This window comes from Pseudomonas hefeiensis, assembly GCF_030687835.1.
Lineage (GTDB): Bacteria > Pseudomonadota > Gammaproteobacteria > Pseudomonadales > Pseudomonadaceae > Aquipseudomonas > Aquipseudomonas hefeiensis.
In genome coordinates, this window is the sequence record NZ_CP117449.1 from 2,413,281 (window position 1) to 2,470,951 (window position 57,671).

Here is a 57,671-nt window from a genome sequence, read left to right on the forward strand (position 1 = left end):
CCGGCAGGCATTTCGAACGGCTGGACGGCCCTTACGACGGCACTTATTTCAGCCTCGCCATTCAGGACGATGGTGCACTGCTGATGGGTGGTCTGCGCGGCAAAGCCTTTCGCTCACGCGATCACGGCGACACCTTCGAGGCGTTGACCAATCCGGTCCCGGTATCGCTGGGGTCGGCAACCCGTGTCGGTCAGCAGACGCTGTGGGTGAATCAGGCGGGCAGTGTCCTACGTGGTGCCGACGACAGCCTGGTGCTGCAGCACCTGTCCATGCCCGAAGGATTGCACTGGGTTGACGTGGCGAGTGCTCCTGACGGCTCGTTGGTCGGAGTCGGGTTTACCGGCTCCTCGCGAGCCTCGATGCCCGAGGTGAATGCTCTGTCCACCATTCCCGCCCAAGCGGCCCTGGAGTAGTACATGAACATGACAACTCCTTGCACGACTGAACCTGTTCTCAGAAGCCTGGCTGATTTCGATCGCAATTCCGGTTCGCTGCTTGAACGGGCGTTATTCAATCATCGGTATTGGGTCCTGCTGATTTGCCTGCTGATCACCGCGCTGCTCGGTTGGCAGGTGACTCATCTGCGACTCAACGCCAGTTTTGAAAACATGATCCCCAATGATCATCCGTACATCGTCAACTATCTGGAAAACCGCAAACAACTGTCCGGGCTGGGCAATGCCGTGCGAATCGCCGTCGAGAACAAGTCCGGCTCGATCTACGATGCGTATTACCTGGAGCAACTGCAAAAACTCAATGACCAGGTGTATCTGCTGCCAGGTGTTGATCGCGCCTATATGAAGTCCTTGTGGACACCGGCCACCCGCTGGGTGGGGGTGACCGAAGATGGGCTGGAAGGCGGGCCGGTCATTCCGGATAGCTACAACGGTGATGTCGCCAGTCTTACGGCGCTCAAGCGCAATGTTGAACGTTCCAATGAGATCGGTCAGCTCGTCGCTTTCGACCAGCGTTCAAGTATTCTTTATGTGCCCCTGCTTACCACCACCGCCGATGGTCAACCTCTGGACTACACAGAATTTTCCCGGCAGTTGGAGAGTCTTCGTCAGCAATACCAGAGCGAAAGCATCGGCATTCACATCACCGGTTTCGCCAAGGTGGTCGGTGATCTGATCGATGGGCTCAGGCAGATCCTGCTGTTTTTTGCGGCGGCATTGATTATCACCACTGCGGTGCTCTATTGGTTCACCCGCTGTCTGCGCAGCACATTGCTGGTGGTCAGTTGTTCGCTGGTCGCGGTGATCTGGCAATTGGGTCTGTTGCCGATGCTCGGCTATCAGCTCGATCCGTATTCGGTGCTGGTGCCGTTTCTGGTGTTCGCCATTGGCATGAGCCACGGCGCGCAGAAGATGAATGGGATCATGCAGGACATTGGTCGGGGCGTTCATAAGCAGGTCGCTGCGCGCTATACCTTCCGCCGCTTGTTCCTCGCCGGCCTGACGGCACTGCTTTGCGACGCGGTGGGCTTTGGCGTGCTGATGATCATCAAGATCCAGGTGATTCAGAACCTGGCGGTGATCGCCAGTATTGGCGTGGCGGTGTTGATTTTCACCAACCTGATCCTGCTGCCGATCCTGCTGTCGTTCCTCGGCGTGAGCAAGAGCGCGGCCTTGCGCAGCCTTAAAAGCGAGCAAGTGGCCGAAGCCGGTGGCAAAAAACACTCTGTGTGGCTTTTCCTCGATCTGTTTACCCAACGCAAGTGGGCCACCGTGGGGGTTGTGGTTGCGGGAATGTTGGCGATCGGTGGTTACCTGGCCAGCATGCACCTCAAGATCGGCGATCTGGATGCTGGTGCCCCTGAGCTGCGCGCTGACTCGCGTTACAACAAAGACAATGGGTTCATGACCGGTCACTACGGTGCCAGCAGCGACGTGTTCGCGATCATGGTCAAGACTCCGGTCGGCGCCTGCTCCCATTACGACACCTTGCGGCGGGTAGATAACCTGGACTGGCAACTGCGTGGCCTGCAAGGCGTCGACACGACCAACTCGCTGGCCTTGCTCAATCGTCGGGTGCTGGTTGGTCTGAGTGAGGGCAGCCCCAAGTGGTATGAACTGCTGAACAATCAGGCGACCCTGAACATGGTCACCGCCGGGGCACCACGAGGGCTTTATAACGAGGATTGCAGCCTGCTGACCTTGTACGGCTATCTCTCCGATCACAAGGCCGACACGCTGAGTCGGGTCGTCGATACCGTGCAAGCTTTCGCCCGGGATAACAACAGCGATCAGGCGCAGTTCCTGCTTGCGGCGGGTAACGCCGGAATCGAAGCGGCGACCAATATTGTCGTCAAGCAAGCCAGTCACGAGATGCTTTGGTGGGTCTATGGCGCGGTCATCCTGTTGTGCCTGGTGACCTTCCACTCGTGGCGCGCGGTGCTCTGTGCGGTATTACCACTGGTGCTCACCTCAATCCTTTGCGAAGCGTTGATGGTGGCGCTGGGTATCGGCGTCAAGGTCGCCACCTTGCCGGTGATCGCGCTGGGCGTGGGTATTGGCGTCGATTACGCACTGTATGTGATGAGCATCGTGCTGGCCCGTCTGCGTCAGGGAGAAAGTCTGTCCCAGGCCTACTACCACGCCCTGTTGTTCACCGGGAAAGTCGTGATGTTGACCGGCATGACCCTGGCCATCGGGGTCGGTACCTGGGTGTTGTCCCCCATCAAGTTTCAGGCCGACATGGGCATTCTTCTGGCGTTCATGTTCGTCTGGAATATGGCTGGGGCGCTGATCCTGCTGCCGGCACTGGCCTACTTCCTGTTGCCTGTGAGTCGCCGTGAGGGGGCAGGGCAGATCGCGGGCAAATCAACTGACATCGACACAACTCCTTCCACTGCTGCACCGCGGCGCGAGATCTATAAAAAATTCCCGGAGATGGTCAATGAGCACTGAACGCAAGGCAAGCTTTGTGCAATCGTTGTTGTTGCTGCTGGGAAGTTGTCTGCCGGTATTGGGCGCGGTACTGCTGGCCCCTGTGCTGCCAGGCATGCATGCACATTTTGCCGATACACCAGGTGCCAGTGTGCTGGTGCCCATCGCATTGACCCTGCCGGCGCTCATGATCGCGCTGCTGGCGCCCTTTGCCGGGATCATTGCCGACCGCATGGGTCGCAAGCCGCTGCTGATTGGCGCCATGCTGCTCTATAGCGTGTGTGGGTTGTTGCCAATCTGGCTTGAGTCATTACCCGCCATTGTCGTGAGTCGGGCGGGGATAGGCCTTGCCGAAGCGGCGATCATGACTTGTTGCACCACCTTGATGGGCGACTATTACAGCGGTGCCCGTCGCGCGCGCTTGTTTGCCTTGCAGATGGTTGCCACGTCGTTATCGGCGACGCTGTTCATTACCCTGGGTGGTGTGTTGGGTGAGAGTGGTTGGCGAACGCCCTTTACCCTGTATGCCATCGGGTTTGTGTTGCTGCCGTTGATGGCTCGATGGTTGTGGGAGCCGAAGGGGAACCACGCAACCGTCGACAGTTTGAAGTCGCGCTCCAGTCAGATGCCATGGCGTACCTTGACACCGGCTTATCTGCTGGCCGTCATGGCGGGTGTGAGCCTGTACGTGGTGCCGGTACAAACCAGCCATCTGCTGAATTTGTTGCACATCCAATCGCCTCAACAAATCGGCATGACCATGGGCGCCAACCAGCTCGGAATACTGGTGGGGTCCCTGGGTTTTCCGTTACTGGCTCGTTGGCGTGCGCAGTACCTGTTGACCCTGGCCTTCATCCTGACCGGTACCGGTGGCTGGTTGATGGCTGTCGCCTCCAGTCATGGGGTATTGGCCGCTGCGGTGACGATCAATGGTCTGGGCATCGGTTTGATGATGCCAACCCTGCTCACCTGGATCATGGCCCAGGTCGATTTCAGCCAGCGTGGTTATGCCGCGGGTGGTTTTACTTCAGCGTTTTTCGCCGGTGAGTTTGCCAGCCCGTTGGTGGTAATGGCCATTGTCGGTGGGGCCAGGGTCGAGTTACCGACTGCGCTTTTGGTCTTGGCCGCCATACAGCTATTGATCGCTTTGGCGTGCTTCGCCGCGGCGCTTAAACCGCGCCGAGTCCTGGCGACTTGAGACATTCATTCGGTTTGAACCTGGAGTGGCCTTTGACGCCGCTCCAGGCGGCAGAGCCTCTTTGCGGAAAAATCTGACGATTGATGGCAACAGCACCATCAGCGACGGTTATTGATTAAGGAGTCTGAACAGATGCAAGCGCTTCCCGATTTCAAACGCGTAGTCACTGGCCACGACGAACAAGGGTTGGCCCGGGTCGCGTCAAGCGGACCGACATTCAACAACTTTGCGCTCAAGGCCGTGCCCGGTACGGTGTTCTACGAAGTGTGGAACAGCACCAACAGCCCGGCGTTGCTGGATAACGGTGACGATCCTACGACCAAACCCTTGCAACTGAGCCCTTCGACCCTCGGCAATCTGATCCGTGTAGTGGATATCCCGCCTGACAGCGTGCAAAACCAAGTCAGTGAAGCGGACGCCGCGGCCGCTTTCGCCGAAATCGGCGAGTCTCATGCAGGCACCGGCACCACGGACTCCCGGCACAAGTTAATGCACCGCACCGAGACCCTCGACTACGGCATCGTCACCGAGGGCGAAGTGTGGCTGGTGCTAGATAAGGAAGAGGTGCATCTCAAGCGCGGCGATATCGTCGTGCAACGCGGTACCAATCATGCGTGGAGTAATCGCACTGAACATCCGGCACGGATGGTGTTCATTCTGCACGACGGGCGCTACAGCGACGAACTGGTGGCTATGCAGGGAGTGACGCGATGAAACTGGCAACCTTGAAAAGCACCGGTCGCGACGGACGACTGGTGTTGGTATCGCGCGATTTGCACCAGGCGCTGGAGGTCGGCGATATCGCAGCCACTCTGCAACAAGCCATCGATCGTTGGGACGAGGTCCAGCCGCGGTTGCAGGTGTTGTATCGCAAGCTGAACGAGGGGCGGGCGCCAGGGGCTTTCGCCTTTGATCCGGCTCAGGCTGGCGCACCATTGCCGCGCACATATCAGTGGTTGGACGGCTCGTCCTTCATCTCCCATGGCCAGCTGATGCAAAAAGCCTTTCACCTTGAGCCCATCGAAGACGTGGAAAGTATTGCACTGATTTACCAGGGCGCTGGCGATGACTTTCTCGGCTCGCGTGACGATATCCCGCTGCCCAGCGAGCAACACGGCATCGATTTCGAAGGCGAGTTCGCGGTGGTGGTCGATGAGGTGCCAATGGGCTGCTCGGCTGATGCGGCCATGGCGCATATCAAGCTGGTGCTGCAGCTCAACGATGTCAGCCTGCGAGCCCTGGCGCCGCGAGAGATGAAAACCGGATTCGGCTTCATTCAGGCCAAGCCATCCTCCAGCTTTGCCGCTGTCGCGGTAACGCCGGACGAATTGGGTGATGCCTGGCGTGAGGGGCGGGTGCACCTGCCGCTGCAAGTGGAGTGGAACGGTGAGTGGTTCGGCAACCCCCACGGCGGCGCAATGCACTTCGGCTTTCACCATCTCATTGCCCACGCCGCACTGACCCGGCGCCTGGGTGCCGGTACGGTGGTGGGGTCGGGAACGGTCTCCAATGTCGATCAAAAAATGGGATCGGCCTGCATCGCTGAACGCAGAGCCATTGAGATGATCGAGCACGGGGCGCCGCGAACAGGTTTCATGCGCTTCGGCGACCGGGTGCGCATGGAGGTGCTGGGCAGTGACGGGCAGTCGCTGTTTGGAGGCATCGATCAGCGCGTCGTTTCAAGCCTGGGCGCGGGGAAAGCATTATGCGAATCCTAGTCACAGGGGCCAACGGTTTCATCGGCCGCATTCTGGTCCAACGCCTGCTTGCGACCGGGGTTCTACGTGGCACGCCAATCAGTACGCTGATCTTACTGGACAAAGAACTGAGCGACTTTCCCGAGGACAATCGGCTGCGTCGCAACCTGGGGAGTGCCAGCGACGCGGCTTTGCTACGGCGAATACTGGCCGATGGTATCGATGTGGTCTTTCATCTGGTGAGCATACCAGGTGGCGCTGCCGAGGCGCATTACGCTCAGGGCTACGAGGTCAATCTACTGGCCAGTCTGGAGTTGCTTGAGCAACTGCGGCAACAGCCTGCCAGGCCTGTTTTGATCTATGCCAGCAGCGTAGCGGTTTACGGCCCGAGCCTGGCTGGGCGCATGGATGAGTCTGCCAGAGCCTGTCCTGAACTGTCCTACGGCTCGCACAAATTGATGGTTGAGGTCGCCTTGAACGATCTGGCTCGGCGTGGCGAGGTCGATGGCCGTGCGCTGCGTTTACCGGGCATCGTGGCCCGGCCTCGGGCGCCCAATGGGCTGCGTTCGGCGTTCATGAGCGACCTGCTGCATGCTTTCGCCGCTGGCGAGCCTTACTGCTGTCCCGTTTCCCCGCAAGCGACTGCATGGTGGATGTCGGTGCGCTGCTGTGTCGATAACCTATTGCATGCAGCCGAAGTGGATGAAGCCGCACTGGGGGGGCAACGGGTCTGGCAACTGCCCTTGTTGCACCTTTCCATTGCCCAGATCATCGATGCCCTGGCAGCGGTATACGGTGATCAGAGGAGAGGGCTCATCACTTTTGCATCGGACGAAGGGCTTGAGGCGCTCTTCGGTCGCTTCCCGGCAATGAGCACTCCCAAGGCTCGGGCCCTGGGTCTGCGTCATGATGGTTCTGCTGCGGCCCTGGTTCGAAACGCGCTAAATCCCTTCTCCCGCACTCGGCGTGCACATCGGGTAGATGATCCTGCTGGAGTGGTTGCTCATGAAATTGACTAATCGACGCCTGGTGGATTTGTCCGTGTGCCTGGAGAACAACCCGTACACCGACCCACCTCCGTTATTGCCGAAAGTTGAATACAGTAACCACCAGGAAGGTTGGCCGGAAATGGCGGCCATGTTTCCGGGCCTGAAAAAATCTGATCTGCCGGGGGATGAATCCTGGGCCGCCGAACGTCTGTTTATCACCACCCACAGTGGCACCCATATGGATGCGCCTTGGCACTACGCCTCGACCACCGATGGCGGCAAACCCGCCTATGGTATTGATGAGTTGCCTCTGGACTGGTGCCTGCAGCCTGGCGTGAAGTTGGATTTTCGACACCTTCCCGACGGGCATGTGGTCAGCGCCGCGGAAGTGGAAGAAGAGTTGGCACGCATCGACCATGACTTGCAGCCGCTGGATATCGTCTTGGTCAACACGCGGGCAGGCGCCTTGTTCGGATTGCCAGGGTATCTGGATGCCGGTGTCGGCATGGGGCGCGAGGCCACGATGTATCTGCTGGAAAAGGGGGTGCGGGTTGTCGGGACCGATGCCTGGAGCTGGGATGCGCCATTCAAGTACACGCGCGCACGCTTCGCTGAAAGTGGCGACGCCTCGATCATCTGGGAGGGGCACAAGGTCGGTCGGGATATCGGTTATGGCCAGATGGAAAAACTCGCCAATCTGGAAAGCCTGCCGGCCCATGGTTTTTTGGTCTCTTGTTTCCCTTACAAGATCAAACACGCATCGGCCGGTTTTATCCGGGCCGTGGCGATTTTCGAGGATTGAGAATGATCGATCATGACTGATATGAGTGTATCCACAGACGTACGAAAAAAGCGCCGTAGTCTTTCTCAAGACCTTGAAGCGTTGCTGTCGAAACACATTAGCGAGGGGCGGCTGCGAGGGGGAGAAAAGCTGCCCACCGAGACGGCCATCATGCGCGAGTATGGTGTGAGCAGGACAGTCGTTCGCGAAGCCATGTCTCGTTTGCAGGCCAGTGGCATGGTTCTGACGTATCATGGTATCGGGACGTTCGTGCGGGGCAGTACGCTGTCGCCAGGTCCACTCATTGACCCGGCGACGATCGACATCATCGTCGATTCGCTGGCCATCATGGAGCTGCGCATTGCGCTTGAAGTGGAAGCCGCAGGACTTGCCGCTCAACGACGAACACCCGATCAGTTGGAAGAGATGCGTGCGCTGCTTGATCGGTTAAAACCCAGGGAAATCATGGCTGATGATGTGGCCGCCCTGGACTTTCAGTTCCATTTGAAAATAGCGCAGGCCACAGGTAATCCCTATATTGGCAACACCCTGGGCACCCTCGGCGTCGTCATCGTTCCGCGCAGCCGACTCGATTCTGCTCGTCTGTTCCACGAAGACCCCTTGAGTTACGAACAGCGCATTCACAATGAGCACGAAAGGATTTATGAAGCAATCCTGCGTCAGGACGTTGAATGCGCGCGCGCTGCGATGCGCCTGCACCTGGATGACAGTCGCGGGCATCTACATCAGGCCCATGAACGGAGTCGAGCTAGAGAATAACCGGCGTATCGAGGCTGCGGATCGTATCAACCACTTTTGCGCGAAGCCAACGCAACATAGGGTCGCTATCCATGCTGCGGTGCCAGGCCATGAATTCTTTCATCGTAGTCAACTCGACTGGAGGCCGAATCAATCGAAGGGGCAGGGTTTTGGCATACAGTGCAGCCAGCCGGCCGAGCATGGTCGCTATACGTTCGGTGCCCATGATCAGGCTGGGTATGGTGCTGAAATCGTGCGTAATGATCTCCAGTCGACGGCTGCATCCGTACTGCTTGATCAGCCACTCATCGACCCCCGGCGTCCTGTTTCTGCCGAAAGCGGCGGCGACGTGACCCAACTCCAGGTAGCGTTCTAACGTCAGGGTTTGACCCACGCTGGTATTGCCTTCCCATACGACGCAGACGTGTTGTTCCTCGAAGAGCAACTGCGAGGGGTGCTGGGGGGAAATGTAGTGTTCTGGTGCGATCATCAAGTCGATCTCGCCATGCATGAGCATTTCCAGAGGCGAGTCATTCGGGCTGACCAGTTCGAAGGTCACGAAAGGGGCTTCACGATTCGCTGCCTTGATGACCTCGGCAAAGATCACGCAAATCAGGTAGTCGGACGCCATGACCCGAAAATGGCGTTTGCTTTCTGCGATGTTTTCTTCAGGTTTGCTTGTGATGGATGTCTGGATCTTGAGAAGAATTTCGCGCACGGGGTTTTGTAGTTGCTTGGCTCGCGGGGTGAGCATCATTTTGCGACCAACCTGTACCAGCAAGTCATCCTCGAAGTAGGTCCGCAGACGCCCGATGACGCCACTGGTTGCCGATTGAGTCATATGCAAGCGCGCTGCGGCACGGGTGATATTTTGCTCCTCCAGCAAAATATCGAGGGCCACCAGGAGATTAAGATCCAGATGTTCGAATCGCATGGCATTGTTCTCTTATTGTTTTTGTTTTCGATACTTTCAGTGCGATCTATCAGATTGTCAACTACCTGCCCTGGCGTGATGTGACAGAGGGAAAGGACGCGTGCATACGACTTGAGTTGCATCATGTATCTTTTAATTCGATATCACTTATCGCCAATCGCGATGGATGGGAGGCGGATACCGCGTGCGGACTCCGGCCAAGGGTTCTATTGTTTGCATAACGTACTGATTCGATTAATGGTTTGGTGGGCAGGGCAAGCCGAATGTTTTGGAATTGATGATATGAAAAATAATAAAAACGCTCTTAGCATCCAAGCATCCGACATAGCACGGAACTGCCCTTCAACAGATTTAACGATTGTTGATTCTCGCTGGATATTGTTTGTACGTGTAGCGGCGGCTGGAAGTTTAAGTAAAGCAGCTACATTACTTGACATGCCTCAATCCATGGTCAGTCGAAATATTGCTCTGCTCGAATCGCAATGTGGCGAGCGCTTGTTTCATCGTACCGGGCGCGGAGTGGTCCTGACTGAGTTTGGTGAGCAGTTGCTGCCTTGCATATCAAGCCTTCTGGTGGAGGCGCAGAGCATTGTCGATGACATTCGTAACCTGCGCGGCAAACCGGTGGGCGAAGTGGTCGTCGGCATGTTGCCTTCCGCGGTACGTCGTTATGCGGGGGGGCTTTTTGCGACAGTGCGAGAGCAGATGCCGGGGGTGAGAGTGCACCTGATCGAGGGCGCGAGTGCTCAACTGGAAGAACAGCTGCACGATGGTCGTCTCGATATGGCGTTGGTCCTGCGTGAGGATGAGACAAGCATCGGTGAGGCGTATCTGCTGGCCAGGGTTCCTTTGCATCTGGTGGGGCCCGCCACAGACCCTGTCATCGGCAATCGAGATATCCCATTGAAGCAGTTGTCCGGGTTGCCATTGGTGGTTCCTGGACGCCCCCATCTGCTGAGGGCCCGGCTCGATCACCTGGCGGTCGAGCATTCCATGGCATTGCGCGTCGCTGTAGAAGCCGATTCTGTCCATCTTCAGTACGAAGTCGTTGCGGCAGGCGGAGGTTATGCGATTGCCTCTGTGCTGCCGGGTTCGCTGGATCTGCGACTGACGTCCTCGCGCATAGTCGAGCCCGTTCTTGAGCGTTTTGTAGTACTGGTCGAATCTCCCCGTCGCCCCTTGACCCGTGCCTCCCGGGAGGTACGACGGTTAATCTGTGATTTGGCCATGCCATCGACTTAAGCGATAACTGCTTTGCACTCCACGCAGTATTCGCCATGGCAAGTGCCTCGTAGGGTGTCAGTCAATCAATGACTGATGCCCGATTGCGAGGTTAACGATATGCATGATTCCAAGATGCCCCAGGCCATTGCGCCGACGCTCTTTCTCAGCGACTGCGATGTTGCCTCAATCACCGACTGGAGCGCAGCCGTGGCCGCGCTCGCCGACGCCTATGCTCACCCGACATCGGATGCCATGGTACCGCCTCGCTCCATGGCCCGAGGCGATGGTTTCTGGCTGCGCAGTTTGACTGCTGTGTCACCCGCTGGAGGCCATATGGGCTGCAAGTTGATTGCGGCCTCGATGCGGGCCCGTTGCGCCAGTTATCTGATTGCATTGTTCAATCAGCAGACCATGGCCCTGAGCGCCTTGATCGATGGCAACCGGGTGACGGGGTTGCGCACGGCTGCAACCGCCGCATTGGCGATAGATCTGCTCGCACCTCAGCGAACGCTACGGGTGGGCGTGATTGGTGCCGGGTTCGAAGCACGCGGCGCGCTTGACTGCCTCATGTCCGTGCGGGAGGTGGCTCGGGTACGGGTGTTCAGCCCAACCCCTGCGAGTCGCGAGCGGTTTGCCGAGAGCTTCAGGCCTGCGCTGGATATCGAAGCGCTAAACAGTGCGCAAGAGGCGGTGCAGGATTGTGATGTGGTGATCTGCGCCGCACGCAGTCGTGACGAGTCTGCCGTGTTGCAAGGAGCGTGGTTGCCCGCAGGCGTTACTGTCGTGTCGTTGGGTTCGACCTTGCCTGAGCAGCGGGAGGTTGACGTGGTCACGATGGAGCGAGCGGTTTGCATCGTCGCTGACATGCCCCAGGAAGTACTGCACGACACTGGCGACGGCATTGCTGCAGTCAGTGCCGGCGTTAAAGTCGCCGAGAAATTAATACCTCTGGCAGACCTGGTCGCGGGTTGTGTCCAGCCGCGTCGAAATGAAAGCGACATCGTCCTCTATAAATCGGTTGGTTCGGCCCTGCAGGATGTCGTCATTGCGCAAATGCTCTACGAGCGTGCCAAGCAGCAAGGCCTCGGTATCGACCTGCCCGCCAGTATTGTCCCTGTCTCGAAATAAACCATTCACTGTCTGAAGGAAGTCATCATGGCAATCTACAAAAAAGCTGATGCTCGTGCTTGGGCGCGGGAAAACCTGGTTGGCTGCTCGGCGGTCACTATCCCCAGCTTCAGTGCCGATCTGAAGCGCCTCAATGAGCGCGGCATTCGCCACGACATCGAGCATACGGTCGGGCTCGGTTACAGTGCCACGCTGCTTTGCAGCGAGCTTGCGATCACGCCGCAGGAGAATGCTCAATTCACCGCCTGGGTCCGTGAATCCGGGAAAAACCTGATCCTGTTCTTCCACGCCGCTTTTGGCACGCTTGCCGAGAATATCGAGGCTGCGAAACTTGCCGAGAAAGCGGGTGCGGACATTGTTCTGCTCTCCTATCCACCGCAGTTCTGGCCAACCTGCGAGCAGGAAATCTACGACTACACCAAGTCATTTTGCGATGCGACGGATCTGGCGGTCATGCTGTTCCCGATTCCGCTCTGGGGCTTTGAGCGCGTGCATCCATCCGGCATGTCCCTGGAACTGGTACGCCGGCTGCTGGCCGATTGTCCGAATATCGCGGCGATCAAGGCCGAGCAGGGGTTCCCACTGCCGGCAGGTATCTGCGAGATGTACCACCACTTCCGGGATCAAGTCGTGATCAGTTGCCCGATCGAAGGCGATGCAATTCCATTGATGAGCCTGATGGAGCTGCAGTTTTCCGGCACCAGCAACACCGCCTGGATGAGCGACTACTACCCGAAGGCTTTCGAGTTGGCACGCACCGGCCGATTCGAAGAGGCGATGGAGTTGTATTGGAAGGTCAACCCGGCACGTGGTGCCAACGGCGCAGCGGCTCAAACCTATGCCGGTGGTACGGGGGTGCTCAATCGCACGATGTGGAAATACCAGGACTGGCTGGCCGGTTTCAACGGCGGCCCGTTGCGTGCGCCCGCGATGCGAGTTCCGGATCGTCTCATGAAGTCTTTGCGTCAAGGTCTGGTCGCATCCGGCCTGCCGGTGACGTCGGATCCTGATAGCGCCTTCATGATCGGGCGTAACCCTTGCTGAGCATGAGGATTGCAAAGTGAAGCATTTACTGAAAGATCCAACACTGTGGCGTACGGGCGCCTACATCGCTGGAGAGTGGCTGAACGAGACGCCACACGGTCGCTACACGTTGCATAATCCGGTCGACCAAACGGTGCTTGCCGAGCTGCCGCGCTGCCGCGAAACCGAAGTGCGCCGGGCAATCGATGCCGCGCACGAGGCTTTTGGTCCATGGCGTCGCTTGACGGCCAAACGCCGTGGCGAGGTGTTGCGTCGCTGGTACGAGTTGATGGTGGAACATCGCGAGGATATCGCCACGCTGATTACTTTGGAGGAGGGTAAGCCTCTGGACGAGGCGCGCGGTGAAGTCGATTACGCTGCGTCCTTTATCCGATGGTTTTCCGAAGAAGCCACACGTGTGCGTGGCGATCTGATCCCCGGCGTAAAAGATACTCAGCGTATCGTTGTACTGCGCGAGCCCATTGGGGTCTGCGCCGCGATAACACCGTGGAACTTCCCCGCGGCCATGATTACCCGCAAGGCGGCTCCGGCACTCGCGGCGGGCTGCACGATAGTGGTGAAACCGGCGAGCCAGACACCGATGACCGCACTTGCGCTCGCCGAACTGGCACAACGTGCTGGAGTGCCAGCCGGTGTTTTCAGCGTGATCACGGGTAATGACACCCGAGACATTGCGGGCGAGCTTACGGGCAACCCGTTGGTGCGCAAACTCACGTTTACGGGTTCCACCGAAGTTGGCCGGCTGCTCTTGGCGCAGGCGGCGCAGACGGTCAAGAAATGCTCCATGGAGTTAGGTGGCAACGCCCCCTTCATCGTCTTCGATGATGCTGATCTTGATGCTGCGGCTGACGGTGTGATGCAGGCTAAGTTTCGCAATGGCGGGCAGTCATGTATCGGGGCGAATCGGGTGCTGGTGCAATCGGGGATTTATGACGCCCTAGCTGATCGCATCGTCGAGCGCATGGCCCGACTGAAGGTGGGAAATGGTCTTGAGCCTGGTGTGCAGGTGGGACCGCTGATCGATAAAGCCGCGGTACGAAAATCCCAGGAGCTTGTTGATGATGCGTTGGCCCAGGGTGCTCGACTATTGTCCGGTGGTACACGCCATGCATTGGGTGGGTGCTTCTTCCAACCCACGCTACTTGCAGAGGTGACGCATGGAATGAGAGTGGCACGCGAGGAGATATTCGGCCCGGTCATGCCATTGGTGCGTTTCGATAGCGATGATGACGCAATCGCAATGGCGAACGACAGCGAGTATGGCCTTGCGGCGTATCTGTTCAGCCGCGATGCGGCGCGCATCTGGCGCAACGCCGCACGCATCGAGTCGGGCATGGTCGGCATCAACTGCGGTTTGATATCGAATGAGGTCGCCCCCTTCGGTGGGGTGAAACAGAGTGGTCTTGGGCGAGAGGGATCACACCTTGGAATCGATGAGTTCCTGGAGGTGAAATACCTCTGTTGGGACGGCCTGGAAAGTGTCTGAAGTGCAGCACTGACACAGGGTGAATGCCGATGAATTGCGGTTCAGATGAGCCGTAGTTAATCGGCATCCCATATTTATGTGCGTGGGGCAAAGCGTCTTCAAACAGTGCGACAAAACCTGGTTGCAGACATCCCGGGCAATCCGGGCAGGCTTCTGGCTGGGGCGGGTATTGCTGTCAAACCTGCTCCCGTCATCTATCACCTCCAGCGATACCTCTGATTGTGGAATGCGATTTCAGCACGGATATCCGATTCGATAGTCTCGTTCTTGCTTGGGCATTGTCAGTCTGAATTTTATGAACTTTCAGGATCAGGTCGATAGCGCCGCTGAACTCGCTGGTGCGCAATGCGATGTCAGCCCGATTGAAATAAGAATAATTAGGAGCGCGTGATGATTGCAGCAGTCAATAAAGTCTTGGTTATCGGAGGCGGTTTTTCCGGTATGACAGCGGCTATCCAGCTTGCCCGCCAGGGTGTCGAAGTGGACTTGGTCGAGATAGATCCCCTGTGGTGTCCCCTGGGGGCTGGCATTACGCTTAGCGGCCCCACGTTAAGGGCGTTGGATACCGTTGGCATCCTCGAAAGGGTGACCGAGGAAGGGTATTTGTCCACGGATTTCGATGTGTTTTCACCAGCAGGTGACCTAATCGTGCAGTTGGCGCTTCGACCTCCCGTCAGCCATAGACAAATCCCTTGTGGCGGCGGCATCCTGCGCCCAGTCCTGGCTCGGATTTTTGCCGATAAGACACGGGAGGTGGGCACTCACGTGCGCCTTGGCGTGACCTTCGACAGTATCTCCGAGCATGGGGCTGGCGTCGAGGTGGCGTTCACCGACGGGACCCAAGGGTCTTATGACCTGGTCATCGCCGCCGATGGCGTGCATTCGCGGATGCGAAAAGAGTTTTTTCCTGAGGCGCCGTCACCCAAACCCATCCACCAGAGCGCCTGGCGTGCTGTGCTCAGGCGGCCGTCGGAAATCGTCCGCCCCAGTCATTGGCTGGGACGCACCAAGGTGGGCGTCAATCCGATTTCCGCCACGCATATGTACATGTTCCTCATGGAAAATCGAGAATTTTCTGAGTGGATTGATCCGGCAAACTGGGCAGGCGAAGTGGCGCGTCTGCTTAGTGAGTTCCCAGCCCCGGTTCTGCAAACGCTCGTGCCACAACTGTACGAGCCGGGCGCCAATATCGACTACCGTCCACTGGCCAATCTGCTGGTACCGCTGCCATGGCATAAAGGCCGCATCGTAATGATCGGGGACACAGTGCATGCCACCACTCCTCATTTGGCTTCCGGAGCCGGAATAGGCATCGAGAGCGCCATCGTGCTCGCAGAAGAATTGCTTGCCTCCAGCGATCTGCAGGTTGCTTTGGCCCGGTTCGAAGCACGGCGTTGGGAACGTTGCCAACTGGTAGTCGAGAATTCCGCACGGCTGTGCGAGATCGAAAAAAGCGGCGGCGACAAGCAGGAGCATGCGCAAATCATGGGCGACTCCATGGCGACCTTGGCTGAGCCGATCTGAGTGATTGAAGTCCCTGGCCACTGGGCAAGCAATTTCGCCACTAGCCTTTCACGGTCTGGCATGAAAAGACCGTTCAAGGCTAGCAGACTAGCGTGTCGTGCAGGTCCCCTCAGCGCAAGAGTGATAGCGATTAGAGCCTGGGTACCGGCCGCTCCACGACGCTCCAATAGGATGACGTGTCGATGAGACTCAAAACGCGCCCTTGTTCCATGTCCTGGTTCAGCACGCCCCGGATCAGATCGCCGGCCAACCAACTCGCCGTATTGGCGGCCAGCACGCGGCCCTCGGCATTGAGCAACAGCGCTTCATTGCTGACTCTCATCAGGCTGCTCACGAGCAAAGGTTCCAACGAATGCAGGGAGATGTCGGCGGCGGCGACGCCAATGAAGCGATCATCGAAAAAAATCGGCACGGAAAAGGCGACGATGTACTGCTCGGTGCCGTACAAGTCGACAAAAGGACCGTCTATGGAAGGTTGGCGAGTCTGCTGCGGACGGGTGTACCAGGGCATGTGCAGGTAATCGTAGAAACGATCGCTGCGGCTATCGAGATTCAGCTGCAAAGGCTGGATGTGTTCGTTCTGGGTCCGGCACCACCACTGCAAGTGCATCTCGCAATCTTCCAGCTCACCGGGGGCGAAGACCACGCCGGCGCCATGAAACTTGAGGCTTTCAGAATCGAGAATCTGCCGGACGCCAGCCAGCAATGGCTTGAGGTCGCGTTGATTGGGTCGCCTGGTCTTGCACCGTTGCCGTTCCCAAATGCTCGATACCTGGGCGCCCAGGTCGTTGAGACCCTTGAAGACGTTACCAATGGAAGCGTTGATCAACGTTGCGCATTGGAATAACCCATTTGCTGACATTTCGTTATCCATGGCTCTAACTCATGCCTCGGAAGGGACAGTGCGGTGTTTGCTGGCGACACGAACAAACTGTCGGGCGGTGTTTGGAGTCAGTTGTTCAGCAAGTTCTGTTCCAGTCATCAGGCATCTTGCGCCATCTGCTGCAGCCGTATGGCGGTCAAGCGCCGGACGCCGCGAGCGACATGGGCTTCGGCCAGTGCCCCGGCCAGATTGGCATCGTTCGCAATGATGGCCTCCAGAATCGCCCGGTGTTCCCGTTCGATCACTTGGGGGGCCGGTTGCTCATCGAACGGCAACCATAACAACTCCCCCAGTTCCGCCTGCAAACGGGCCTCGCTGTGGGTCAGCCGCACCGACTGCGACGCCACGGCAATTTCGATGTGGAACCTGGCGTCGGCACGTCGGCGCTCCAGCCGTTCTTGCGCCTTGGCCAACGCATCGATGTAACCACCCAACCGTGCATGCTGCTCTGGCCCGGCGCGTTGGGCTGCCAAGCGGGCGGCGGCGCCTGAGATGGCTGCGTGCTCGTCGGCCAGGTCACGCAATCCAAGCGTGCTCATTTCACGCAATTGATCGAACAAGGCCTGATCGGTGGTTAGTGGGGCGGCGCAGATAAAGCTGCCGCCGTTGCGTCCACGCCGGGTTTCGATGACCCCGCGCTCTCGCAAGGCAGCCAACGCATCGCGCAGGGTGACCGTGGCGACGCCAAGTTGGGTGGCCAGGGTACTTTCGCTGGGGAGCTGTTCACCTTCGACCAGAAGCCCAAGGTCAATCATTTCAACCAGGCGGCGGGTGACGGATTCCGTTCTCCCTTCCTGATTGAGGCGGATGAGGCTCGATGTAGGGCTCATGGTCGTTTCATTCATTGGTGGCGCCGTCGACGCCTGGACTCAAAAAATTCTATTTCATAGTTCAAAGGCATTTTCAGGGGCCATTGACGCGAAATTCTATGGATGAAAAGGCATTGAAGTCAAAACAACCTGACCGAATTTGGTTTTCCTGGGGTTCTCATGGATTAAAAGATATGGTTCCATATGTTTAAGCGAGCCGAGATCGCATTCATCCGAACCCAGGAGCACTTCAATCATGAGTCACTTGACCCGAGCAGAGTGGGAAGCCAGAGCCAAGGCGCTGAACATCGAGGGCCGTGCCTTTATCGACGGGCGATACAGGCCTGCCAGTTCAGGCGCTACCTTCGAATGCGTGAGTCCTGTGGATGGGCGATTGTTGGGCCTGGTTGCAAGTTGCGATACCGCGGATGCCGAGCTGGCCGTGAGCAGCGCCCGGGCGGCATTCGAATCCGGCGTTTGGTCGCGTCAGGCACCGGCAGTGCGCAAGGCGGTCATGCTGCGTTTTTCCGACCTCTTGCAGTCCCACGCCGAAGAGCTGGCACTGCTGGAAACGCTGGACATGGGCAAACCGATCGCCGACTCACTGTCGGTCGACCTGCCCGGCGCCATCGACAGCATTCGCTGGTGCGGTGAAGCCATCGACAAGATCTACGATGAGGTGGCCGCGACGGCTATGGATCAGCTCGGGTTGGTGACGCGGGAGCCGGTCGGGGTGGTCGTTGCCATCGTGCCGTGGAATTTCCCGTTGATGATGGCTTCGTGGAAATTGGGGCCGGCATTGGCGACCGGCAACTCGGTGATTCTCAAGCCTTCGGAGCGTTCGCCGCTGACGGCTATTCGCATCGCACAGCTTGCCCTGGAAGCAGGGTTGCCGGCCGGTGTGCTCAATGTGCTGCCAGGCTATGGGCATACGGTGGGCAAGGCCCTGGCCTTGCACGGTGACGTTGATGCGCTGGCGTTTACCGGTTCCACCCAAGTGGCCAAGCAACTTCTCGTGTATGCGGGTGAGTCGAACATGAAGCGGGTCTGGCTGGAGGCAGGGGGTAAGAGTCCGAACATTGTCTTCGCCGATGCCCCTGATCTACAGGCAGCCGCCGAAGCGGCGGCGGCTGCTATCGCTTTCAATCAGGGCGAGGTGTGCACCGCCGGTTCACGTTTGCTCGTCCAGGCTTCCATCAAGGCGCGCTTCGTGCCGATGGTGGTCGAGGCCATGACAGGCTGGAAGCCGGGCCATCCACTGGACCCCGACACCAATGTCGGTGCGCTGGTGGACGCGCGCCACCTGGAAGAGGTGTTGCACCACATTCGGCAAGGACAGGATCAAGGCGCCCAGTTGTTACTGGGAGGGCGCGTGGCATTGGAGGAAACCGGCGGCAGCTACGTGGAGCCGACACTGTTCGACAATGTCAGCAACTCGATGACTATTGCCCGGGAAGAGATTTTCGGCCCGGTGCTGTCGGTGATCGAATTCGACGAAGCCGAGGATGCGGTGCGCATCGCCAACGACACGCCTTACGGGCTGGCGGCAGCCGTCTGGACGGCCAGCCTGTCGCGCGCCCACACCATGGCCCGCGCACTTCGTGCCGGAAGTGTCTGGGTCAACCTGTATGACGGCGGCGACATGATGGCGCCGTTCGGTGGTTACAAGCAGTCCGGCAATGGCCGCGATAAATCCCTGCATGCCTTCGATAAGTACACCGAGATCAAGGCCACCTGGATACAGCTCTGAGCATTTCTGGTGAACCACGTTACGGGCGGGATGGCTCTGCCTGCTTGACGCTTACTCAAACGAATTCCTTTTTGAAGGATGGCGCAATGAACAGCTCGATAAGCTCCACGGCAGCCGTGGACCAGGACGCGGAGCAACTCCGTGCCCTGGGGTACACCTCGAATTTCGAACGTAGCATGAGCCTGTGGCAGAACTTTGCCCTCGGGTTCACCTACCTGTCGCCGGTGGTCGGTGTCTACACGTTGTTCGGCCTGTGCCTGGCAGCGGGCGGGCCGCCGATGTTCTGGTCCTACCTGCTGGTGGGGTTCGGGCAAATGCTGGTGTGCCTGATTTTTTGCGAAGTGGTGTCCCAGTACCCCATTTCCGGCGGTGTCTATCCGTGGGCCCGTCGCCTGGTGGGGAAAAAATGGGCCTGGATGGTCGGCTGGATCTACGCCATCTCTTTATGCGTGACCATTGCGGCTGTCGCATTGGGCGCCGGTCCCTACATTGCCAATCTGCTGGGTTTCGAGTCTTCTCCGGTCACCAATACCTTGGTCGCGCTGGTGCTGACCGGCGCCGCGACGGTCCTGAACCTGAGCGGCACCAAGCTACTGGCGCGGGTGGCGATGTTCGGCTTTCTGTGTGAGCTGGTCGGGGCGTTGTTGATCGGCGGCTATTTGCTGATTTTCGAGCGCCACCAACCCTTGAGCGTGTTGTTCGACACGTTCGATATTTCTATCGATGGGGAGTACTGGCCGGCCTTCCTCGCCGCGTCACTGGCGGGGATGTTCCTTTACTACGGTTTTGAAGCGTGCGGCGATGTCGCCGAGGAAACGCCTAATCCCAGCCGCCAGGTCCCCAAGGCCATGCGGATGACGATCTGGATCGGCGGTGCCGCTTCGATCTTTGCCGCCCTGGCCTTGATCCTGGCCGTGCCTGATATTGCCGCCGTTGTCTCCGGGCAGGACAAGGATCCCATGGCCACGATATTCGGCGCGGCGTTCGGTCCGGTCATGTCGAGAGCGGTCATGGCGGTGATCACGGTCTCGTTCGTTTCCTGTGTGCTGAGCTTGCAGGCATCCGCCAGCCGCTTGTTGTATGCCTACGCCCGAGACGAGATGCTCATGGGTAGTGGTGTGCTGAAGAAACTCTCCCCGACCACCCATGTGCCGACCGCCGCCCTGATGGTTTGCGGGGTGTTGCCGGCGATCATCGTGTGTGTCGGCTTTTATCTTCAGAACGCGATCGCGCTGGTGGTGAGTTTTGCCGCCATCGGTATCTACCTGGCGTTCCAGATGATCGTCGGGGGTGTGATATACGCTCGCCTTCGGGGCTGGACACCCAAGGGCCAGTTCACCTTGGGACGTTGGGGCTGGCCGGTGAACATCGCTGCACTCTGCTATGGCTTGTTCGCCATCGTCAATATGTCCTGGCCGCGTACGCCGGATGCGCCTTGGTACGTGAACTACGGCATCGTGTTGGTCGGCGCCATCGTGATTCTCGTCGGCCTCGTCTACATGGTCCTGTTTCGTCCCTACGAGAAGGGCACCGCCCCGGCTTCCGATGCCTGGAAAAAAGCCTAGGAATATGACGGCTTGCCGCCGGGCGCGGCAGGCAAATCCTCTGATGAGAAAAGGGTGAACGCTATGACGTCCCGAATCCATTCGATGCTGCTTGGGTTGCTCCTGATTCTGGCCAGCCATGGGGTCATGGCGGCCAGTCAAAACGATACGCTGGGCGTGATCCATGGCTACATGAAGGCTTGGAACGCTCGCGATGCGGACGCTGCGGCGAAGTACTTCGCCGAGGACGGCGAGTTTCTCGACGCCTCGGTGGGGGCACCGCAGGTCGGTCGGGAAAATGCCAAGACCCAGGTGATCGAAGTGTTCATGCACGCAGTGCCGGATCTGCAATGGACGATGCTGGGCGAGCCGATCGTCAACGGTGAAAGCATTGCCTTCGAATGGGAGTTCAAGGGGCACAATACCGGGCCTTGGAGCACCGAGACGCCGGCCACCCAGCGTCCCCTCAGCTTCAAGGGAGTGAGTTTCATACGGCTCAAGGAGGGCAAGATTCTCACGCAGCATGATTACTATGACGCCCTTGGTTTTAACAAGCAGCTCGGCTGGTAGTTCGATACCTCACAGGCGCCAGTTGCTCATTGCCACTGGCTGTCCGGCAACCTCGGCTTCCAGCCGCTGCAAGCATCCCGAGTCGGGGGCGCCACTGAGCACTTCAAGTTTGAGTTCCTGGCGGGAACTGGTGATATACAGGGTACTGCCGTCCTTTCCCCCAAAGCAAAGATCCGAGGGGCTCGGTACGGGAAGGCCGATCATGCGGTCGAGATTGCCGTGTGCGTCGAAGCGAACCAGGCTCCAGCCATCCCGTTGAGTCGTCCAGACCCCGCCTTGGGTGTCCAGGGCCAAGCCGCTCAGGCTGCCTCCACCACGTGGCAGGGAAGCCAAGCGGCGCATAGCATTACTGCCGAGCTGCAAGCGCAGGATATCGCCGGTTGCGGGGGTTATTGCATATAGGGCTTCGCCCGTGGCATCCCAGCGAAAACCACTGACCTGCTCGGTCAGACTCCAGCCATGTCGCAATTCTCCCTCGGCACTCACCTCACCGATCTGGCAACCACTGGCGGTCTTCGTGCATCCCCATAAGACGCCGGTGGATGAGTGGTCAAGGCCAGGAGCCGGCTGCCGATCAGGTCCTGCATTGGATGCTCGGCGCCTTGCCAATCAATCAGCGACCAGCCCCCCGCTTGGGCCACCAATAAACCATCACGGTGCAGCTCCATGGCATGCACCGGAAGATCCAGGCGGGTGAGGATTCGGCTGCTCTGGCCATCCCAGCAATGGATCGCGGGGGCCAACGTGTCGGCCCAATAAAGTATTTGGTGTTCAGCATGCCAGCGTGGAAAGGCGCCATGGAAGGCCCATGGTCCGGGTACCACGTTGGTCGCGTGAGTGTTATGCACCGCCGGTTCCGAGCGCAGTTGTTCGCCAACCCGCCGAGCGGCATCCGTCAGCTCAGGCCCCAGCAGCGTAAGGCGCTCCAGAGTGAGCCGATAGGCTGGGCCCGCGACGCTCAGAGCACCACGCACAGTCCCCTGTTTATCGATGATGGGGGCGGCGACGCAGCGCACGCCCAGACGAATTTCTTCGTCGTCCAGCGCGTAACCACGGGCGCGGGTGATCTGGAGTTCCGTCAACAAGCGCCGGCGGTCGGTGATGGTAAGCGGGGTCAGTGGCTCCAGCACCAGTCCCTTGAGAATCTCATCCCGAGCAGTCGGTGAGAGCGCCGAGAGAATGGCCTTGCCCTGACCGGTGCAGTATACCGGCTTGCCCTGGCCCAGGCTGGCGGCGGAGCGCAGAGTGTGTGCACCGTCGCAACGTTCGAGCGAAAGCACCTGGTTGCCGTCAAGCACGGCCAGGTAGGCGGTTTCCCCCGTCAGGTCGCGCAAGGCGCGCAGCTCGGCGCTAGCGGCAGCGACGAGATCCGGGGCGGATTCAACCGGTCGTCGCAACACCTTGATCGAGGTGTTTATGGGACGACCCGCAGGATGGATGCAAAAATTGACGGGCCGGGGAGCGATGCGTTCTCCAGGTGCACCCTCACTTCGTAATGAGATCGAGCGGCTATTTTGGGTGCAGATTGCAACAGGCATCACAAGCGAAAAGGCAGCACATGCCGTTGGCGTATCAACAGCGGTAGGTACACGCTGGTTCCGTCATCGAGGCGGGATGCCATTATCCATGTCGAATCACATATCAGGACGATACTTATCGTTTGCAGAGCGAGAAGAGATTGGGCTGCTTCGAGCGCAAAGTGTTGGCGTTCGTGAGATCGCCCGTCGCCTTGGACGAAGCCCATCGACAATTTCACGGGAGCTGACACGAAATGCTGCTACCCGTTGCGGTCTGCTTGAATATCGAGCGTCAGTAGCGCAATGGAAGGCAGAACTGGTGGCCAATAGGCCGAAATCAGCGAAACTGGTCACTAACCCGCGACTGCACCAGTACGTACGCGACCGCCTTGAGGGCAAGGTTCAAGACGCCGATGGTCGTGAGATTTCTGGGCCTCGGCAAGCGCCCTTCAAAGGCCGAAATAAACCGCATCGCAGTGACCGTAAATGGGTCAATGGCTGGTCGCCTGAACAGATTGCCAACCGGCTCCAGATCGATTTTCCGGATGATGAATCCATGCGCATCTCTCATGAAGCCATATATCAGGCGCTCTACATTCAGGGTCGAGGAGCTCTCAAGCGTGAACTGGTGAGCTGCCTGCGCTCAGGACGAGCATTGCGCGTGCCGAGAGCCAGAGCGCAGGCCAAAGTGTGGGCACATGTCAGCGAGGACGTCATGATCTCCAGTCGCCCTGCTGAGGTAGAAGATCGGGCTGTACCCGGGCATTGGGAGGGCGACCTGATCATCGGTCTGAACCGTTCTGCGATTGGAACTCTGGTCGAGCGCTCAACTCGATTTACCATGCTCGTCCATCTGCCTCGCGAGAAAGGTTATGGGCTAATTCCCCGCACGAAGAACGGTCCGGCGCTGGCTGGCTATGGGGCTGTTAGTATGGCCAATGCATTGAAAAAAACGGTGGCTGATCTTCCCATCGAGCTGTGGCGATCTTTGACCTGGGATCGTGGAAAGGAGCTGTCGGATCACGCTCGATTTACCATCGAGTCCGGAGTAAAGGTTTTCTTTGCTGATCCACATAGTCCATGGCAGCGCGGCACAAACGAAAATACGAACGGCCTTCTACGGGAATACTTCCCGAAAGGCACTGACCTCTCTCGTTGGAGTGCCCAAGAAATACAGGCGGTAGCTCACGTACTTAATACTAGACCTCGAAAAGTACTCGGCTGGAAAACACCTGCCGAAGCACTGAATGAGTATCTAAAGTCTGTACAACAATCCAGTGTTGCGACGACCGGTTGAATCCGCCCAGTACACCAGTCACAAGTTCAGGAATGAGTTGGTGACACACAGGATCAACCAAAGCATGAGTCGCAAGGGGCAATGCTGGGACAACGCTCCAATGGAGCGCTTCTTTGGCAGTCTGAAATCAGAATGGATGCCTGAGGGCGGATACAGCTCGGAGCAGGAAGCCCGAGCTGATTTGCAGCAATACGTGATGAGCTACAACAACACCAGGCTTCACAGCTACAACGACTACCGCTCGCCGGTAGCTATGGAAAAACTGGCCGTGTGAGAACCTAAACTGGTGTCCAGAATTACTTGACCAGTTCATCGCGGCGGCGATGGAAGAAATGAGCGTGAGTATCGCCACGGTTGCAGACGGAGCCGAACAGGTACGTGCGAACTCCCTGCGGAGCCTGCAGGGTACCTAGGCGGGCTGTCTAGCGATGGACATAATGCGCGAAGAGGCTGATTGTGTGCAGGCTGTTTTCGCCGAGATACAAACCTTAGTTGAAGACTTCCTGAAGCGTACAGCGGCGATGTCGGACCTCACTCAACGGGTGAAGGATATCGCAGGTAAGACCAATCTTCTGGCTTTAAATGCCGCAATCGAGCCAGCTCGCGCCGGAGAGCAGGGGCGGGGGCGCGCGGTGGTGGCCGACGAGGTACGTAAGCTTGCTAAACATTCGACTGGGGCCGCTAGCCATATTGAGGAGATGACAGCGGAGCTTGGGGAGCGTTCGGAGGCGGAGGGGCGCTCGCTCGAGTCCGGCCACCATTCACTGATGTCAACACTCGATCAGCTCGCAGAGTTGCAACGCTTCGTCATCGACGCGGGTGAGGCGGTCGCGATAACAACGCACGAAATTGATGGCATCGCTGCCGCGATGAAGGAGCAGAGTTGAGGTAGTACAGATGTGTCGCGCAACGTAGATGAGATTGCCCGCATGAGTGAACAGAACAATCGCGTGGTGGTCCAGGCGCGCTGGCGCTGCGGTGCAACTGGAGCGGTTGGCCAAGGGGTTGGAGTTGGCGGAGGCGCATTTGCGCGTTTAGCTTCCAGGGCGGTGCGTAAAGAGCTGAAAACAGCGCTCTAGGCGCCGGCGGAAACGCGAGCGGTGTCAGTGCAGAAAACCACGACGTCTCAAAAGACAGTGGAGTATTTTTATGCCTCCGTAGGGTTTATCATCCGCTCAGAGCAATGGCTCGGCGAGTATCGTTGCCCTGGCTGCCGTCGGAGGATGGTTGTCGAGAATGTAAACCGTCAGTTCAAGTCATGGTTTAATTGGAAACTGCCATTGGCGGCGAGCAATAGCTATAAGAGTTTTTTATGACCTGTTTAATATGTGCCGGTGATGCTGATAAGCTCGAAAGTCCAAACGGCTGGGAGGAGAGAGATTGCCCGCGATGCGGGCGTTATCGAATGGCTCAAGCCCTTGTTCTTACCCTCATGGAGCAGGGCCAAATTTTCGATGTACAGAAAATGCAACGTTGGTTGGATCTGCAGCGTACAAAGATTGACGTACCGTGCATCGAGGTACATGAAGCATTGCTTTTGCTTTGAGCAGTCGGAGCTATGTTGAAACCTTCGCTGTTACACCACAAAAAGCCATTAAATATTAGGACGTATCGGGTTTTCCCGCTTCGGAAAATGAATTCCCCCTTTTTTGTTTCAACGGGCCGGATGCTACTATGCAGCTGGGATCACCTCAAGTGGGACCGACGGCAACGTTTAGTGCTGTCTGCTGAATTTCGATAATATGACCAACGTCGATCAGGTTTTGTAGCGGCATAGATTCGTATATTGCTCACGTGACAGCCGCTGGGGCGGGAACATACATCGGGTCACGGGCGGCCAGCGTCGCTTTGGTTTGACAGAGCGGCATTGAGTTTCCATAACTTATTCGATAGAGACCGGGACTCAGTCATCTTAGAGGCGTTCTCAATGGAGGCAGAAATTCTTCTTGTCTCAGAGCTGAACTGATATGTACGAGGATAGCACAGCGCATTTAGGTGTTGGGAAGGTCATGACAAGAGAAGGCGCGTAAGAAATTTACTTGTGTCGATGATGATGAGCTTATTTCGACTCTATTCAAAAAACCGTTCCGCATATATCTTTGGTTACTGTAGTTATACCGTCAGTCAGATAGCGACCCCCCCCCAGTTGGGCAAGTCTTTCTTGCACTGCCTCGTCGAGTATCGCGTAAAGAACCTCTATGTCTGCTTGAGACATATTTTTCGCCACGTCCAGCCCGAGAATAAAAGCAAGTTCCATAGAGCCCTCGCGCTCCAATTTTTCCTTTGTGCTTGCAGCTTTCACCGCGTGCACCATGTTAATGATCATCCCACGGATGGGCTTGGGAATTTTCAATTCACTAATTTTGTCGTTTAACATCGCTGAAAATCTAGGCAGAGATTCGGGCACTCGACGGTGATCGAGTTCTTAGAGGTTACTGATAATGCATTCCTGCGCAACTCACCGTGCAACGTTTGGGAGATGCCCTTAGTCGGTTACCTTCCGGTCTAACCCTTGAGGGATGGCGAATCTATCCGTAAAGTCTGCGACGTCACGGGCTTAAGAGCTGACTTTTCGAAGGATCCTTAAGAACTCACGCTGTTCATTTTCTGTCAACGTCGCTATGAATTTTCTATCGGCTGCGCTTAGAGCTCCAGGGAGTTTTAGGACCACCGTCAAGCCCTTAGAAGACAAAGTTAACGAAACGAATAGGCAAACCGCTGCGGTCTTCAACTTGTGCTTCCTCACCTTTCAGAAACTGATCATGATTTGTAGGCAGTGCCATTCAGAATTCTCGCCACTTTTGGAGGTGGCAATGTCGCCTGAAAAGTCTGCTTGAAGCAGGGATACTCATTACCTAGGTTTGCGCTGACGTGATCAAAACGATTTTCCACCTGAAGGTTTTTTGAAGTATCTGATTACACATTCCGGTGCCGGTGTTGGGCAGCCAGAAATCCCAGAAGGCACGTGGTAGTCGCGGTAGCGCCTGCGACGGCATCGCATGACGTCACCCGTCAAAGCATGCGTCGAAGATAATGACTTTGGAGTCATTAAAAAGCAATGGGTGCTTTTGCTGCCTTGCTGGCCCGGGTATGACGCGCGTTAATGGGGGGAGCCGAAGCATCGATAGGGAGGTTTGTTGCCGCTTAAGCCTGGAATATGGTATGTGATGAATGTAAGGTCTTCATGCTGGCGCCCCTTGGGCATAGCTACCAACGTTATTTGAAAGGCGAAAAGTGACAGGTACCACGCGTAAGAGAACTCGGCGCAAAGAGGCGCGTCCCGCGGAAATCATTGCGGCGGCGATGAGCGTCTTTGCCGAAAATGGTTTCGCCGCTGCGAAACTGGGAGATATAGCTCAGCGCGCTGGCATTGTTAAAGGAACCCTATATCTTTATTTTGATACAAAAGAAGAGCTTTTCAGGGCTGTTGTTCAGGAAGCGATAATCGGTAGCCTACAAATTATCGAGAGCACCGCTGTGCGGTTTAGTGGTTCCATGCGTGAGATCGTTCCTATTCTGCTTAAGGAAACTGCAGAACATATGGAGTCAAGCTCCTTACCCGCGTTGGCAAGATTGGTAATTAGCGAAAGCCAAGCCTTCCCGGACATTGTAAAAATCTGGTACGACAACGTGGTTGTGCGGGTAATCGGTTTGTTTACAGTTTTAATTTCTGAAGCTCAGGCGCGCGGCGAAGTGCGTCCTGGTGACCCGGTAATTCATGCGTTTTCGATCTTAGGTCCGCTAATTAGTGGCTCGTTATTTTGTGATGTGTTCGGTGTGTCCGCGTCCTATGCACCTAATTTAGTAGCGCTCGCGTCGCAACATGCCGAGACGGTGCTCGAGGGGTTGTTAGTATAGCTGGAGTGGGAGGGCGATTTTGTTGACGAGTCTGACTGGTGATCCCGCGTCGACGCCGTCAGGCTCGCTACCAGATTATGCAGATCGACCCCTTGATCAGCGCAACGAAAAGCACAATGCGATGGTCAATTCGAGCGATGCAATGGATTCCATGGGCAAACGTCATTGTGCTTGTTGTGGTGGCGAACCGCGTAATTATTGGGGATGAGCAAAGATAATTTAAAAATTAATATCGTATTAAAAGTGCCAAAAGACAGGAGCTGATTCAATAAATTCAAGTTGTTGATGTGAGCACCATAAGTAACTAGAAAAAACAGATATTTTAAGTGTTCGATTATCGATCGGTTGCAGTTGACGAACGCCATCGGCTGTATCCATTCTATCCTCGCGAAGTCAACTGCACCGAGCGTGTATTATCCATAAACTATTGCAAAAAAATGGATCTCGAACGTGCCAAACTGCCTGCGAAGAGCGCCCCTACAACTGCCCGTGCAACTGATGGGCATGAGCGAACTGACCATGAGTTCGGAATTTATCAACGCCAAGGAGCGCGTTTGACTACTACGTTGCGGCATCGGGTGTGCGGGGGCTGAAAGCCTACTGCGGTATGTGCCTGGGCGACGAGATCGGGTTGGCTGCGCTGAGCGTCGAGGACCGCAAGGGGGCGCGAGTTTAATGTCGCCCGCGATCAGTGCTGATAGACCTTCTTCAGCAAGCGCAGCAACTTTTCACGTTCTTTGCTATCCAGAGCGGTTGTGGAGTCAAGGTCGCTTTGGGCAGCGATCTGCTTGAGTTCCTTGAGCAAGGTTTCACCGCTCTTGCTCAGGAAAATTCCATAGGAGCGTTTGTCTGGCTTGCACCGCACGCGCACCGCCAGGGCCCGGCTTTCCAACTTGTTTAGCAGCGGCACCACTTGCGGCGGTTCGATCGCCAGGGCTTTGGCCAGGTCGGCCTGCATCAGGCCAGGATTGTGGTCGATGATCGCCAGGGCCGAGAATTGGGCGGGCCGCAAATCGTGGACGGCAAGCCGGCCGATCAGATTCTGGAACAGTTTCAGCTGGGCGCGACGCAGGGCGTAACCGATCAGGTCATCCAGCGCGGAGTCCAGCGGTGCCTGCGCGTCGGTACCGGCGACCAGGGCCTCGGCGGGTTCGGCAAGCTTGGAAGACTTGGCCATCGAAGTGAGCTTCCTCAAGGTAAGTGATTAACAAGGCTATCCAGTTTGCCGGGCTTGCGGTGCCGTGGCTACGGGCTTGTGTATATTCGAATTTTCAACCTTCGCCCCTGCCTCGGAAAATACAGATAAACTGATTAATGGTTAATTGACATAACTAAATTTACGGTTTAGTTTTTGATCATCTTCAGCCAAGAACAAGAGAGCACGCATCTCATGAGCAACTACAAAGGTCGCTGGAAAACCGTCAAGGTCGATATCGAGGAGGGCATCGCCTGGGTCACCCTCAATCGCCCGGAAAAACGCAACGCCATGAGCCCGACCCTCAACCGCGAGATGATCGACGTGCTCGAGACGCTGGAGCAGGATCCGGCCGCAGGCGTGTTGGTGCTGACCGGGGCCGGTGATGCCTGGACCGCCGGCATGGACCTCAAGGAATACTTCCGCGAAGTGGATGCCGGGCCGGAAATCCTCCAGGAAAAAATCCGTCGCGAAGCGTCGCAATGGCAGTGGAAGCTGTTGCGCATGTACGCCAAGCCGACCATCGCCATGGTCAATGGCTGGTGCTTCGGTGGCGGTTTCAGCCCGCTGGTGGCGTGCGACCTGGCGATCTGCGCCGACGAAGCGACCTTCGGTCTCTCGGAAATCAACTGGGGCATCCCACCGGGCAACCTCGTCAGCAAGGCCATGGCCGACACCGTGGGCCATCGCCAATCGCTGTACTACATCATGACCGGCAAGACCTTCGGCGGGCAGAAAGCCGCTGAAATGGGCCTGGTCAATGAAAGCGTGCCCCTGGCGCAACTGCGTGAAGTCACGGTGGAGCTGGCGCGCAACCTGCTGGAAAAGAACCCGGTGGTGCTGCGGGCGGCCAAGCATGGTTTCAAACGCTGCCGCGAACTGACCTGGGAGCAGAACGAGGATTACCTGTACGCCAAGCTCGACCAGTCGCGCCTGCTCGACACCGAGGGTGGCCGCGAGCAGGGGATGAAGCAGTTCCTCGATGACAAGAGCATCAAGCCGGGCCTGCAAACCTATAAGCGCTGAATCGACCGGCGAATGGCGGGCCGCATCCCGCTGTTCGCTGCGTCGCCCTGGCGCTACTGTTACACCGCTGCGATGTATTCCCGATAAAGACAATAAAGAGGAATCACCATGCTGGACGTGCCCCTGTTGATTGGCGGCCAGTCGTGCCCGGCCCGTGACGGCCGGACCTTCGAACGCTGCAACCCGGTGACGGGTGAGGTGGTCTCTCGAGTGGCCGCCGCCACCTTGGAAGATGCCGACGCCGCGGTGGCCGCGGCCCAAGCTGCGTTTCCCGCCTGGGCCGCGCTGGCGCCCAACGAGCGCCGTACGCGGCTGTTGCGTGCGGCCGAGCAGTTGCAGGCCCGCAGCGGCGAGTTTATCGCCGCGGCCGGCGAGACCGGCGCCATGGCCAACTGGTACGGTTTCAACGTGCACCTGGCGGCGAACATGCTGCGCGAAGCGGCATCCATGACCACCCAGATCAACGGCGAAATCATTCCTTCCGACGTGCCTGGCAGTTTCGCCATGGCCCTGCGTCAGCCTTGCGGCGTGGTACTGGGCATCGCACCCTGGAATGCCCCGGTGATTCTCGCCACCCGCGCCATCGCCATGCCCCTGGCTTGCGGTAACACGGTGGTGCTCAAGGCTTCTGAAATAAGCCCGGCGGTGCACCGGCTGATCGGCCAGGTGTTGCAAGACGCCGGGCTGGGTGACGGTGTGGTCAACGTGATCTGTAACGCACCTGCGGATGCGCCGGCCATTGTCGAGCGGTTGATTGCCAACCCGGCGGTGCGTCGGGTCAATTTCACCGGTTCGACCCACGTCGGGCGCATCGTCGGCGAACTGTCGGCGCGCCACCTCAAGCCGGCCCTGCTGGAGCTCGGTGGCAAGGCGCCGCTGCTGGTGCTGGACGATGCTGATCTGGACGCCGCGGTGCAAGCGGCGGCCTTCGGGGCGTACTTCAACCAGGGCCAGATCTGCATGTCCACCGAGCGACTGATTGTCGATGCCCGCGTGGCGGATGAGTTCATCGCCCGGCTGACTGCCAAGATTGCCACCCTGCGCGCTGGCGATCCGGCGTCAGGCGATTCGGTGCTGGGCTCGTTGGTCGATGTCAGTGCCGGTCAGCGCATCAAGGGGCTGATCGACGATGCCCTGGCCAAAGGTGCCACGCTGGTCACGGGTGGGCAGTTGGAAGGCAGCATCCTGCAACCGACCTTGCTCGACGGCGTCACTGCGCAGATGCGCCTGTACCGCGAAGAGTCCTTCGGGCCGGTGGCGGTGCTGCTGCGCGGTGACGGCGATGAAGAACTGCTGCGCCTGGCCAACGACTCCGAGTTCGGCCTGTCGGCTGCCATCTTCAGTCGCGACACGAGCCGTGCGCTGGCCTTGGCCCAGCGGGTCGAGTCGGGCATTTGCCACATCAACGGGCCGACCGTGCACGACGAGGCGCAGATGCCGTTCGGTGGGGTCAAGTCCAGCGGCTACGGCAGCTTTGGCGGCAAGGCGTCCATCGAGCATTTCACCCAGCTGCGTTGGGTTACCTTGCAGAACGGTCCCCGGCACTACCCGATCTGAAACCCGTCGCATCATGGGTGGTCGAGCCTCAGAAGCCGACGCCCGGATGCAGGCCAGAATAACAATGACAAGGCCGCAGCCCCGTGCTGCCACGCTCCGCTCGCATCGCGACCCGAGCGTGCCTTGGTGGAGGAAATGTACGTGAGTTCCGAGTCCAGATCGTCCTCCCGACCCGAGGCCGGGCGGTATCGCCAGGTGTCGATTGGTCATCCTGCCGTCGAAGTCCGGGAAGAGCGTGGCATCTTGCACATGCGCTCCCTGGAGCCCCTGGCCCCGCTGCCGGCGCGATTGCTCGAGCGCCTGGTGCACTGGGCCGAGGTGCGCCCAGAGCAGACGTTTATCGCCGCCCGTGAAGCCGGCGGTGACTGGCGTCGAGTCAGTTATGCCCAAATGCTCGACAGTGTCCGGGCCATCGCCCAGAGCCTGCTCGGTTACGGTTTGTCGGCGGAAAAACCCTTGGCGCTGCTCTCCGGCAACGACATCGAGCACCTGCAAATGGCCCTCGGCGCGATGTACGCAGGTATTCCCTATTGCCCGGTATCGCCGGCCTATTCATTGCTGTCCCAGGATTTCGCCAAGCTGCGTCACGTCTGCGATCTGTTGCAACCGGGGCTGGTATTTGTCAGCGAAGCCGCACCGTTCGAGCGGGCAATCACTGCCGTATTGCCGGCGGACGTGCCCTTGATCACGGTGCGTGGCGAGATAGCTGGCCGGTCGAGGACAAGCTTCGCCAGCCTGCTGGCCCAACCCGGTGGCGTCGAGGCCGAGCAGGCGTTCGCCGCCACTGGCCCGGACAGCATCGCCAAGTTCCTGTTTACCTCGGGCTCCACCAAGCTGCCCAAGGCCGTGATCACCACCCAGCGTATGCTTTGCGCCAATCAGCAGATGCTGCTGCAGACCTTTCCGGTGTTCGGCGAGGCGCCGCCGGTGCTGGTGGACTGGTTGCCGTGGAACCACACGTTCGGTGGCAGCCACAACGTTGGCATCGTGTTGTACAACGGCGGCACGTTCTACCTGGACGACGGCAAACCCACCGCCCAAGGCTTCGCCGAAACCTTGCGCAATCTCAAGGAGATTTCGCCCACTGCGTACCTGACGGTGCCCAAAGGGTGGGAAGAACTGGTCAGTGCCCTGGAGCAGGACGGCGAGTTGCGTGAGCGTTTCTTCGAGCGTATCAGCCTGTTCTTTTTTGCGGCGGCGGGTCTGTCCCAAAGTACGTGGGACCGGCTCGACAAGGTCGCCGAACAGCATTGTGGCGAACGCATCCGCATGATGGCCGGGCTCGGCATGACCGAGGCATCGCCGTCCTGCACCTTCACCACCGGGCCGTTGTCCATGGCCGGTTATATCGGCTTGCCGGCACCCGGCTGCGAGGTGCGGCTGGTGCCGGTGGATGGCAAGTTCGAAGGGCGCTTCCGCGGGCCGCACATCATGCCCGGCTATTGGCGTTCGCCGCAGCAAACCGCCGAGGTGTTTGACGAAGACGGTTTTTATTGTTCGGGCGATGCGATCAAGTTGGCCGATTCCAGCGACCCGCAACTGGGCCTGATGTTTGACGGGCGGATTGCCGAGGACTTCAAGCTGACATCCGGTGTGTTTGTCAGCGTCGGCCCGTTGCGCAATCGCGCGGTGCTGGAAGGCTCGCCTTATGTACAGGACTTAGTGATTGCCGCGCCGGACCGCGAATGCCTGGGCGCGCTGGTGTTCCCACGGCTGGCTGAATGCCGGCGCCTGTCAGGCCTGTCCCCGAGCGCCAGCGTTGCCGAGGTCTTGGCCAGCCCTCCGGTGCGCGAGTGGTTCGCCGATTGGCTACAGCGTCTTAACCGCGAGGCTGGCGGCAACGCCAGTCGCGTGGAGTGGATTGCCTTGCTCGACGAACCGGCGTTCATCGACCGCGGGGAAATCACCGATAAAGGTTCGATCAACCAGCGTGCGGTATTACAGTGGCGCGCGGCTAAGGTCGAAGCGCTGTATCGCGGTGAAGATCCCACGATTCTGCGTGCTGGGCCCAAGTCGTGAGCAGCGTGGGACAATACTCAGCGTATGCCAATGTGTCGATTTTCGACGCGGTGCGCACGCCTTGGGTTGATCTCGGCGGTGCGCTGTCCCAGGTGTCGCCCATCGACCTTGGCATCCAGGTCGGCCGTGAGGTGCTAGCCCGGGCCGGCATCGACCCCCGGGCGGTGGACAGCGTATTGGCCGGTTCAATGGCTCAGGCCAGCTTCGATGCCTATTTTCTGCCACGGCATATCGGTTTGTACAGCAGGGTGGCGCAAACGGTCTCGGCGCTGGGGGTGCAGCGCATCTGCGCCACTGGCTTCGAGCTGTTGCGTCAGGCTGCGGAACAGTTGCGCGAGGAGGTGCACCTAGCCCTGTGCGTGGCCAGTGAATCCATGTCGCGCAACCCGATAACCGCGTACACGCATCGGGGCGGGTTCCGTCTGGGGGGGAGGTGCAATTCAAGGATTTTCTCTGGGAGGCGCTGTACGACCCGGCCCCCGGAGTGGACATGATCGCCACCGCCGACAACTTGGCGGGCCGTTATGGCCTGAGCCGCGAGGTCGTGGATCGCTACGCCTGCGACAGCCATCAGCGCGCTTTGCAGGCGCAGCGTTCCGGAGCCTGGGTTGAAGAAATCGTGACGGTCGATAATCAGGTGTTCGAGCTTGAGGGTCACCAACCGAGGGCAATCACACTGGCGCGCCGGGCCACCGCCGTCAGGGAGGACAGTCACTCGCGGCCCACTGATCTGGCCGCATTGGCACGCTTGCGCACGGTGCATGCCAACTGTGTGCAAACCGCCGGCAACAGTTGCGCGGTGGTGGATGGTGCGGCGGCCGCGTTGGTGGGGCGCGCTGGCGACTGCTCGCGTCCGGCCCTGGCCCGGCTGTTGGCCAGCCCGGCGGTTGGCGTGGCGCCGGCGTCTATGGGCATCGGCCCGGCGCCGGCGATCCGCCCGCTGTTGCACCGCAGCGGGTTGAGCCCGGGCGATATCGGTCGCTTCGAGATCAATGAAGCCCAGGCCGCCCAGGTGCTGGCTGTGGCCCAGGCGCTGGAGCTCGACGGTACCCACCTTAACGTCCAGGGCGGCGCTCTCGCGCTGGGGCATCCACTTGCTGCCACCGGCTTGCGGTTGGTCATGACCTTGGCCCGGCAATTACACCAGTACAACCTGCGCTACGGAATCGCCGCCGCTTGCGTGGGCGTCGGGCAACGAATGGCGTTGTTGATTGAGAACCCGGCGTACCACGCCTGAGGTGTTTGCGGCCCGGATTACAGACCGAGCTATCATTTCTATCTGATGAGGTTTCCCATGTGGAGTTATCAGGCGCCCCTGCGCGATATGCAATTTGTTCTTGAACACTGGCTAGATGCGCCGAGAGCGTGGCGCCGCAGCCCGGCATTTGAGGGGCTGGACCTGCCCTTGGCACTACAGGTGCTGGAGGAGGCGGGACGTTTCAGCCAGGGGGTGCTAGCGCCGCTGAACGGCAGTGGTGATCGTCAGGGTTGTCGTTGGACGGCGGATCGGGTCAGCACCCCGGATGGCTTTGCTGACGCTTATCGAGCCTATGTCGATGGCGGCTGGCCCGCGTTGGCCTGTGCCGAGGCGCTGGGCGGGCAGGGGTTGCCGCAACTGCTCGACGCGGCGCTGCAAGAGATGCTCTACGCCAGCAACCACGCCTGGGCCATGTATACCGGCATCGTCCATGGTGCCTACCTGTGCCTCAAAACCCATGGCGCGCCCTGGCTGCAGGAGCGCTACCTGCCCGACATCGTCAGCGGCCAGGCCTTGCCCACCATGTGCCTGACCGAGCCCCAGGCCGGCAGCGATGTCGGGCTGCTGCGCTGCCGCGCCGCCCCCCAAAACGATGGCAGCTATCACCTTCATGGCAACAAATTGTTTATCTCCGGCGGCGAGCACGATCTAACGGGTAATATCCTGCACTTGGTGCTGGCGCGTTTGCCGGGTGCACCGTCGGGCAGTCGTGGGATCTCGCTGTTCCTGGTGCCCAAACAACTGGACACCGGCCAGGTCAACGGTGTGCGCTGCGATGGTATTGAACACAAGATGGGTATTAAGGGCAGCGCTACCTGCTCCCTGGTGTTCGAAGGCGCTCAGGGCTGGCTGATCGGTGAGGCGAACCGGGGCTTGGCTGCCATGTTCGTAATGATGAATTCGGCACGCTTGCACGTCGGCCTGCAAGGCCTCGGACACGCCGAGGCGGCTTGGCAGAACGCTCGGGAGTATGCCGCTGAGCGCCGGCAGATGCGTGCCCCGCTCAGACCTGAAGGGATCGCGGCCCAAGCCGCCGACCCGATCAGTTATCACCCGGCCATGCGCCGGGTATTGCTGGAGCTGCGCACCACCAGCGAAGGTTTGCGGGCTATCGGCTACTGGGTCGCCCATTTGCTGGATCAGGCCGAGCACGACCCGGACCCGCAGGCGCGGCAGCCGGCCGAGCAACTGGCGCAGCTGTTGACTCCGATCATCAAGGCATTTTTCACCGAGCAGGGGTTTCGCCAGGCGAGCAACGCCTTGCAAGTCTTCGGCGGTTACGGTTACGTCACCGAGTTCGCCATCGAGCAGACTCTGCGCGACAGCCGCATTGCCATGATCTATGAGGGCAGCAACGAAATTCAGGCTAATGACCTGCTGTTACGCAAGGTTTTGGGAGACGAAGGCCGTGCGTTCGGTCTGCTGCTGGCGCAGTTGCGCGATGAGGCCGGGCAGGGCGGTGAATGGGTCGAGTGCGCCGGTTTTGCCGTCGCGCTGGGCAAGCTGTGCGGCTCGCTGGCGGCTGTGGTTGATGATGTGCGTGAACTTTCCCAGGAGGACAGTGAATACCCCTATAGGGTCGCCGGGGATTTCCTCCAACTGTGTGGTGTGACGCTGTTGGCCCTGGCCTGGGCACGGGCGGCGCGGGTTTCCAGGGCGCTGCCTGAAGATGATCCGTTGCGCGCCAGCAAGCTGCAAAGCGCCGGATTCTTCTTCAATTACTTGCCATCCCGGGTGGCACAGCACCTGGCAGCGATAGAGGGCGGCCGCGCAGCCTTGGCTTTTGTCTGAAGGAGGATCAATTAACAGAAAAGCGCAGAGCATGCTTTGCTTGCAGTGGTCTTAGTCTGACCAGAATATCCAATGTGTTTTGGAATATGACCTTGATATTTGTTCTTGCGCTTGTAAAAAAGTCAGTCATTTAAGCGATTGAACATATATGTGATGTCCGCACTCTCCGGGCTCACAAATTTGTGGAGGTTGAATGAGAGACACGGGTTAAGTGGCCCACTCAAGAACTTTTTATCCTATATGTATCAACTATTTGTTGGTTGTTTGGGCTTGGCATGAAACATGAATGGCGTATCTGCACAGGCATTGAGTTTGATCAGCAGGTCATTGCAGATCCGACTCCTTCAGGTGGGCGAGCCTCCAGGCTCGCTGACCCCCCTTGCGAATGATGAGCCTGTATGGAAACTGCCTCTTCGAAAAACGTACGGCCCAACAAAAATAATAGGAAACCATATGTTGAGAAAAATAAGTTCTTTGGTCGCGAGTGCTTCTCTGTGTCTAACCGCCGTTCCTGCAATTGCAGAGGTGGGTCACTACTCTGTAGGGGCTGAAGGGTTATTGATCGCAACCCTGCCACCACCGGGTGTCTACTATCGAGGTTACCTTGTAAATTATTCCGCTGATACGCTGAATGACAAGCACGGTACGGAGAGATCCGGGCACAATAAAATTGACGTGCACGCATTCGCTAATCAATTTATATGGATAACCGATTATTCCCTGCTGGGTGGGAACTATGGCATGAACGCCATCGTACCCATTCAACAGCAGGAAACCCAAATAAGTAATTTTGGTGTGAAGGGTGATGCCGAGGGTGTTGGTGACATATTGTTGCAGCCCATCACGATAACTTGGCACGCCCAGCAATGGGATGCGGTCAGTATGTTAGGCGTCTGGGTCAAGACCGGCGATTATGATAGCGACCGATCGGTGTCAATTGGTAAAGGCTACACCTCCTATATGTTCACCCTTGGCGGAACCCGCTACTTGGATCACGAAAAAAAGTGGGCTGTATCCGCTACATCCAGATATGAAAAAAATGGTGAGCAAGAGGGGACCCATTTGACTCCGGGCGATGCGTTTTCTGTGGAATGGGGTATCAGCAGAAAGATAAACCCACTCCTGGATGTAGGGCTTGTAGGGTACGACGTCTGGCAGTTGACAAATGATTCGGGGACCTCTGTCTTCCATCCCGGAACTAAAATAGAGCACCATGCAATAGGTGGTGAAGTTCAATATTTTTGGCGTGATACTCAATTACTCATCAATGCGGCGGTGTATCACGAATATAAAAGTGAAGATACTTTTCAGGGCGATACTGTCCGATTCACAGTAACAAGACGGCTCTAACTCCAACATAAAATGGCAACTATAAAATTCATTCCCCGACCCGCAGCCAAGGTGACGCAGCTGTGGGTTCATCCAGAAGAGAAGTCAGAATGACTACCATCCGTGTCGGCAATATTGAGGTCCTGTTTAGACCGTCTACCCCGGTTGAAGAATCGTCATACCCGGGGTTTAATCAAGGCTCTTACATCCTTCCCAAAGGGTCGGTTCATCGCGAAGGAGGGATGCCTCTTACATGCGACATACTTGTTGAGCAGGATGTGCCTATTCGGCTGCGAGATGGTGTTACTGTCAGAACAGATGTCTACCGTCCGGTCGACGCGGTCAATGTGCCAGCCATTGTAGGGTGGAGTCCTTACGGCAAACGGGGTAGCTGGCTGACCAATGATGTGTTCGGGCACCCGACAAGGATGGATGTTCCTGTCCATTGGGAAGATGGTCTGAACAAATTTGAAGCACCGAATCCGGCCTATTGGGTTGCTCATGGTTACGCCGTCGTTGCTCCCGATAGCCGGGGAGTATTCATGTCCGAGGGGGACATCCGTACGTGGGGGCCTCAAGAGCCGCTTGATGAATATGACGTTATCGAGTGGGTGGGAACTCAGCCCTGGTGCAACGCAAAGGTGGGCCTGAGCGGCAACTCAATGCTCGCGATGTCGCAATGGTTCGTTGCGGCCCTGCGCCCACCTCATTTGGCGGCTATTGCGCCTTGGGAAGGAGCATCTGACATTTACAGAGACACTTCCTGCCGTGGTGGGATTCCTGAAATCAAGTTCAGTGGCGGTATTTTCTCTCATATATACGGACATACCCGCACCGAGGATTTAATCGCCATGACGTTGGCGCATCCGCTTTACAATGATTATTGGGATGCGAAAGCCGCGAAGCTTAAAGACATCGTTGTTCCAGCGTATATCGTCGCTTCCTGGACCAATATCCTCCATACCGCTGGCACGCTACGTGGATGGAAAGAAATATCCTCAGCTGAAAAGTGGCTGCGAGTCCACAACACGTTTGAATGGCCGGACTACTATAACCCCGCTAATGTCGATGACTTACGCCGTTTCTTTGATTGTTATCTGAAGGGTATCGACAATGGGTGGAGCGCCACGCCTCGTGTGCGTCTTACAGTCCTGAACCCCGGTGGCATGGATACCGTCGGACGGGCGGAACTTGATTTTCCGTTGAAGCGAGAGGTCCTGACCCCATTCTTCCTCCACATCGCTTCGGATGGAAACGTACTTTTCGAAGAGCCACAAGCAAACAAGAGGGAAATTTCATACGACAGTCATTCCAAAGCTGGCGCAAGGTTCCAGATCCGCTTCGATCAAGATACTGAAGTGACGGGTTACATGAAACTCAAGCTTTGGGTGGAAACCCGTGAACATGATGATATGGACGTGTTCGCTTTTATCAGGAAGCTGGATGTAAACGGCCAGGAACAACAGACCGAAGTTGTAACAGACCGTCCGTTTCTCGGTCCGAACGGGCGTCTGCGCGCCTCATTACGGGCTATTGATGAGACTAGGTCCACGGCGTCGGAACCCTACTTGAATTACGACAAATCAGAAAAACTCAAATCAGGCGAAGTGGTGCCCCTTGAAATCGGTTTCTGGCCATACTCCATGAGTTGGAAACAAGGGGAAACGCTCGAGTTGATTATCTGCGGGGTTAATCTGTTGGTCCGCCCCGAGTTTCCGCAGGTTCCACCCGAAGACACCCTCAACAAGGGGGCGCACATCATCCATAGTGGTGCAGAGTACGACTCCCACCTCTTGATTCCCATCATTCCTAATGCTTGACGCTCGATAATATGGCACCCGGGCAAGTGAAAAATTGCTTGTTACGGGTGGCATTCAGCTAATGCGTCATGCACTTGAGGCGTCTCTAGGCCGGGTTCTCTGCCTGACCTTTAATCGACTCTTTCTTATGTCGGTGCTCCAACTGCCGTCTTGTCAGACCAAGAAGGCGAGCCGCCTGAGCGATGTTTCCTTCAGCTCGTGACAGGGCTCTTTCAACCGCGGTGTCAATAATGGATTCTAAAGGCCTTTCATCCAGCCAATGCTCCAGTACCTCTTGCTTCGGCCGTATGGCTTGAGCTTCGCGAGGCGGGGATAAAAATAGCTGGCTCAAGCCAATCGGCTCGTTATCATCAGCCAGGACAACACCTCGCTCGATGAGATTTTCAAGTTCTCGGATATTTCCCGGATAGTCGTACTCCAATAGGGCCCGGACTGCGGCTTGAGTGAGTCCTTTGATATGCCTGCGATGTTGAGTTGAAAAGCGCTTAATGAAGTGCCGGATCAGAAGAGGGATGTCATTGCGTCGTTCACGCAATGCGGGGATGTGCACAGGTACTACGTTGATCCGGTAATAAAGATCCTCGCGAAAGCGTCCCTCCCGGACATCTGCTTCCAGATCCGCATTAGTCGCGGCGACCAGCCGGAAATCCACTTTGCGCGTCGCATCATCCCCCAGTCGCTGAACTTCGCGTTCCTGTAACACACGTAACAGCTTCTCTTGGGCAACAGGAGCAAGCGTGCCTATTTCGTCCAGAAAAAGCGTGCCTCCTTCTGCCTGCTCGAACCGACCAGGGCGGCTGCGCAGCGCTCCAGTGAATGCACCTTTCTCGACTCCAAAGAGTTCAGACTCGATTAAGTTTTCAGGCAGCGCTGCGCAATTGACGGCGATGAATGGGGCCGCCGAGCGTTGGCTGAGGCGGTGCAGGAGACGGGCAAAACGCTCTTTACCTACACCTGTTTCGCCGCGAAACAAAATAGTCACGTCGCGCTCGGCGACCTTCTCTATTTGCCTGCAGGTGGCCAGGAAGGAAGGGTCGGCTCCAATCAGGTCGGCCAGGGCCAAGGCATCGTCCATATGAGCGTCATGCAGCGATGCGTTCACATAGTCGGAGGTATCGAACACATTAAGCTGATCCGCATCGGCTCCCCACTCCTCAATTGGCTTGCCAATGATCCTGCAATGCGGATGACCCATTGCTCGGCATTCGACCTCTCGAAATAACACGGTCCTGCCGAAGAAAGCGCTATTGAATCCAGAAGCGTGACCTACCTGCATCCAGCAAACAGGCTCCATTGCCTGGGGGGAGTGCGCCAGAAATGCGCTCGCTTCCATCGAGTCGTGCCAGAGCTGCTCGACGTAATGATGACCCGACTCGACATTCACCTCCATGCGTATGGTTTCTACCCGAGTGATTCCTTCCATTGCGTGCAATAAAGGCCCTGCCGTGAAAGCTTCATCGCTTTCGCCCCCTCGAAGATTTCTTGCTAAACCAGCATCACTGGAGCCGGCTGCATAACCCAGTCTGGCCAGCAATCTTCGTGCTTGGCTTATGCCTATCTCAGCAATCAACTCATGACGGAACGCCGCAAAGGCGGGGAGCTGCATCAGGAATGCGCGTTGCTGGCCAATCCAGATATGGCCGCGTTCCGGGTCCATTCGAAGCTGACGAATTAGAGTGGCAGGGAGCGTTTCAGTGCGCATTTAGAGGTTCCACATTTTTGTTGTTAAACAAGATCTATCTAACAAATACGTTTAACACTGGCAATGAAATATAACGACGCCCAGAGATTTTTTTACTAATCATTTGATAGGTAAGGACTTATTGGTTAGGCATGGTGTTTGCTTTTGGCTAAGGGCTGCAGCACGAATGTCTTTACGGATTTCAGAAAAAGGGACAGGCCCCTGCAAACACCATAATTTTTGCCAGCAGCGCTGCTGATGGTTGGAGATCAATAATAATGACAATCGAGATCTGTGCCGCGACGCCAAATTCAATGACCGTTGCTCCCCTTCACTACCATTGCGATGTCGCGATTGTCGGCGCCGGCCCGGTGGGCTCGCTTCTCGCCATTCTCCTCGCTCGACAGGGACATCGGGTGCATCTCGTCGAGCGATGGCCTCAGCTTTATGACCGGCCACGCGCAGTAACCTTTGATCATGAGATCGCGCGAATCCTTGCCATTCTGGGAATTGACTCAGACAACGATCCAGCGATCGAATATCACGACGACCTGTATTACTGGCGAAACGCTGCTGGCGAAGACTTGCAGCTGGTGGATTGGAAAAGTACGTCCGCTTCTGGCTGGCGAGTCCGTTATTGGTTCCACCAGCCGGCTCTGGAAAGGCGACTGCTCGACATCGTTCACGCGATGCCGCAGATTCATTTGCTGCGAGGTTGGGAAGCGAACGAACTGACTCAGGACGACGCGGGCATCTGGTTGAGCGGTAAAACAAATGATGAGGTCGCGCCCACACATCTGCGAGCTCGCTACGTTGTTGGCGCCGATGGAGCTAACAGCTTTGTGCGCGACAAGCTCGGTCTTAGCAGCACGGATCGTGGCTTTTTCTATGACTGGCTAATTCTCGACATGATTCCGAAGACGCCGCGTATTCATGATCCGGTGCATTGGCAGTTGTGCGATCCACAGCGACCTACGACGATCGTGCCCGGCGGTCCTGGTCGCTTGCGTTGGGAGTTCATGGCCCTGCCAGGTGAAATAAGCACCGAATTGGCGGATCCGGCAAACGCTTGGCGCTTATTGGAACCTTGGGATGTAACGCCTGAAAACGCCACGCTCGAAAGAAGCGCTGTTTATCGGTTCCAGGCACGGCTGGCGAATAATTGGCGTAATGGACGTGGCGTTATTGCGGGGGATGCGGCTCATTTGATGCCTCCCTTTGCCGGCGAGGGTATGTGTGCCGGCTTAAGAGATGCTGTGGGGCTTAGTTGGAGGCTGGATGCAATTTTGCGCGGCATCATGCAAGACACTGTCCTGGATTCCTATACCTGCGAACGCAGGGAACACGCCAAGCATTACCTCGAGTTTTCGATGGCGCTGGGCCGAATCATCTGCATTACTGACGACCAGCAAGCGGCCATCCGAGATGAGCGGATGAAGCTCGAGCTTGAAGCCAGTGGCCGTACTCCTCTTATAACCGACAAGGTCGCACTGGGCCCTGGGGCATGGTGTGCGCACGCTCCGCACTGCGGAGAGCTGTCGGTACAAGGCGTCGTACTGAGCAATGGTCGAAAGGGCCGTTTTGACGAGATCGTGGGGCGCGGCTGGCTTCTGCTCTGTTGGGGCATGAATCCGGTGGATGCGCTCAACCCAGTTCACTTCCCAGTGCTTGAGGCGCTCCAGGCGCGACAGGTACACATTGGGGCGTCGGGTAGCAATAGTGAGGTCGTGGACGTTGATGGGGCCTATGCAGCCTGGTTCGAGTCATTGGGTGCGTGCTATCTGCTGATCCGCCCGGACTTTTATGTCGCTGCCTGTGCGGCCTCGCCAAATGCGCTACAAGAACAACTGGAACTTCTAGCTCAACGTTTAGGCCTCCATCCGTCGCCCAAGGGGGCGGTGTTGGACCTGTTGCGGCCAACTTCTGAACCGAGGACCGTTTAATGTACAACTTTACCTACCACTCTAATTCTGCCCGCGTGATATTCGGGATCGGCAAGTCTCATCTTTTGGCAGAAGAGATTCAGGCTTTAGGCTGTAGTCGCGCACTGCTGCTTTCAACTCCAGAGCAGCGAGCAGACGTTGAACGCCAGGAAACAGTGCTCGGCCCTCTGTGCGTAGGTATTTTTGCCAACGCTACCATGCATACACCAGTCGAGGTGACCGAGCAGGCGCTGGACTATTACCAGCGTATTGGTGCTGATTGCGTAGTGGCCTTGGGTGGAGGGTCGACGATCGGCCTCGGCAAGGCTATCGCCTACCGCAATGATGCGCCGCAGCTGGTCATTCCGACCACCTATGCGGGGTCGGAGGTCACCCCGATTTTGGGGCAAACCGCTGACGGGATCAAAACGACTGTTTCATCCAATAAAATCCTTCCGGAAGTGGTGATTTATGACGCTCAGCTTACCCTGGGTTTGCCGGTAGCGATGAGCGTTACCAGCGCGCTGAACGCGATGGCGCATGCAGTCGAAGGCTTGTACGCAAAGAACCGTAACCCGATCACATCGCTGATGGCGATAGACGGTATCCGAGCCCTTCATCGTGCTCTGCCACAGATCATTCTCCAGCCAGACAACCTTGAAGCGAGGCGTGAGGCGCAATACGGGGCTTGGTTGTGCGGAACTGTATTGGGCAGCGTAGGCATGGCGCTGCACCATAAGCTATGCCATACCCTCGGTGGTAGTTTCGGTCTGCCACACGCCCAGACGCATGCAGTGATGTTGCCTCACACCGCTGCTTATAACCAAGACGCTGCTGCAGAATGGCTGCGACCTCTCGGCGATGTGTTTGGAAGCGATCTGGGCGCAGGATTGTACGACTTCGCCAAGGATCTAAATGCTCCAATGGCTCTTCGAGACCTCGGTTTATCAGAGTCCGATCTGGATTGTGCTACGGAACTGGCACTTCGCAATCCCTACTGGAATCCAAGGCCGTTGGAGTCAGCGGCTATTCGTGATTTATTACAGCGCGCCTGGTCCGGTGATCGCCCTGTCAACGGGGGGCTTTGATCGTGGAGTATTTCAGCGAAGAGGCCTCGGCCCAAGTGGTAAATACCCGTATAGGCGATGGTACCGATGTGCGTTTTCGCACAATTATGACCTCGCTGGTTGAGCATCTGCACGCGTTCATCAAAGAGGTCGAAATAACCGATGCAGAGTGGGGGGAGGCTATCGACTTCCTGACTCGCACCGGTCAGATGTGCTCTGAGCATCGGCAAGAATTTATTCTGCTGAGCGATACCCTTGGAGTGTCAATGTTGGTGGATGCGATCAATCATCGACGTCCGTCTGGAGCGACTGAGAATACGGTGCTTGGGCCGTTTCACGTTTGCGATGCGCCCATACGCAGGATGGGCGAGACTATAACCCTGGAGGGAAAAGGGGAGAGCTGCCTGTTCCAGGGACGAGTTGTGGACCTTCATGGCAATCCAATTGCTCAGGCGACGATTGACGTCTGGTCGGACAATCCAGAGGGTTTCTATGACGTGCAACAGCCGGATCTGCAGCCTCGATGGAACAATCGGGGGCGCTTCATCACGGGTGATGATGGACGCTACTGCTTCATCGGTATCAAGCCAGTCTCATACCCTATTCCCGATGATGGGCCGGTGGGGCAAATGCTCGCGAGGCTGGGAAGGCATCCTTGGCGGCCAGCGCATATGCACTTTCTTGTGACTGCCCCAGGTTTGCGGCGTATCGTCACCCATACTTTCGTTGCTAATGATCCCTATCTGGAGTCCGACACTGTCTTCGGCGTGAAAAATACGTTGGTACAGCACTTCAGGCGCTGCGCTGAAGCTAATACCGAATGGCAGGCAGAGTTCGATTTCGTCATGGTCCCCGAAGAAATCCTGTCTTAGTCAGGGTGGATATAATGGTGTCCACTTAGGTGGACACCATAGCCTCAAGCGACAGTGTCAGGAAGGTGTGTAGCCCAGGCGGTTAACTTTAAAGTGCTTTGGACAAAGACGTTCGTTGGTGCTTGGCAGTATGCGTCTGGGTATCACGCCTTGCGCGATTGAATGGGCTGACTGATGCGGAAGCAACTAATCAATTTCACCCGCTAGCTAAGTCGGCAGGCATGTGACAATAACTGCATTTCACACCACCGTTCTCAGGCCATTCCCAGGCTGCGACAGCGTCAGATAACGGCCTCAAGATCAGGATATCCAAAATCGGTAGGCGTACGGCCTGGTAGATTTTGAGCTAACGCGAAGCGGGTAATTTTGCAATAATCTGAGCAAGCCAATCCCTGGATACACTGCCCGATGCTCTTCTATGCCATCCCATAACCACATTGAAATTTAGGGAAGACATGTCTATATCGATAACTTGGAAGCCTCCGGCGGCGGCAATCGCCGAGGGTACGAAGGCCACCGTGTCATTCACGTGCATAAACGCTTGCAGAGACGTATAGCAGGGCAAAGTGGCAATCACGGTGCGGCTGACCTCCTTGGCTCTAAGGAAATCATCCACTCGGTTCCCAAAGATTGCCTACGCCACTGGCGAAATCCACATGAGGATGGAAGGACACGTCGGCCAGCGCCTTTATCTGCCGAGGCAACGGCGAACCTTGCCGAGCGACGCAGCAGTAGTGGTCGCGTCTCAGTGTATTTCGTATCAATCCCGCATCGACGTAGTCAGAAAAACCGATCACTAGGTCAGCCTCTCCTTGCGCCAGCGTCTTGGCATGCTGATCGGGATTAAAGTCAATCACTTCAAGTTTCACCCCGGACGCGCTTTCGCGCATGAGCAATGAAAGCGACGGGATGATAGACAGTTGCGCATATTCATTTGCGATGACCCTGAATACGTACTTACTCGTTGCAGGATCGAATGGGAATGAATTGAAGATGCCATCGACCTCTTCAACTATTTTCTCGAATTTAGCCGCGAGGTCGTACGCATAGTCGGTCGGCTGTAGGCCTGCGCTCTGGCGCAGGAACAGCTCATTCGGGAACACTTCACGCATGCGCTTGAGGTAGTTGCTAACCGCTTGTTGTGATATGTCAAGTCGCTCAGCAACGCGAGAAACGTTTTTCTCGCGTACGAGATGCAGTAAAACCCGCATATGCCTGATATCGATTTTTTCCATAATTTTTGTTGTATCTCATACAAGGCGATCGTGATTCTAATTGTATCAGTATGCGCCTAGAGTACCGCCTCCTTAAGATTTAACGAGGCATTGCTATGAAAACCGTAATTTTGATTGGCGCCCAAGGGCACATGGGTCAAGCCGCTATGACCGGCCTCAAGAACCACAACGTCATCACCGCCAGCCGATCCGGCACAGGCTGCGACCACACGGTCGATATCACCAACAAGGCGTCGATCAAGGCTCTGTTCGAAAAGGTCGGGCCGTTCGATGCCGTCGTTAATACAGTTGGCTACTGCGAATACGCTAATTTCAGCGAAATGACCGATGAGCAGTGGGACACGACTATCCAAAGCAAGATGGTCGGCCAAATCAATCTGGTAAATGTGGGCCTGAGCTACATCAACGATGGCGGTTCGTTTACGCTGATTTCGGGCATTCTCAATGTCAAACCCATTCCTATGGCAATCGCTGACGCGACCACCAGCGGCGCCATCGATACCTTCGTACAGTGCGTAGCGCACGAGCTTCCACGCCAGATTCGCATCAATGTGGTGAACCCCACAGTCCTAGAAGAGGCGTGGGACGTATATGGGGAAATGATGCCAGGCTTCCAGCCTGTTCCTGGCGCGCTGGTAGGCAAAGCCTTCGAGCGTTCGGTTGATGGTTTCATCACCGGCAAGGTTATATTCGTCGACGCCTGAAAAAGGGTTCTTTCTCTACTGAAAGCAGCCTGTGACAGGTAGAGAGGACACCGACTTGAATATCAATCAGGTCGGATGAGCCCCCCAGCGCTATAAAGATTCGCTAATCACACCTTGCGACCTTGGGCTTTTAGCTGGCGCTACTCCTTGGATAAAAATCGTTCGGTGATCACCGCCACCGCCACCGCCGGAGACGTCAGGGCTGTGTCTATATTAAACGGATCGCTTTCCCACGCCTCATATTCGTGATCCAGTACAGATTGCCAAGTCGGTGGAGTCAGCCCAAGAATATCATTTTTTCTGGTTTCTATCCGGCGCTGGTGTTCATGTTTATCAGAGCAGATCACTTGGATGTTCACTAATGGAGCACCAGAGCGTGTGGCGAGATCACTCCACGTCCTTCGGCTTTCGATTACTGGGTTAACACAGTCAACTATGACGGTGCTGCCAAAACGAAGATTGCTCAGAGCAAGCTCATTGGCGACCATGTAACCGCTCCGCCCTACGTCTTTTGCAAGAGCACCGGAGTCACCGGCGATACCTCTTTAACATTGGCGTACTGCTGATCTCTGGGGCAACGCAGATGGTAGATCTCAAGATTGACTGCCGCGTCCGTTCCGCCATTAGCCAGCTTCACGATGTGGCGACTGTGCCACGGCGTATCTTTGGTAACGGGCTTATGACAGACCGAGCACAGGCCGTCTTGCTGCCGCCAGACTCGATACATCTTCGCTCGTCCCTGTGTCGATTTGAGCATTTTCTTGCCCCAGCGGAACTCGAAATACTCATCCCAATTAGGGTCATGCGGATTGGCTGCGGCTTTGATCTTGATATGCCGCACGATCGGCGTATCCGATTCTTTCAGTAAGGTGTATTCCCTTGCCTTACCGTCTGCGTATTTTTCAGCGACTGAGAACACCCACCGGCGCGATCCTCGGACTTTGGAATACCTATCCTCCACCGTGTTCCTTTGCACGGATGTCGTTTCACCGCCCAGCGCCAGAGCATTGTCCAGACTTCGCTGTCTACCTGATTGAAGACTTTCTTGGCGACCACCTGGCTATGGTAGTTCGCCCATCCCCGTAAAATCGGGTTGAGCAACCCGATCAAATTGACTTGTTTGATCGCCTTGTTGGTCTTGATCACTTCACGGAGCTTGGCGAGGTGAGCCCTGATGTTCGCTTTTGATGGCTTGATCAGGAGCTTGCCGTTGTACTTGCGCAAGTTCCATCCTTTGGGCTGTCCACTTTGCATTGGGAAATTTCTTCGCCAGCATCGCTTCCAAACCATCCAGCGTCATGTTGGCCAACACCGGGGATATGATGCCTCCTTGCGGTGTTCCGCGTGGCTGGGGAATAGTTCGTTTTGGTAGACGTAACCGGCCTTGAGCCATTTCTGCAAAATCGCCTTATCCATAGGGATGTTGGCGATCATCCAGTCATGGCTGATATTGTCGAAACTGCCTTGAATGTCGCCCTCTAACACCCACTCCGCGTTTGCTTTTCGTGCCAGCACACCAAAGCTGTGCGGCGGCATCCGCAGTTGAGCGTTCCGGTCTGAACCCATACGAGTTCGGATCGGCGGTGGTTTCCGCTATCGGTTCCAGAGCCAGCAAATGGAGCGCCCGCATAGCCCGGCATTTCATCGCGGGAATTCCGAGAGGTCTCGTCTTGCCGTTTTTCTTCGGAATGAGGACTCTCCGAAGCGGAAGCGGCGAGTACAGCACCGTCATCTGGGCGGCATCAGTCCTGAGGCCTTTGAAAGTGCCTCACTTTGAGGCTGGAAAATGTCTACGGGAGCGGGGGCAGTCCAGTCACCGGCGGCATGGCTTTTCCTGACACCCTCGCATAAGGCGATGGCGTTCACTTGATGTAAGTGCACGCCATGTTTTGGCTTTGTAGAGCGGGTTAGATGACTTTGCCGCCCGGATACAGTTTGTTTGCGAACCAGTCCGCCACGAATGCAGTTCGCTCCGTCGCGTGGTTATAAATCGTATGTTCGCCGTCCGGCCAGGTTTTCAGCGTTACGTTTTCCTTGTCGGTGGCGTCCATGAACGGTTGCTGATCTTCGAGTTGTACAAGGGGGTCGGCGCCCCCGTGCAGAACAAGGAGAGGGCAAGCAATCCTGTCGCGTCCTGAGTGAAAGCTCATACGATCGAAGTTCGCCTGTATAGCGTTTGGATCCTCGTTCCCAAGCATTGCTGCTGCCTGCTCCGTAAACATTCGGTAAGGCAGCAATTTTGGAGAAGCAAAAGCACCATTTACGCAACACGCTCGAATTCGATCATCGGCAGCTGCCGTTTTAGCGGCCCATAACCCACCAATGCTATTGCCCCAAATGCCCACGGCACCTAATGAGTGATCGTCTGCAATATGGGTGATGAAGCTTTGGTAAGCGGCTGTGATGTCACCGTTGACGTATATGCCTTTATTCAATCGCGTTTCTCCTTGGCCAGGACCTTCAGCCAAGAGTGTCGCGAGCCCTCGACGAGCAAGGGCTTGAGCGATAGGAAAGTATGCCATCCCCCAGCCGCTCTGGCCCCCAAATACCAAGACGGTGCCACGCACCTGGTCCGGTGGACGTATCAGCCAACCGACTGCATGGGCGTTTTCGAAAGGCACCTCAATCCGCATCATTTGAGCTGCAGAATAATCAGCGAGCCGGTGAGTCTCTTCTGCAAGCCGGCCATAAAGGAAACGCTTGCGTGAGTCGTCAAAATTCAACGCCATTTGAGCAAAGACCAAGCTGGCGATCCCTGCTGCCTGGGCTTCTCTCGCCGTCGTAAGGTGTCCTCTAGTCATCGCGCGGCCAGCGCGCTCAAATTGTCTGTTAGCAAGCAATTCAGCTTTTTTGTCCCATTCGCATCCGGCGCTCGTTTCCTTGAACAGTTCCTGCGCATCGGCATAATCCATGCCGCAGTCCAGCAAACGAGTGATCGGCATCGCCCGCTGAAGAGCAAGGATTGCCGAGGATTCTGTTGTGGTCATTGCGCTGATCCTCCGCTCAAAGACGCTTGTGACTTTGCAGCGTTCATGGAAGTAGCAGGTTCTTGCCAGTGCAATTGTTCCCGTAGGTTCTGGATAAGATCGGGTAGTCGCTCCATGGATTCGACTGAACCGAATACCAGAAAATCCGGACGACTTATGTACGCTTGCATGCCATGTGTAGACATATAGGTGCTTAGCTTGTCATCCAGCTCGGAAACAGCCCCCGACACATTTGGATCTTCCGTGAGGATGATCTGTCGGCAACCAAGCTGGTTCAGGAAGTCCATCAGTTCATCATTCAGGACATCCGTGGGGTCCTGGAGAGCCATCAGATGGAAGCCCTGGCCAACAACATCATCAAGGTGTTTCTCTGCATTCCCTCGCCGAACACGCCCTTGTGGTGCAGGAGCACCCGTTGACGGAAGCAGTGTGCCGTCTGACTCACGGTATAAAACGCCATCTTCAAGCTTGGGAAACGGTGGCATCGGCGGGACCTTGCCAGTTAGAAAGGCATGGTCACGCTGCGCCACTTTCTCTGGATCGTCCTCATTGGCCAGTTGGCCAAGAAAGAGTGCCATTTCCATGATTTTCATGACATGCGGCCTACGCTCCTGCTCATACGAGTCTAGGAGGGCGGGGGTACAACGGCCGCTGAGAACCAGATCGAGCTTCCATGCCAGATTGATACCGTCGCGCATACCAGAGCATGCGCCTTGCCCCATGTATGGCATCATCGTATGGGCTGCATCACCGGCCAACAGAACGCGGTCGACGCGCCATTGGTTCGCGATTCGCGTTTCGAAGGTGTAGACAACATGACGCAGCAGGTGCAGATCATCTGGACCGAGACCATGCTGTTCCTCGAGCCATTGCCAACCCGTGGCTTCCTTTTCCCAATGCGCTGTGTCTTCACCTGGTAGAATACGCAGCTCGAAGCGGGTTCGTTTGCTGCCTATCGGCATGTACATGTGCGCGCGGGCAGGGTCGCAAAAAATTGTGGAGTGTGAAAACCTACCACCCAGATCATGTTTATTTTCAGAATCTAAATTGAGCCAACGCTCATTGTGACCAAAATCAGTACGCTCAATCGCCAACGCCCGTCGTACATGGCTATTGGCACCATCGGCCCCAATCAAATACTTGACGGAGAACTTACGAGAAATGCCGGTCCACTCGCAGTCCTGGTCACGACTTACGCTGCGAGCAGAAACAGTGACCTCGTCTTTAGTTTGCTTTAGCGCCTGGGCTTCCCACCCGCGAAGAATTTTGACACCCGGGAAGGTCATAGCCTGCTGGTTAATGGCTTCTTCAATATCAGGTTGATAAATCGAGATATGGGCAGGAAATCCACAAGCCTCTCCTGTCCAATCCAACTCGGTCAGAAGGTCGCCATGAGCATCTCGATAGTGGTAATCCCGTACCGCGCAAGCATCGCGAAGTGCATCCTCAATATTGCCGCTGGCCTGGATGATACGAGCAGTCTCGCCATCGATATGGCTCAACCTCGGAAGGCCATAGGGGGTCGGCCACCGTTCGATGACCAAGACCTTGTAGCCTGCTCGACCGAGCATCGAAGCGGCGACAAGTCCTGTGGGACCATAGCCGATAATGGCTATATCAAAAAATTCAGTCTGCTCAATAGGGGCTTGATCTTGGTTGGGTAACATTTAATGTCTCCTTCTTATAGTAATAAAACCGACACCACTCTTGGTACTCAGTGCTTGCTAAGTTCGTGACGTTAAAGAGTCCTCGTTGCGTTTTTGGTGTCTATCGAATCCGCTCTATAGCGGATTTTTTATGGCGCAGAAGTGGATGGGGGACTTCAGCAAGAGTTAGAGCAGATTATTTCAGTTACCCGATCGAAATATGTTTGAGTCATACCCAACTCGCGCAGCGACATCTATGCTCGATTGTCGCGGGCCAGTTCATAGACACCCTCCACGGCGTTGCCAGTATTAAAAGCACAAGCAATACGCTGCATTGCCTCTGGTACAAAGCGAGAGTTATAGGCAAAACATGCCGACACTGCCCGGCACCGTTTCACAAAACCAAGCGCCATGGAGCGCGCGATTGTGAGCGTTGATGTCGCGAGCATCGGCACGTAAGCCGGTCTGTTTATTCAAGGCTTTTTGTTTCAGACAGCGAACCGTCGGGTCGTCCGCAATATGTAAGCCCAAGACAAACAGTCACGGTAAGCGGCTCTGAGCATCTTGCGACCTTTTCCGGTCATGCCAGGCCCAGTCGTGAGCAAAGCCAGCCTGCCGTGCGTTTCACAATCGCCTCATAGCCGTCAACCAGGATCCCATAGTGCTGGCCGGGATACTCAATCAGTTCCTTGTCGCGAGAGGCGACACGTTCGAACATTTCACGGGCATCGGAAGCCGGCGCGACGGTATCGTCCGAAGCCAGTACTAGCAACAGTGGAGCGTTCAGCCGCTCCGCATAGGCTGGCGCCTCGATCTCGAAGAGATGGTCGAGAGATCCGATCGCCAGTTCGTTACGAAAGCTTGGAATGTGATTGTAATGACGACCGACGAAATCGATCCCGGCCTGGTCGGTGAACATGACCGGCGGCCCTCCCGGTGTACGCTCTCCCGAGGTGATCAGCATTTTAGGTGGCATCCCCTGTAGCTGTGCGGCACGGTCGGCATAAATCGCGTCATCAACATGGCGCAACTGTTCTGGTGGAAATAGCTTGCGCGCCGACCAGCCACTGACCGGAGGCACGATGGAGCAGATCGCACTGATGCGCCGATCCGTGCTGGCCGCGAACAATGAAACCAAACCCCCCAGGCTAACGCCCCATAGTGCGATGCGAGATTCGTCGATGTCTGTGCGAAGCGATAGATGAGTAATGACATGGCGAAGGTCGCGGCCGAACTGCCATGGGTCCACCAACTGACGTGTTTCTCCATCACTAAGACCAAAGCCACGGTGATCGTAAAATAGGACACCCAACCCCATTGCTGTAAATATTGGGGCTAGCGCCCGGGTTCCTTCAGCCACGCTGCCAATTCCTGAATGGGCGATCACTACGGGGTGAGGGCCTTCTACATCGTCAGGTAAGTAAAGGCGACCCCGTAGAATTGCACCAGGTACAGAAAATTCCACGTCTTCAAACATCTTTGCTCTCCGTTGTTAGTTAGGTTTGTGGCTCAATCTATCTGCCCCCTAGCCATACAACAATTAGCATGTGATTATATCGTACATTCATGAGACAAATGTACTGTCCAATAGCATGAAGGCCGTCATATGAAGCTTGATCTCAATCTGCTTGTAACGCTTAACGCCTTATTACAGGAAATCAGCGTAACCCGGGCCGCACAGCGCATTGGACTTTCCCAGCCGGCATGCAGTGCTGCTCTGCGAAGACTGCGAGAGCATTTTGACGACCCGCTCCTGATACGTGCGGTTGGGCACAGAATGCAACTCACGCCGTTGGCTTATGGCCTTCGAGAACGCGTTTCTGTGCTTATAGCGGATATTAATAAACTGACCACAGCGTCAAACGTCTTCCAGCCTGCGCTCCTTGAACGCGAGTTCACCGTTATGCTGGGTGATGCCGAATCTGCATTGTTAGCGCCACGCTTATTGCAGTTAATCAGGGCTCGCGCGCCCGGTGTTATTCTTCGACTGAAGCCACCGCATCCGAGTGTTCACTGGTCCCTGACTGACGAAATGCGCAACGTGGATGCGGCAATACTGCCGTCTCACATCGTTTCCAATACCTTGCCCAGCCTGGGGTTATACGAGGACGAATGGTCCCTGGTGTCCGACAGTATCGAAGGTGTAGATCATCCGGACGATGTGGACGAATTGCTTCGTCGCCCTTGGGTCCTATGCTTCGACTATCCTCCAATGTACTGGTCGCCGGCTCGGATGCTAGAGCAAGAGGGGCGCCCGCTGTTGGTCACCGCACGCACGGACGGCTTTGCCGATCTGATGCGCCTGATAGCCGGTACCAATGTGGTTGGCCTTGCTCCTCGCAGCTTTGCAGCCGCACACAGCAGCCTCATGGGAATGCGATGCCAGACACCGCCGTCCCAGCTATCGCATCAACTTCCGATGGCAATGACATGGCACCCAATCCACAACAACGATATTGCACATAGGTGGTTCCGCTCCCTGATTGTTGAGGCCGCGCGGCACACATCGGCAGAAGAGTGAGCATCTCCCTGCATATCCCGGTTTCTTTGCAAAACTCTTATGCCCGGTCAGGACGCCCAAGCCCGGTCATAACGCTACCGTCAGCATTCCCGTGGGTTAGGCCAGCAGCAATCGCATCCTCGGAGGTCAGTCCCATTGCTTCTAGCCTGGCACCGCGCAGCAGTGTCGGCTCTCCCGCGCGTCACTGTCGCGCTTAAGGTCGTCGATGAGGCAGACGGTTTGGGCTAATGGTGCGCGGCTGCATGCTTTTTAGCGTTGAGCGACCTTGAGCTTGTCAATTGATTACTGAGTATAACTTTTCGATAATCGAACACTTTTAAGTTTGGAAGATATACAGATTTGCATGCTTAATAAGTGATAGTTATTTTTTTGTTTTTTATATGATTGATTTTAAAAGGTATTTTTGTTTTTTGTGACGCCTGCTTGTCGGGGATGGCGCTCCACGTCTGGCGTTGATCAAAATAGTTAGTTGTGATAACAATTTGTTGCGCTCGCTGAGCGTCACAAAAATAACAAAATGAGGTCCTCTCTCATGCCCTATGCCATCTCACTTCCGTTTTTTACGGAGCAAACCTCCGCCAGATTGGAGGCGCGATGATCAACAGAAGAACATTTCTCGGAGCGAGCTTAGGTGCCGGTGCTGTCTCGGTGATGGCGAATGCGGCTGCGTTGCCATTCCATTCATACCAATGGAGCGCAAAATTTCATTCGCTGCTGGTTGATCAGCGGTCCGTCGAAGGTTTGCTCTTCGCCAGAGCGGCGAGAAGCCGTGGCTTGCTGGTGACGCCAGTGGAGGACGATGTGACCGCGTTCTGGGTCGAGCATCTTCACCAACGTTGGCACCTCACCCAAGGCGTTATTGCAGGCCTGACCAGCTATAGCGTTTTGATCTGCCTCGGGCAACTGGCCCGCGACCACGGCATGCGGCTGGTTTATCAAGGCGAACACCACCCTTTGGGCGCACAAGGCATCAGGCACACGCTGGAAGGCGCACCCACAATTCTCGCCACAGTGGCCGACGTCAGGTTTTCAGACGCCTGGCCGCATGACGTCCTCGATTTACTATCCACAAATGTTAAGAGTTCCCCTCATGTGAGTCATGAGAAACGCTCTTTTGAAGGCCCGGGACGGATGTCTGTTTCGATGTATTCCTGGTTAATCGTACCTCGCACGGTTTGACGATTGGCTCCTCAAATCATCTGGAGTGAATGCAATGGCTTCATACAATATCAATAATAATGGCGCCTATAACCAGGCAATCGACTCTTTCAGAAAAACAGTCGGTTCAGAATGGGTGTTTACCAGCAAGGAGGATCTCTCCACCTACAGGGATCCCTACTCAGTTATCTGGGACGAGCCTGGTGAGGTGCTCCCTTTGGCGGCGGTGGCGCCAGGTAATGTCGAGCACGTCCAGGAAATTGTTCGTGCGGCCAACGAGCATGGTGTTGCGTTGTACACCATATCCACGGGTAAAAACCTTGGCTACGGTGGTGCATCTGCCAATCTCGCGGGTTGCGTTATTCTCGATCTGAAGAGGATGGATCGCATCATAGAAGTTGATGACACTCGCAACTTCTGCATCGTGGAGCCGGGTGTATCTTACTTCGACCTCTACCGTTACCTGGAGGCACGTGGATTACGGTTGATGCTGGACTTGCCCTCTAATGCCATGGGCGGCCCAATCGGTAATTCGCTAGATCATGGAGTTGGCTACTCCGCTGCCCCGTACCGTGACCATTTCGCCAATCATTGTGGAATGGAGGTCGTTCTGGCGAATGGCGAAATTCTTCGGACCGGCATGGGGGCGGTGCCGGGGGCAGAGACATGGGCAGAGTTCAAGTACGGATTTGGACCGAATGTCGATGGTTTATTTTCTCAGGCCAACTATGGTGTCGTTACCAAAATGGGTTTCTGGCTGATGCCAATGCCTGAACACTTCTTGTCGGCCAGCGTGTCGGTGGCACGATACGAAGACATCATTCCACTTGTACGCCACCTCAATTATCTTGAGGATTCCGGGCTGGTGGGATTCGTTCGTTACAGCAGCCCACTGGAGATTCCGCGCGTCCTCAAGTCTGCACCAGACCCGGCATTATTAAAGTTGATGGCCCAGCCTGGGGGAGGGGAGCCGCAAGCCTATGAGCATTATGCAAAAAGCCATAATCTGCCGTTCTGGACAACCACACTGAATTTCTATGGGCCGCAAACCACCAACTGCGCCAATTGGGACTATGCCAGGCAGCGTCTGGCTTCAATACCTGGCGTAACGTTCCAAGAGACAGAGTCCATCAGCTTTCCGTTGAGTGCTGAAGCAAAAAATAACGCTAGAAGCCAAGTCAGCCTCGGTGTGCCGAACCTCACAGCCTTTGCGCTGGGGAGTCGGTCTGCGTTCAACGCTAATCCCTCGGATGGCCACCTTTGGTTTTCGCCCGTCATTCCCCGCTCTGGAGAGGCTTTGCTCAAGGCTCATAAAGTATTCGGCCAAGCGTTCAAAGATCTTGGAATACCATCGAGAATCGGCCCTTATAGCGGGCCTCGAACGTGGATGTATCGAGCGTTCGTTTTTGTCATGGACTTCAATACCTCTCGATTAGACAAGGTTCAAAATCAGCAGGTGAGGCAGGCGTTCGAACACCTTATCAAGGTTGGCGCAGAACATGGCTGGGCGGAATACAGGACGGCGCCAATCTTTCAAGATCTGGTTGCCAGCACATACTCTTATAACAACAACGCCCTCCTGAGATTCAATGAGACCTTAAAGGATGCGCTTGATCCTAAAGGCATACTGTCCCCAGGGCGTGGTGGAATCTGGCCGAAGCACTTGCGTGGAGGTCACTGATGAACCGATATCATCCAATGATCCTGATGGTCTCGCTTCTGCCTTTGACTGTCCAGGCGGGGCCTGTTCTTGACGGTAAAGAGCTTTACGATCGCTGGTGTGCGTCATGCCATGCGCCTGGCCCCGGCCATCCAGGGACCCAGGCACTTAAAGCGCTGTATCAAGAGGCTTTGCCCGCGGCACTGGAACAGCGCTTGGACTTGGCGCCTGGCGTCATTGAGTATGTTGTGCGCAATGGTCGCTCGACGATGCCGTCATTCCGAAAAACTGAAATCAATGATGAACAACTCAATGCAATTGGCGCCTATCTCAGCAAACCTAA

At 56.6% G+C, this 57,671-nt stretch carries 47 protein-coding genes and 4 pseudogenes (2 of these 51 cut by a window edge); 36 read left to right on the plus strand and 15 right to left on the minus strand.

Annotated elements, in window-relative coordinates:
• The 8 genes from PSH57_RS10730 to PSH57_RS10765 all read left to right on the plus strand — a co-directional run.
• On the plus strand, positions 1-413 hold the 3' portion of the coding sequence (locus tag PSH57_RS10730; RefSeq protein WP_305389421.1) for a WD40/YVTN/BNR-like repeat-containing protein. 721 nt of this gene lie to the left of the window's left edge; 413 of the gene's 1,134 nt are visible here — the last part of the coding sequence; its start codon lies off the left edge, out of view; it ends in the stop codon at positions 411-413.
• Between the two features lie 9 nt (positions 414-422).
• Entirely contained in the window at positions 423-2,909 is a 2,487-nt protein-coding gene (locus PSH57_RS10735) for an efflux RND transporter permease subunit (RefSeq protein ID WP_305390348.1), read from the plus strand.
• Complete coding sequence (locus tag PSH57_RS10740; protein ID WP_305416550.1) at positions 2,899-4,086, plus strand: MFS transporter; 1,188 nt, start codon at positions 2,899-2,901, stop codon at positions 4,084-4,086. Before PSH57_RS10735 ends, PSH57_RS10740 begins: the two co-directional genes overlap by 11 nt.
• Before the next feature lie 132 nt (positions 4,087-4,218).
• Positions 4,219-4,800 carry a cupin domain-containing protein gene (locus PSH57_RS10745; protein WP_305389422.1) on the plus strand — a complete coding sequence of 194 codons (582 nt, stop codon included), beginning with the start codon at positions 4,219-4,221 and terminating at the stop codon, positions 4,798-4,800.
• Positions 4,797-5,804 (plus strand): fumarylacetoacetate hydrolase family protein, encoded by a 1,008-nt coding sequence (locus PSH57_RS10750; RefSeq protein ID WP_305389423.1) that lies wholly within the window; start codon positions 4,797-4,799, stop codon positions 5,802-5,804. The genes PSH57_RS10745 and PSH57_RS10750 overlap by 4 nt, the downstream gene beginning before the upstream one ends.
• Positions 5,792-6,802: an NAD-dependent epimerase/dehydratase family protein gene (locus PSH57_RS10755; RefSeq protein ID WP_305416552.1), complete on the plus strand. Its 1,011-nt coding sequence runs from the start codon at positions 5,792-5,794 to the stop codon at positions 6,800-6,802. Before PSH57_RS10750 ends, PSH57_RS10755 begins: the two co-directional genes overlap by 13 nt.
• Positions 6,789-7,574, plus strand: coding sequence for a cyclase family protein (locus tag PSH57_RS10760; RefSeq protein WP_305389424.1), 786 nt, complete (start codon positions 6,789-6,791; stop codon positions 7,572-7,574). Before PSH57_RS10755 ends, PSH57_RS10760 begins: the two co-directional genes overlap by 14 nt.
• A gap of 12 nt (positions 7,575-7,586) precedes the next feature.
• Positions 7,587-8,333, plus strand: a complete 747-nt coding sequence (locus tag PSH57_RS10765; RefSeq protein ID WP_305416554.1) for a FadR/GntR family transcriptional regulator — start codon at positions 7,587-7,589, stop codon at positions 8,331-8,333.
• Here the strand turns inward: PSH57_RS10765 and PSH57_RS10770 are convergent.
• Positions 8,323-9,246: a LysR family transcriptional regulator gene (locus PSH57_RS10770; RefSeq protein WP_305389425.1), complete on the minus strand. Its 924-nt coding sequence runs from the start codon at positions 9,244-9,246 to the stop codon at positions 8,323-8,325. The genes PSH57_RS10765 and PSH57_RS10770 overlap by 11 nt on opposite strands.
• Positions 9,247-9,369: 123 nt before the next feature.
• Between PSH57_RS10770 and PSH57_RS10775 the strand changes: the two genes are divergently transcribed.
• The 5 genes from PSH57_RS10775 to PSH57_RS10795 all read left to right on the plus strand — a co-directional run bounded on the left by PSH57_RS10775 (position 9,370) and on the right by PSH57_RS10795 (position 15,652).
• Positions 9,370-10,488 carry a LysR family transcriptional regulator gene (locus PSH57_RS10775; RefSeq protein ID WP_305389427.1) on the plus strand — a complete coding sequence of 373 codons (1,119 nt, stop codon included), beginning with the start codon at positions 9,370-9,372 and terminating at the stop codon, positions 10,486-10,488.
• A gap of 99 nt (positions 10,489-10,587) precedes the next feature.
• On the plus strand, positions 10,588-11,598 hold the full coding sequence (locus tag PSH57_RS10780; protein ID WP_305389429.1) for an ornithine cyclodeaminase family protein: 1,011 nt from the start codon (positions 10,588-10,590) through the stop codon (positions 11,596-11,598).
• Between the two features lie 27 nt (positions 11,599-11,625).
• Positions 11,626-12,642, plus strand: a complete 1,017-nt coding sequence (locus tag PSH57_RS10785) for a dihydrodipicolinate synthase family protein (RefSeq protein ID WP_305389430.1) — start codon at positions 11,626-11,628, stop codon at positions 12,640-12,642.
• 16 nt (positions 12,643-12,658) lie between these two features.
• Entirely contained in the window at positions 12,659-14,128 is a 1,470-nt protein-coding gene (locus PSH57_RS10790; protein WP_305389432.1) for an NAD-dependent succinate-semialdehyde dehydrogenase, read from the plus strand.
• Positions 14,129-14,518: 390 nt separating this feature from the next.
• On the plus strand, positions 14,519-15,652 hold the full coding sequence (locus PSH57_RS10795) for an FAD-dependent oxidoreductase (protein ID WP_305389434.1): 1,134 nt from the start codon (positions 14,519-14,521) through the stop codon (positions 15,650-15,652).
• Between the two features lie 130 nt (positions 15,653-15,782).
• Here the strand turns inward: PSH57_RS10795 and PSH57_RS10800 are convergent, their stop codons facing one another.
• Both PSH57_RS10800 and PSH57_RS10805 read right to left on the minus strand, forming a co-directional pair.
• Positions 15,783-16,526 carry a PDC sensor domain-containing protein gene (locus tag PSH57_RS10800; RefSeq protein ID WP_305389435.1) on the minus strand — a complete coding sequence of 248 codons (744 nt, stop codon included), beginning with the start codon at positions 16,524-16,526 and terminating at the stop codon, positions 15,783-15,785.
• A gap of 107 nt (positions 16,527-16,633) precedes the next feature.
• Positions 16,634-17,365 (minus strand): FadR/GntR family transcriptional regulator, encoded by a 732-nt coding sequence (locus PSH57_RS10805; RefSeq protein WP_305389436.1) that lies wholly within the window; start codon positions 17,363-17,365, stop codon positions 16,634-16,636.
• 235 nt (positions 17,366-17,600) lie between these two features.
• Between PSH57_RS10805 and PSH57_RS10810 the strand changes: the two genes are divergently transcribed.
• The 3 genes from PSH57_RS10810 to PSH57_RS10820 all read left to right on the plus strand — a co-directional run bounded on the left by PSH57_RS10810 (position 17,601) and on the right by PSH57_RS10820 (position 21,208).
• Complete coding sequence (locus tag PSH57_RS10810; protein ID WP_305389437.1) at positions 17,601-19,094, plus strand: aldehyde dehydrogenase; 1,494 nt, start codon at positions 17,601-17,603, stop codon at positions 19,092-19,094.
• Positions 19,095-19,180: 86 nt separating this feature from the next.
• On the plus strand, positions 19,181-20,659 hold the full coding sequence (locus PSH57_RS10815; RefSeq protein WP_305389438.1) for an APC family permease: 1,479 nt from the start codon (positions 19,181-19,183) through the stop codon (positions 20,657-20,659).
• Between the two features lie 84 nt (positions 20,660-20,743).
• Positions 20,744-21,208: an ester cyclase gene (locus PSH57_RS10820; RefSeq protein WP_422766093.1), complete on the plus strand. Its 465-nt coding sequence runs from the start codon at positions 20,744-20,746 to the stop codon at positions 21,206-21,208.
• A 9-nt stretch (positions 21,209-21,217) separates the two neighbouring features.
• On the opposite strand, the gene PSH57_RS10825 is transcribed toward PSH57_RS10820, so the two are convergent.
• Positions 21,218-21,694, minus strand: coding sequence for an SMP-30/gluconolactonase/LRE family protein (locus PSH57_RS10825; protein ID WP_305389441.1), 477 nt, complete (start codon positions 21,692-21,694; stop codon positions 21,218-21,220).
• Positions 21,691-22,605, minus strand: a complete 915-nt coding sequence (locus tag PSH57_RS10830) for an IclR family transcriptional regulator domain-containing protein (protein ID WP_305389443.1) — start codon at positions 22,603-22,605, stop codon at positions 21,691-21,693. The genes PSH57_RS10825 and PSH57_RS10830 overlap by 4 nt, the downstream gene beginning before the upstream one ends.
• 40 nt (positions 22,606-22,645) lie before the next feature.
• Between PSH57_RS10830 and PSH57_RS10835 the strand changes: the two genes are divergently transcribed.
• The 3 genes from PSH57_RS10835 to PSH57_RS10845 all read left to right on the plus strand — a co-directional run bounded on the left by PSH57_RS10835 (position 22,646) and on the right by PSH57_RS10845 (position 24,909).
• Positions 22,646-24,022: an IS30 family transposase gene (locus PSH57_RS10835; protein ID WP_305389444.1), complete on the plus strand. Its 1,377-nt coding sequence runs from the start codon at positions 22,646-22,648 to the stop codon at positions 24,020-24,022.
• A gap of 64 nt (positions 24,023-24,086) precedes the next feature.
• On the plus strand, positions 24,087-24,296 hold the full coding sequence (locus tag PSH57_RS10840) for an integrase core domain-containing protein (protein ID WP_422766078.1): 210 nt from the start codon (positions 24,087-24,089) through the stop codon (positions 24,294-24,296).
• 163 nt (positions 24,297-24,459) lie between these two features.
• Positions 24,460-24,909: a methyl-accepting chemotaxis protein gene (locus tag PSH57_RS10845; protein ID WP_305389445.1), complete on the plus strand. Its 450-nt coding sequence runs from the start codon at positions 24,460-24,462 to the stop codon at positions 24,907-24,909.
• A 1,187-nt stretch (positions 24,910-26,096) separates the two neighbouring features.
• Here the strand turns inward: PSH57_RS10845 and PSH57_RS10850 are convergent.
• Positions 26,097-26,399, minus strand: a complete 303-nt coding sequence (locus PSH57_RS10850; protein ID WP_305389446.1) for a hypothetical protein — start codon at positions 26,397-26,399, stop codon at positions 26,097-26,099.
• Between the two features lie 857 nt (positions 26,400-27,256).
• Between PSH57_RS10850 and PSH57_RS10855 the strand changes: the two genes are divergently transcribed.
• Both PSH57_RS10855 and PSH57_RS29260 read left to right on the plus strand, forming a co-directional pair.
• Positions 27,257-27,880 carry a TetR/AcrR family transcriptional regulator gene (locus PSH57_RS10855; RefSeq protein WP_305389448.1) on the plus strand — a complete coding sequence of 208 codons (624 nt, stop codon included), beginning with the start codon at positions 27,257-27,259 and terminating at the stop codon, positions 27,878-27,880.
• Positions 27,881-28,372: 492 nt separating this feature from the next.
• A pseudogene (locus tag PSH57_RS29260) lies at positions 28,373-28,541 on the plus strand (outer membrane porin, OprD family); the annotation flags it as partial.
• Positions 28,542-28,568: 27 nt separating this feature from the next.
• Here the strand turns inward: PSH57_RS29260 and PSH57_RS10860 are convergent.
• The gene (locus PSH57_RS10860; protein ID WP_305416556.1) at positions 28,569-29,057 is read right to left on the minus strand and encodes a MarR family winged helix-turn-helix transcriptional regulator; all 489 of its coding nucleotides are present in this window, start codon (positions 29,055-29,057) and stop codon (positions 28,569-28,571) included.
• Positions 29,058-29,270: 213 nt separating this feature from the next.
• On the opposite strand from PSH57_RS10860, the gene PSH57_RS10865 reads away from it, so the two are divergent.
• The 7 genes and pseudogenes from PSH57_RS10865 (at position 29,271) to PSH57_RS10895 (ending at position 39,875) form a co-directional block, all read left to right on the plus strand.
• Complete coding sequence (locus tag PSH57_RS10865) at positions 29,271-30,101, plus strand: p-hydroxycinnamoyl CoA hydratase/lyase (RefSeq protein ID WP_305389449.1); 831 nt, start codon at positions 29,271-29,273, stop codon at positions 30,099-30,101.
• Positions 30,102-30,209: 108 nt separating this feature from the next.
• A complete protein-coding gene (locus PSH57_RS10870; RefSeq protein ID WP_305389451.1) occupies positions 30,210-31,658 on the plus strand; it encodes an aldehyde dehydrogenase in 1,449 nt (482 codons plus the stop codon).
• A 141-nt stretch (positions 31,659-31,799) separates the two neighbouring features.
• A complete protein-coding gene (locus PSH57_RS10875) occupies positions 31,800-33,677 on the plus strand; it encodes a feruloyl-CoA synthase (protein WP_305389452.1) in 1,878 nt (625 codons plus the stop codon).
• Positions 33,674-34,914, plus strand: a pseudogene (locus PSH57_RS10880) (thiolase family protein). Before PSH57_RS10875 ends, PSH57_RS10880 begins: the two are co-directional and overlap by 4 nt.
• 57 nt (positions 34,915-34,971) lie before the next feature.
• Positions 34,972-36,726, plus strand: coding sequence for an acyl-CoA dehydrogenase family protein (locus PSH57_RS10885; protein WP_305416560.1), 1,755 nt, complete (start codon positions 34,972-34,974; stop codon positions 36,724-36,726).
• A 282-nt stretch (positions 36,727-37,008) separates the two neighbouring features.
• Complete coding sequence (locus PSH57_RS10890) at positions 37,009-38,076, plus strand: SphA family protein (protein ID WP_305389453.1); 1,068 nt, start codon at positions 37,009-37,011, stop codon at positions 38,074-38,076.
• 89 nt (positions 38,077-38,165) lie between these two features.
• On the plus strand, positions 38,166-39,875 hold the full coding sequence (locus PSH57_RS10895; RefSeq protein ID WP_305389455.1) for a CocE/NonD family hydrolase: 1,710 nt from the start codon (positions 38,166-38,168) through the stop codon (positions 39,873-39,875).
• 85 nt (positions 39,876-39,960) lie between these two features.
• Here PSH57_RS10895 and PSH57_RS10900 read toward each other — a convergent pair whose 3' ends face one another.
• Positions 39,961-41,577: a sigma-54-dependent Fis family transcriptional regulator gene (locus tag PSH57_RS10900; RefSeq protein WP_305444879.1), complete on the minus strand. Its 1,617-nt coding sequence runs from the start codon at positions 41,575-41,577 to the stop codon at positions 39,961-39,963.
• Positions 41,578-41,834: 257 nt separating this feature from the next.
• Here PSH57_RS10900 and mhpA (PSH57_RS10905) point away from each other — a divergent pair, with 257 nt between their 5' ends.
• From mhpA (PSH57_RS10905) to PSH57_RS10915, 3 genes are read left to right on the plus strand one after another with little or no spacing between them, the layout of a single operon-like run.
• The gene (gene mhpA / locus PSH57_RS10905; RefSeq protein ID WP_305389458.1) at positions 41,835-43,499 is read left to right on the plus strand and encodes a bifunctional 3-(3-hydroxy-phenyl)propionate/3-hydroxycinnamic acid hydroxylase MhpA; all 1,665 of its coding nucleotides are present in this window, start codon (positions 41,835-41,837) and stop codon (positions 43,497-43,499) included.
• Positions 43,499-44,566 (plus strand): maleylacetate reductase, encoded by a 1,068-nt coding sequence (locus PSH57_RS10910; RefSeq protein WP_305389459.1) that lies wholly within the window; start codon positions 43,499-43,501, stop codon positions 44,564-44,566. Before mhpA (PSH57_RS10905) ends, PSH57_RS10910 begins: the two co-directional genes overlap by 1 nt.
• 2 nt (positions 44,567-44,568) lie before the next feature.
• Entirely contained in the window at positions 44,569-45,417 is an 849-nt protein-coding gene (locus PSH57_RS10915; RefSeq protein WP_305389460.1) for a dioxygenase family protein, read from the plus strand.
• A gap of 608 nt (positions 45,418-46,025) precedes the next feature.
• Here the strand turns inward: PSH57_RS10915 and PSH57_RS10920 are convergent.
• Positions 46,026-46,652: a LysR family transcriptional regulator gene (locus PSH57_RS10920; RefSeq protein WP_305444881.1), complete on the minus strand. Its 627-nt coding sequence runs from the start codon at positions 46,650-46,652 to the stop codon at positions 46,026-46,028.
• A gap of 95 nt (positions 46,653-46,747) precedes the next feature.
• Here PSH57_RS10920 and PSH57_RS10925 point away from each other — a divergent pair, with 95 nt between their 5' ends.
• Entirely contained in the window at positions 46,748-47,356 is a 609-nt protein-coding gene (locus PSH57_RS10925; protein WP_305389463.1) for a short chain dehydrogenase, read from the plus strand.
• 140 nt (positions 47,357-47,496) lie between these two features.
• On the opposite strand, the pseudogene PSH57_RS10930 reads toward PSH57_RS10925, so the two are convergent.
• The 6 genes and pseudogenes from PSH57_RS10930 to PSH57_RS10965 all read right to left on the minus strand — a co-directional run.
• A pseudogene (locus PSH57_RS10930) lies at positions 47,497-47,886 on the minus strand (P-loop nucleotide/nucleoside kinase family protein); the annotation flags it as partial.
• Complete coding sequence (locus PSH57_RS29455) at positions 47,859-48,275, minus strand: HNH endonuclease signature motif containing protein (RefSeq protein ID WP_305389465.1); 417 nt, start codon at positions 48,273-48,275, stop codon at positions 47,859-47,861. The pseudogene PSH57_RS10930 and the gene PSH57_RS29455, both read right to left, overlap by 28 nt.
• Positions 48,218-49,076 (minus strand): annotated as a pseudogene (locus PSH57_RS29265) (reverse transcriptase domain-containing protein); the annotation flags it as partial. The pseudogene PSH57_RS29265 and the gene PSH57_RS29455, both read right to left, overlap by 58 nt.
• A gap of 187 nt (positions 49,077-49,263) precedes the next feature.
• Positions 49,264-50,343, minus strand: a complete 1,080-nt coding sequence (locus PSH57_RS10955) for an alpha/beta hydrolase family protein (RefSeq protein WP_305389469.1) — start codon at positions 50,341-50,343, stop codon at positions 49,264-49,266.
• Positions 50,340-52,010 (minus strand): bifunctional 3-(3-hydroxy-phenyl)propionate/3-hydroxycinnamic acid hydroxylase MhpA, encoded by a 1,671-nt coding sequence (gene mhpA, locus PSH57_RS10960; RefSeq protein WP_305389470.1) that lies wholly within the window; start codon positions 52,008-52,010, stop codon positions 50,340-50,342. Before mhpA (PSH57_RS10960) ends, PSH57_RS10955 begins: the two co-directional genes overlap by 4 nt.
• Positions 52,011-52,569: 559 nt before the next feature.
• A complete protein-coding gene (locus tag PSH57_RS10965; RefSeq protein WP_305389471.1) occupies positions 52,570-53,466 on the minus strand; it encodes an alpha/beta hydrolase in 897 nt (298 codons plus the stop codon).
• A gap of 129 nt (positions 53,467-53,595) precedes the next feature.
• Between PSH57_RS10965 and PSH57_RS10970 the strand changes: the two genes are divergently transcribed.
• The 4 genes from PSH57_RS10970 to PSH57_RS10985 form a co-directional block, all read left to right on the plus strand.
• Positions 53,596-54,510, plus strand: a complete 915-nt coding sequence (locus PSH57_RS10970) for a LysR family transcriptional regulator (RefSeq protein WP_305389472.1) — start codon at positions 53,596-53,598, stop codon at positions 54,508-54,510.
• 594 nt (positions 54,511-55,104) lie between these two features.
• Positions 55,105-55,689: a hypothetical protein gene (locus tag PSH57_RS10975; protein ID WP_305389473.1), complete on the plus strand. Its 585-nt coding sequence runs from the start codon at positions 55,105-55,107 to the stop codon at positions 55,687-55,689.
• A gap of 34 nt (positions 55,690-55,723) precedes the next feature.
• Positions 55,724-57,349: an FAD-binding oxidoreductase gene (locus tag PSH57_RS10980; protein WP_305389475.1), complete on the plus strand. Its 1,626-nt coding sequence runs from the start codon at positions 55,724-55,726 to the stop codon at positions 57,347-57,349.
• Positions 57,349-57,671: the 5' portion of a c-type cytochrome gene (locus PSH57_RS10985; RefSeq protein WP_305389476.1), read on the plus strand. 7 nt of this gene lie beyond the right edge of the window; 323 of the gene's 330 nt are visible here — the first part of the coding sequence; it begins with the start codon at positions 57,349-57,351; its stop codon lies beyond the right edge, outside the window. Before PSH57_RS10980 ends, PSH57_RS10985 begins: the two co-directional genes overlap by 1 nt.

Coding starts and splice junctions, on each gene's coding strand:
- PSH57_RS10965 (WP_305389471.1), bottom strand. CDS start 53,466: ATGTTTGAAGACGTGGAATTTTCTGTACCTGGTGCAATTCTACGGGGT.
- PSH57_RS10775 (WP_305389427.1), top strand. CDS start 9,370: ATGTATCTTTTAATTCGATATCACTTATCGCCAATCGCGATGGATGGG.
- PSH57_RS10980 (WP_305389475.1), top strand. CDS start 55,724: ATGGCTTCATACAATATCAATAATAATGGCGCCTATAACCAGGCAATC.
- PSH57_RS10895 (WP_305389455.1), top strand. CDS start 38,166: ATGACTACCATCCGTGTCGGCAATATTGAGGTCCTGTTTAGACCGTCT.
- PSH57_RS10865 (WP_305389449.1), top strand. CDS start 29,271: ATGAGCAACTACAAAGGTCGCTGGAAAACCGTCAAGGTCGATATCGAG.
- PSH57_RS10740 (WP_305416550.1), top strand. CDS start 2,899: ATGAGCACTGAACGCAAGGCAAGCTTTGTGCAATCGTTGTTGTTGCTG.
- PSH57_RS10745 (WP_305389422.1), top strand. CDS start 4,219: ATGCAAGCGCTTCCCGATTTCAAACGCGTAGTCACTGGCCACGACGAA.
- PSH57_RS10735 (WP_305390348.1), top strand. CDS start 423: ATGACAACTCCTTGCACGACTGAACCTGTTCTCAGAAGCCTGGCTGAT.
- PSH57_RS10920 (WP_305444881.1), bottom strand. CDS start 46,652: ATGGAAAAAATCGATATCAGGCATATGCGGGTTTTACTGCATCTCGTA.
- PSH57_RS10750 (WP_305389423.1), top strand. CDS start 4,797: ATGAAACTGGCAACCTTGAAAAGCACCGGTCGCGACGGACGACTGGTG.
- PSH57_RS10785 (WP_305389430.1), top strand. CDS start 11,626: ATGGCAATCTACAAAAAAGCTGATGCTCGTGCTTGGGCGCGGGAAAAC.
- PSH57_RS10810 (WP_305389437.1), top strand. CDS start 17,601: ATGAGTCACTTGACCCGAGCAGAGTGGGAAGCCAGAGCCAAGGCGCTG.
- PSH57_RS10975 (WP_305389473.1), top strand. CDS start 55,105: ATGATCAACAGAAGAACATTTCTCGGAGCGAGCTTAGGTGCCGGTGCT.
- PSH57_RS10840 (WP_422766078.1), top strand. CDS start 24,087: ATGAGTCGCAAGGGGCAATGCTGGGACAACGCTCCAATGGAGCGCTTC.
- PSH57_RS10800 (WP_305389435.1), bottom strand. CDS start 16,526: ATGGATAACGAAATGTCAGCAAATGGGTTATTCCAATGCGCAACGTTG.
- PSH57_RS10755 (WP_305416552.1), top strand. CDS start 5,792: ATGCGAATCCTAGTCACAGGGGCCAACGGTTTCATCGGCCGCATTCTG.
- mhpA (WP_305389458.1), top strand. CDS start 41,835: ATGACAATCGAGATCTGTGCCGCGACGCCAAATTCAATGACCGTTGCT.
- PSH57_RS10770 (WP_305389425.1), bottom strand. CDS start 9,246: ATGCGATTCGAACATCTGGATCTTAATCTCCTGGTGGCCCTCGATATT.
- PSH57_RS10910 (WP_305389459.1), top strand. CDS start 43,499: ATGTACAACTTTACCTACCACTCTAATTCTGCCCGCGTGATATTCGGG.
- mhpA (WP_305389470.1), bottom strand. CDS start 52,010: ATGTTACCCAACCAAGATCAAGCCCCTATTGAGCAGACTGAATTTTTT.
- PSH57_RS10765 (WP_305416554.1), top strand. CDS start 7,587: ATGACTGATATGAGTGTATCCACAGACGTACGAAAAAAGCGCCGTAGT.
- PSH57_RS10850 (WP_305389446.1), bottom strand. CDS start 26,399: ATGTTAAACGACAAAATTAGTGAATTGAAAATTCCCAAGCCCATCCGT.
- PSH57_RS10795 (WP_305389434.1), top strand. CDS start 14,519: ATGATTGCAGCAGTCAATAAAGTCTTGGTTATCGGAGGCGGTTTTTCC.
- PSH57_RS10815 (WP_305389438.1), top strand. CDS start 19,181: ATGAACAGCTCGATAAGCTCCACGGCAGCCGTGGACCAGGACGCGGAG.
- PSH57_RS10805 (WP_305389436.1), bottom strand. CDS start 17,365: ATGAGCCCTACATCGAGCCTCATCCGCCTCAATCAGGAAGGGAGAACG.
- PSH57_RS10820 (WP_422766093.1), top strand. CDS start 20,744: ATGCTGCTTGGGTTGCTCCTGATTCTGGCCAGCCATGGGGTCATGGCG.
- PSH57_RS10925 (WP_305389463.1), top strand. CDS start 46,748: ATGAAAACCGTAATTTTGATTGGCGCCCAAGGGCACATGGGTCAAGCC.
- PSH57_RS10760 (WP_305389424.1), top strand. CDS start 6,789: ATGAAATTGACTAATCGACGCCTGGTGGATTTGTCCGTGTGCCTGGAG.
- PSH57_RS10970 (WP_305389472.1), top strand. CDS start 53,596: ATGAAGCTTGATCTCAATCTGCTTGTAACGCTTAACGCCTTATTACAG.
- PSH57_RS10900 (WP_305444879.1), bottom strand. CDS start 41,577: ATGCGCACTGAAACGCTCCCTGCCACTCTAATTCGTCAGCTTCGAATG.
- PSH57_RS10870 (WP_305389451.1), top strand. CDS start 30,210: ATGCTGGACGTGCCCCTGTTGATTGGCGGCCAGTCGTGCCCGGCCCGT.
- PSH57_RS10845 (WP_305389445.1), top strand. CDS start 24,460: ATGCGCGAAGAGGCTGATTGTGTGCAGGCTGTTTTCGCCGAGATACAA.
- PSH57_RS10885 (WP_305416560.1), top strand. CDS start 34,972: ATGTGGAGTTATCAGGCGCCCCTGCGCGATATGCAATTTGTTCTTGAA.
- PSH57_RS10890 (WP_305389453.1), top strand. CDS start 37,009: ATGAATGGCGTATCTGCACAGGCATTGAGTTTGATCAGCAGGTCATTG.
- PSH57_RS10780 (WP_305389429.1), top strand. CDS start 10,588: ATGCATGATTCCAAGATGCCCCAGGCCATTGCGCCGACGCTCTTTCTC.
- PSH57_RS10955 (WP_305389469.1), bottom strand. CDS start 50,343: ATGACCACAACAGAATCCTCGGCAATCCTTGCTCTTCAGCGGGCGATG.
- PSH57_RS10860 (WP_305416556.1), bottom strand. CDS start 29,057: ATGGCCAAGTCTTCCAAGCTTGCCGAACCCGCCGAGGCCCTGGTCGCC.
- PSH57_RS10835 (WP_305389444.1), top strand. CDS start 22,646: ATGCAAAAATTGACGGGCCGGGGAGCGATGCGTTCTCCAGGTGCACCC.